General features: G+C 36.9%; 51 protein-coding genes (1 of these 51 cut by a window edge). 11 read left to right on the forward strand and 40 right to left on the reverse strand.

Annotated elements, in window-relative coordinates; translation table 11 throughout:
* From EV201_RS10095 to arsC, 4 genes are all read right to left on the reverse strand, one after another.
* Nucleotides 1-1,831, reverse strand: partial view of a methylmalonyl-CoA mutase family protein gene (locus tag EV201_RS10095; protein ID WP_130307447.1) — the 5' portion only. 32 nt of this gene lie to the left of the window's left edge; 1,831 of the gene's 1,863 nt are visible here — the first part of the coding sequence; it begins with the start codon at nt 1,829-1,831; its stop codon lies beyond the left edge, outside the window.
* A 164-nt stretch (nt 1,832-1,995) separates the two neighbouring features.
* Entirely contained in the window at nt 1,996-3,090 is a 1,095-nt protein-coding gene (locus EV201_RS10100) for an endonuclease/exonuclease/phosphatase family protein (protein ID WP_130307448.1), read from the reverse strand.
* An 11-nt stretch (nt 3,091-3,101) separates the two neighbouring features.
* Nucleotides 3,102-4,508: a class II fumarate hydratase gene (fumC, locus tag EV201_RS10105; RefSeq protein ID WP_130307449.1), complete on the reverse strand. Its 1,407-nt coding sequence runs from the start codon at nt 4,506-4,508 to the stop codon at nt 3,102-3,104.
* 54 nt (nt 4,509-4,562) lie between these two features.
* Nucleotides 4,563-4,904, reverse strand: coding sequence for an arsenate reductase (glutaredoxin) (gene arsC / locus EV201_RS10110; protein WP_130307450.1), 342 nt, complete (start codon nt 4,902-4,904; stop codon nt 4,563-4,565).
* A 120-nt stretch (nt 4,905-5,024) separates the two neighbouring features.
* Here arsC and EV201_RS10115 point away from each other — a divergent pair, with 120 nt between their 5' ends.
* Nucleotides 5,025-5,222 carry a DUF6132 family protein gene (locus EV201_RS10115; protein ID WP_130307451.1) on the forward strand — a complete coding sequence of 66 codons (198 nt, stop codon included), beginning with the start codon at nt 5,025-5,027 and terminating at the stop codon, nt 5,220-5,222.
* A 69-nt stretch (nt 5,223-5,291) separates the two neighbouring features.
* Nucleotides 5,292-5,711, forward strand: coding sequence for an acyl-CoA thioesterase (locus tag EV201_RS10120; RefSeq protein WP_130307452.1), 420 nt, complete (start codon nt 5,292-5,294; stop codon nt 5,709-5,711).
* Nucleotides 5,712-5,779: 68 nt separating this feature from the next.
* Here EV201_RS10120 and EV201_RS10125 read toward each other — a convergent pair whose 3' ends face one another.
* The 3 genes from EV201_RS10125 to EV201_RS10135 form a co-directional block, all read right to left on the reverse strand.
* Complete coding sequence (locus tag EV201_RS10125) at nt 5,780-7,441, reverse strand: diphosphate--fructose-6-phosphate 1-phosphotransferase (RefSeq protein WP_130307453.1); 1,662 nt, start codon at nt 7,439-7,441, stop codon at nt 5,780-5,782.
* Nucleotides 7,442-7,720: 279 nt separating this feature from the next.
* Nucleotides 7,721-8,263 (reverse strand): ribosome maturation factor RimM, encoded by a 543-nt coding sequence (gene rimM / locus EV201_RS10130; protein ID WP_165389628.1) that lies wholly within the window; start codon nt 8,261-8,263, stop codon nt 7,721-7,723.
* Nucleotides 8,264-8,273: 10 nt separating this feature from the next.
* Nucleotides 8,274-8,822 (reverse strand): 30S ribosomal protein S16, encoded by a 549-nt coding sequence (locus EV201_RS10135; protein ID WP_130307455.1) that lies wholly within the window; start codon nt 8,820-8,822, stop codon nt 8,274-8,276.
* Between the two features lie 241 nt (nt 8,823-9,063).
* On the opposite strand from EV201_RS10135, the gene EV201_RS10140 reads away from it, so the two are divergent.
* Nucleotides 9,064-9,990: a CPBP family intramembrane glutamic endopeptidase gene (locus EV201_RS10140; protein WP_130307456.1), complete on the forward strand. Its 927-nt coding sequence runs from the start codon at nt 9,064-9,066 to the stop codon at nt 9,988-9,990.
* On the opposite strand, the gene EV201_RS10145 is transcribed toward EV201_RS10140, so the two are convergent.
* From EV201_RS10145 to EV201_RS10155, 3 genes are all read right to left on the reverse strand, one after another.
* Nucleotides 9,955-10,710 carry a hypothetical protein gene (locus EV201_RS10145; protein ID WP_130307457.1) on the reverse strand — a complete coding sequence of 252 codons (756 nt, stop codon included), beginning with the start codon at nt 10,708-10,710 and terminating at the stop codon, nt 9,955-9,957. The two genes, EV201_RS10140 and EV201_RS10145, sit on opposite strands and share 36 nt — an antisense overlap.
* 186 nt (nt 10,711-10,896) lie before the next feature.
* Nucleotides 10,897-12,561, reverse strand: coding sequence for a hypothetical protein (locus EV201_RS10150; RefSeq protein WP_130307458.1), 1,665 nt, complete (start codon nt 12,559-12,561; stop codon nt 10,897-10,899).
* Nucleotides 12,562-12,595: 34 nt separating this feature from the next.
* On the reverse strand, nt 12,596-15,151 hold the full coding sequence (locus tag EV201_RS10155; protein ID WP_242610472.1) for a TonB-dependent receptor: 2,556 nt from the start codon (nt 15,149-15,151) through the stop codon (nt 12,596-12,598).
* An 859-nt stretch (nt 15,152-16,010) separates the two neighbouring features.
* Between EV201_RS10155 and typA the strand changes: the two genes are divergently transcribed.
* Nucleotides 16,011-17,810 carry a translational GTPase TypA gene (gene typA / locus EV201_RS10160; protein ID WP_130307459.1) on the forward strand — a complete coding sequence of 600 codons (1,800 nt, stop codon included), beginning with the start codon at nt 16,011-16,013 and terminating at the stop codon, nt 17,808-17,810.
* 87 nt (nt 17,811-17,897) lie between these two features.
* Here typA and EV201_RS10165 read toward each other — a convergent pair whose 3' ends face one another.
* Complete coding sequence (locus tag EV201_RS10165) at nt 17,898-18,299, reverse strand: T9SS type A sorting domain-containing protein (protein WP_130307460.1); 402 nt, start codon at nt 18,297-18,299, stop codon at nt 17,898-17,900.
* A gap of 219 nt (nt 18,300-18,518) precedes the next feature.
* Between EV201_RS10165 and radC the strand changes: the two genes are divergently transcribed.
* Nucleotides 18,519-19,214, forward strand: coding sequence for a RadC family protein (gene radC / locus EV201_RS10170; protein ID WP_130307461.1), 696 nt, complete (start codon nt 18,519-18,521; stop codon nt 19,212-19,214).
* A gap of 33 nt (nt 19,215-19,247) precedes the next feature.
* On the opposite strand, the gene EV201_RS10175 is transcribed toward radC, so the two are convergent.
* Together EV201_RS10175 and kbl are read right to left on the reverse strand one after the other, a co-directional pair.
* Complete coding sequence (locus EV201_RS10175) at nt 19,248-19,940, reverse strand: OmpW family outer membrane protein (protein WP_130307462.1); 693 nt, start codon at nt 19,938-19,940, stop codon at nt 19,248-19,250.
* 92 nt (nt 19,941-20,032) lie between these two features.
* The gene (gene kbl / locus EV201_RS10180) at nt 20,033-21,223 is read right to left on the reverse strand and encodes a glycine C-acetyltransferase (RefSeq protein WP_130307463.1); all 1,191 of its coding nucleotides are present in this window, start codon (nt 21,221-21,223) and stop codon (nt 20,033-20,035) included.
* Nucleotides 21,224-21,813: 590 nt separating this feature from the next.
* On the opposite strand from kbl, the gene EV201_RS10185 reads away from it, so the two are divergent.
* The gene (locus EV201_RS10185; protein ID WP_130307464.1) at nt 21,814-22,035 is read left to right on the forward strand and encodes a hypothetical protein; all 222 of its coding nucleotides are present in this window, start codon (nt 21,814-21,816) and stop codon (nt 22,033-22,035) included.
* A gap of 48 nt (nt 22,036-22,083) precedes the next feature.
* Here EV201_RS10185 and EV201_RS10190 read toward each other — a convergent pair whose 3' ends face one another.
* From EV201_RS10190 to EV201_RS10215, 6 genes are all read right to left on the reverse strand, one after another.
* Nucleotides 22,084-22,923 carry an endonuclease I family protein gene (locus EV201_RS10190; protein ID WP_130307465.1) on the reverse strand — a complete coding sequence of 280 codons (840 nt, stop codon included), beginning with the start codon at nt 22,921-22,923 and terminating at the stop codon, nt 22,084-22,086.
* A gap of 53 nt (nt 22,924-22,976) precedes the next feature.
* Nucleotides 22,977-23,780, reverse strand: a complete 804-nt coding sequence (locus EV201_RS10195) for an endonuclease I family protein (protein ID WP_130307466.1) — start codon at nt 23,778-23,780, stop codon at nt 22,977-22,979.
* Between the two features lie 70 nt (nt 23,781-23,850).
* Nucleotides 23,851-24,780 (reverse strand): endonuclease I family protein, encoded by a 930-nt coding sequence (locus EV201_RS10200; protein ID WP_130307467.1) that lies wholly within the window; start codon nt 24,778-24,780, stop codon nt 23,851-23,853.
* A 295-nt stretch (nt 24,781-25,075) separates the two neighbouring features.
* Complete coding sequence (locus EV201_RS10205) at nt 25,076-26,944, reverse strand: DUF5689 domain-containing protein (protein WP_130307468.1); 1,869 nt, start codon at nt 26,942-26,944, stop codon at nt 25,076-25,078.
* A gap of 79 nt (nt 26,945-27,023) precedes the next feature.
* A complete protein-coding gene (locus EV201_RS10210) occupies nt 27,024-28,463 on the reverse strand; it encodes a DUF5689 domain-containing protein (RefSeq protein ID WP_130307469.1) in 1,440 nt (479 codons plus the stop codon).
* 26 nt (nt 28,464-28,489) lie between these two features.
* Complete coding sequence (locus tag EV201_RS10215) at nt 28,490-31,318, reverse strand: carboxypeptidase regulatory-like domain-containing protein (protein ID WP_130307470.1); 2,829 nt, start codon at nt 31,316-31,318, stop codon at nt 28,490-28,492.
* 685 nt (nt 31,319-32,003) lie between these two features.
* Here EV201_RS10215 and EV201_RS10220 point away from each other — a divergent pair.
* Nucleotides 32,004-33,047 carry an endonuclease/exonuclease/phosphatase family protein gene (locus EV201_RS10220; protein WP_207224431.1) on the forward strand — a complete coding sequence of 348 codons (1,044 nt, stop codon included), beginning with the start codon at nt 32,004-32,006 and terminating at the stop codon, nt 33,045-33,047.
* Between the two features lie 130 nt (nt 33,048-33,177).
* On the opposite strand, the gene frr is transcribed toward EV201_RS10220, so the two are convergent.
* The 16 genes from frr to EV201_RS10300 form a co-directional block, all read right to left on the reverse strand.
* Nucleotides 33,178-33,741, reverse strand: a complete 564-nt coding sequence (gene frr / locus EV201_RS10225) for a ribosome recycling factor (protein WP_130307471.1) — start codon at nt 33,739-33,741, stop codon at nt 33,178-33,180.
* A 125-nt stretch (nt 33,742-33,866) separates the two neighbouring features.
* Nucleotides 33,867-34,577: a UMP kinase gene (gene pyrH, locus EV201_RS10230; RefSeq protein ID WP_130307472.1), complete on the reverse strand. Its 711-nt coding sequence runs from the start codon at nt 34,575-34,577 to the stop codon at nt 33,867-33,869.
* 191 nt (nt 34,578-34,768) lie between these two features.
* Nucleotides 34,769-35,593, reverse strand: coding sequence for a translation elongation factor Ts (gene tsf, locus EV201_RS10235; protein ID WP_130307473.1), 825 nt, complete (start codon nt 35,591-35,593; stop codon nt 34,769-34,771).
* Between the two features lie 27 nt (nt 35,594-35,620).
* A complete protein-coding gene (rpsB, locus tag EV201_RS10240; protein ID WP_130307474.1) occupies nt 35,621-36,424 on the reverse strand; it encodes a 30S ribosomal protein S2 in 804 nt (267 codons plus the stop codon).
* Between the two features lie 115 nt (nt 36,425-36,539).
* Complete coding sequence (rpsI, locus tag EV201_RS10245) at nt 36,540-36,926, reverse strand: 30S ribosomal protein S9 (protein WP_130307475.1); 387 nt, start codon at nt 36,924-36,926, stop codon at nt 36,540-36,542.
* A 5-nt stretch (nt 36,927-36,931) separates the two neighbouring features.
* The gene (gene rplM, locus EV201_RS10250; protein WP_129254151.1) at nt 36,932-37,387 is read right to left on the reverse strand and encodes a 50S ribosomal protein L13; all 456 of its coding nucleotides are present in this window, start codon (nt 37,385-37,387) and stop codon (nt 36,932-36,934) included.
* A gap of 418 nt (nt 37,388-37,805) precedes the next feature.
* Nucleotides 37,806-38,948, reverse strand: a complete 1,143-nt coding sequence (locus tag EV201_RS10255; protein WP_130307476.1) for a hypothetical protein — start codon at nt 38,946-38,948, stop codon at nt 37,806-37,808.
* A gap of 606 nt (nt 38,949-39,554) precedes the next feature.
* The gene (gene atpG, locus EV201_RS10260) at nt 39,555-40,430 is read right to left on the reverse strand and encodes an ATP synthase F1 subunit gamma (protein WP_130307477.1); all 876 of its coding nucleotides are present in this window, start codon (nt 40,428-40,430) and stop codon (nt 39,555-39,557) included.
* A gap of 76 nt (nt 40,431-40,506) precedes the next feature.
* Nucleotides 40,507-42,111 (reverse strand): F0F1 ATP synthase subunit alpha, encoded by a 1,605-nt coding sequence (gene atpA / locus EV201_RS10265; protein WP_130307478.1) that lies wholly within the window; start codon nt 42,109-42,111, stop codon nt 40,507-40,509.
* Between the two features lie 151 nt (nt 42,112-42,262).
* Nucleotides 42,263-42,796 (reverse strand): ATP synthase F1 subunit delta, encoded by a 534-nt coding sequence (gene atpH, locus EV201_RS10270; RefSeq protein WP_130307479.1) that lies wholly within the window; start codon nt 42,794-42,796, stop codon nt 42,263-42,265.
* Nucleotides 42,797-42,848: 52 nt separating this feature from the next.
* The gene (atpF, locus tag EV201_RS10275; RefSeq protein ID WP_130307480.1) at nt 42,849-43,343 is read right to left on the reverse strand and encodes a F0F1 ATP synthase subunit B; all 495 of its coding nucleotides are present in this window, start codon (nt 43,341-43,343) and stop codon (nt 42,849-42,851) included.
* 111 nt (nt 43,344-43,454) lie between these two features.
* Nucleotides 43,455-43,712, reverse strand: coding sequence for an ATP synthase F0 subunit C (gene atpE, locus EV201_RS10280; protein WP_207224432.1), 258 nt, complete (start codon nt 43,710-43,712; stop codon nt 43,455-43,457).
* 84 nt (nt 43,713-43,796) lie between these two features.
* On the reverse strand, nt 43,797-44,885 hold the full coding sequence (gene atpB, locus EV201_RS10285; RefSeq protein WP_130307481.1) for a F0F1 ATP synthase subunit A: 1,089 nt from the start codon (nt 44,883-44,885) through the stop codon (nt 43,797-43,799).
* A 649-nt stretch (nt 44,886-45,534) separates the two neighbouring features.
* Nucleotides 45,535-45,780 carry an AtpZ/AtpI family protein gene (locus tag EV201_RS10290; RefSeq protein WP_130307482.1) on the reverse strand — a complete coding sequence of 82 codons (246 nt, stop codon included), beginning with the start codon at nt 45,778-45,780 and terminating at the stop codon, nt 45,535-45,537.
* On the reverse strand, nt 45,758-46,135 hold the full coding sequence (locus tag EV201_RS10295; RefSeq protein WP_130307483.1) for a bactofilin family protein: 378 nt from the start codon (nt 46,133-46,135) through the stop codon (nt 45,758-45,760). The genes EV201_RS10290 and EV201_RS10295 overlap by 23 nt, the downstream gene beginning before the upstream one ends.
* A gap of 389 nt (nt 46,136-46,524) precedes the next feature.
* A complete protein-coding gene (locus EV201_RS10300; protein WP_207224433.1) occupies nt 46,525-47,151 on the reverse strand; it encodes a glutathione peroxidase in 627 nt (208 codons plus the stop codon).
* Between the two features lie 217 nt (nt 47,152-47,368).
* On the opposite strand from EV201_RS10300, the gene hemN reads away from it, so the two are divergent.
* From hemN to EV201_RS10315, 3 genes are all read left to right on the forward strand, one after another.
* Nucleotides 47,369-48,733 carry an oxygen-independent coproporphyrinogen III oxidase gene (gene hemN, locus EV201_RS10305; protein ID WP_130307484.1) on the forward strand — a complete coding sequence of 455 codons (1,365 nt, stop codon included), beginning with the start codon at nt 47,369-47,371 and terminating at the stop codon, nt 48,731-48,733.
* Nucleotides 48,734-48,784: 51 nt separating this feature from the next.
* Entirely contained in the window at nt 48,785-50,134 is a 1,350-nt protein-coding gene (locus tag EV201_RS10310) for a YihY/virulence factor BrkB family protein (RefSeq protein WP_130307485.1), read from the forward strand.
* A 148-nt stretch (nt 50,135-50,282) separates the two neighbouring features.
* The gene (locus tag EV201_RS10315; RefSeq protein WP_130307486.1) at nt 50,283-51,065 is read left to right on the forward strand and encodes an alpha/beta hydrolase family protein; all 783 of its coding nucleotides are present in this window, start codon (nt 50,283-50,285) and stop codon (nt 51,063-51,065) included.
* 52 nt (nt 51,066-51,117) lie between these two features.
* On the opposite strand, the gene EV201_RS10320 is transcribed toward EV201_RS10315, so the two are convergent.
* The 4 genes from EV201_RS10320 to EV201_RS10335 form a co-directional block, all read right to left on the reverse strand.
* On the reverse strand, nt 51,118-52,134 hold the full coding sequence (locus EV201_RS10320) for a branched-chain amino acid aminotransferase (protein ID WP_130307487.1): 1,017 nt from the start codon (nt 52,132-52,134) through the stop codon (nt 51,118-51,120).
* A gap of 127 nt (nt 52,135-52,261) precedes the next feature.
* The gene (locus EV201_RS10325) at nt 52,262-53,065 is read right to left on the reverse strand and encodes a DUF2797 domain-containing protein (RefSeq protein ID WP_242610473.1); all 804 of its coding nucleotides are present in this window, start codon (nt 53,063-53,065) and stop codon (nt 52,262-52,264) included.
* Nucleotides 53,066-53,099: 34 nt separating this feature from the next.
* A complete protein-coding gene (locus EV201_RS10330; protein ID WP_130307488.1) occupies nt 53,100-53,609 on the reverse strand; it encodes a peroxiredoxin family protein in 510 nt (169 codons plus the stop codon).
* A 41-nt stretch (nt 53,610-53,650) separates the two neighbouring features.
* Complete coding sequence (locus tag EV201_RS10335; protein ID WP_130307489.1) at nt 53,651-54,907, reverse strand: peptidase U32 family protein; 1,257 nt, start codon at nt 54,905-54,907, stop codon at nt 53,651-53,653.
* Between the two features lie 631 nt (nt 54,908-55,538).
* Between EV201_RS10335 and EV201_RS10340 the strand changes: the two genes are divergently transcribed.
* Nucleotides 55,539-56,849, forward strand: coding sequence for a KamA family radical SAM protein (locus EV201_RS10340; RefSeq protein WP_242610474.1), 1,311 nt, complete (start codon nt 55,539-55,541; stop codon nt 56,847-56,849).
* Between the two features lie 81 nt (nt 56,850-56,930).
* Here the strand turns inward: EV201_RS10340 and EV201_RS10345 are convergent, their stop codons facing one another.
* A complete protein-coding gene (locus EV201_RS10345; RefSeq protein ID WP_130307490.1) occupies nt 56,931-57,563 on the reverse strand; it encodes a DEAD/DEAH box helicase in 633 nt (210 codons plus the stop codon).
* Nucleotides 57,564-57,671 lie beyond the last annotated feature (108 nt).

The raw sequence follows: 57,671 nt of genomic DNA on the forward strand, positions 1-57,671 counted from the left end.
AAGTTTCAAGAACGTTAGATTTCACATTAACGAAATTCTCAATACCCTTAGCTTTTAACTCGTCAGCACATGCAGGAGCACCTGCCACAACAAGAGTTGCACTACCTTTAAGTGCTTCAAAAAGCTCAGGAGCAATCGTTGCGTACTCATCATCTGATGAACAAAGCACAACAATCTTAGCATTCTTCTCTGTTACGAATTTCACACCTTCTTCAACTGAAGTAAAACCGTTGTGGTCTTCAACATCGAATCCGGCACAAGCAAAGAAGTTACATGCAAACTGTGCACGAGCCTTACGCATATTCAAGTTACCAATAGGGAACATCATCACTTTAGGACGACCGTTTTCCTTAGCGTAAATATCAGTCTTATTACGAAGCGCTTCAAAAGCTTGTGCACCACGGTATGGCTTCAAAGTTTCGCAAACTGCATTGTCAGCAGTTTTATCTTCTGGAGTAAGAACTGATTCTGGAATTGTTTCCAACACCTCACCGAAGTTAGGGAATTGGTTCGTTCCTAAGAAGTTTTCTTTACGAGTCGCGATAGCTAAATCTCTTTTCTGAGCAGTCGCTTTAATCGTTTCCTGAATAAATCCAGCTTTGAAAGCAGCAAGGTATCCACCTTTGTCTTCAACAGCTAGGAATAATTTCCAAGCCTCATCAGCGATTGATTCAGTTAAAGTCTCGATATAGTATGAACCTGCAGCAGGGTCAGCAATCTTACCCAAGTGCGATTCTTCTTTTAATAATAATTGTTGGTTACGAGCAATTCTTTCAGAGAATACTGATGATTCAGCAAAAACAGAATCGAAAGGCTTAACTGTAAATGAATCCAAACCACCTAAAACAGCAGACATAGCCTCTGTTTGAGTACGCAACATGTTCACATATGGATCATAAACAGATTTGTTCCAATCTGATGTTTCCCCGTGTACAAACATTTTGCAAACAGCTTCGTTTGAAGCACCAAATGCTTTTACAATGTTTGCCCAAAGCATACGACCTGCTCTTAGCTTCGCAATCTCCATGAAATACTTAGAGCTTGTTGCAAAGTTAAAACGGATTTTAGGAGCAACCTCATCAACTGAAAGACCTGCATCGATCATTCGTCCAAGGTATTCAGCACCTGCTGCTAAAGAGAAACCTAATTCTTCAACAATTGAAGATCCTGAGTTGTTGAATAAACTTCCACCAACTGCAATAACCTTATAGTTAGGAAGGGATTTTGCTGCTTCAATAACTTCTTTAAGATAGTTGAAAGAACTCTCTTCTGAATGGCAAAAGTTACCAGTTGTACTGAAACCAGAAAGAAGGTCTATAGAAACACCACCTTTAACTTTATCCAAATCGATTCCTTTTTCAGTAGCAAGAGCTTGCAAATTCTGAATAAGTTCAACTGAAGAATGAGATTTTGTGAAGTTAATTTCAACACAATCCATATAGATGCCATCCAACAAAGTTGCTAATTCTTCTTTGCTGATTGATTTCCAGTTTAGAACGAATCCCACTGAATCGATACCTTTGTTCAAGATATCAAGAGCCTTTGCATTGGCTGCTTTTACATCTTCAACAATAATATCCTGGCGAACTAACCAATCATTGTTATCCTTCTTATTTCCACGAACATATGGAAAGTCTCCTGGATAAGTATTCATGAAGGCTTTGTCATCCATGTTCTCCAGTCTGTAGAAAGGCTGTACATTGAATCCTTCATTCGTTCTCCAAACTAACTTTCTATCAAAGTCAGCCCCTTTAAGGTCTTTAGTGATTTTGTCAATCCACTCTTGAGTTGATTGAGGAGCAAAGTCACTAAAAAGTTTATTATCTGCCATAACTGTAACTGTTAATGTAACTGTTTTAAAATTAGAGCCTAAAAATACGGCCTTTTTATCATTTAGGGAATGAAAATTTTAATGTTTTGTATCATGTTTAATAAACCACTTCTTGATTACGCGTTTTTCAATTACGAATTACGAAAAAATAAGCTGTGTTTCCATTATTTTTCATTCGTAATTTCTAACTCGTAATTTGCTGTTATTGGTGCATGATCAGACGCTTCCATCCAATCCTGAATTGTTGTTCCAGACCCCGAAACAAAATTTCTATTGGTGAAAATGTAATCCGTTTTACGATTCCAAAAGCCATTCTTGTCTGTGGTATGTGTAAAATGCCTGTCATTATCATTGGAATACTCACCCAAACAAATTGCTGACTCATAAGTCTCGTAATAGGGCATCATCCAATCGGTTTCAGCACTGTAATCATCCGCTTCGTAATCAGCATCCTCACAAACGGAATCGTCAAAATTTTGCGTTTGCTTCGTATTGGGAGGTAACGCATTGAAATCACCTGCCAATATAAAAGACTGTTCCTTAGAATTTAAAGAATCAGCATAATGTTTAATTATTTCGAGCTGCTGCTTCTTTGTATTGTCCTTTGCATAGGCTGATGCGTGTGTATTGAGTAGATTCAGTTCCCCGCCTGAATATTTCAATTTTGCATGCAAGAGGTTCCGCTTTAAATAAAAATAACGGACAATAAAATTCTGTTCTTCAATAAGAGGTAAGGCTATTCTTTTTGCATCAGTTAGCTCCCACTTACTCAAAATCGCATTACCGGAATTCATCTTACCAATCCCATCGCTGGGAATATACTTCGCTTTCCATTGCGAGGCATAAACACCAAAATTAAGTTCTGTATTATCAAGTAAATACTGCACCTGATTCATAAAAGCCGATCGTTTGGCATCGGTATCCACTTCCTGTAAAAAGAGAATATCAGGATTTACCTCCCGAATCTTCTCAGCCAAAAGTGTCATGTTATTTTCGACCTCTTCCTTTTCCATAATTACCCTATCCCCATGGCAATCGAAAAAGAAATCGATTCGCCCTCCACCAAACTTTACATTCCAGTTCATCACTTTAAGCGTGTCAGGAAATGTGATATTTTCAGGCTCAGCAGCTTCAAAATAACTGACTTCTTCCCCTAGCTTCGTTCCAAAAGGATCACAAGCAGCTGTCAAAATGGATAGAATAAGCAAATATATTTTCCCTAGAGTCTTCATATGATTACTGATCGTTAACTTCAACATGAATTTCCAACTTAATTGTGATTCTTTTCTGGATCGATCATTTTTTTAGGATCAACCCATTCATCAAATTCTTCCTGACTGACATAGCCCAATTCAAGGGCTGACTCTCGCAGGCTTTTATTCTCCACATAGGCTTTTCTAGCTATTTCTGCTGATTTTTCATATCCTATGTGTGTGTTTAAAGCCGTTATCAACATCAGGGAATTATCAAGATGTACCTTTATTCTTGCTTTATCAGGACGAAGTCCCTCTATGCAGTTCTTAGCAAAGGAAACACAGGCATCACCAAGCAATTGAGCCGATTCTAAAAAGTTATAAATGATAAGGGGTTTAAAAACATTCAACTCAAATTGTCCGCTTGATCCTGCAATAGTAATCGTTGTGTCATTCCCCATAAGCTGAACACAAACCATACTTAAAGCTTCAACCTGCGTAGGATTTACTTTCCCAGGCATAATTGACGATCCGGGTTCATTAGCCGGGAGGATTAATTCTCCAATACCTCCACGTGGCCCCGAGGCCATCAGACGAATATCATTAGCCATTTTCAAAAGTGACACAGCTGTTTGTTTTAGTGCTCCATGTGCCTCAACAAATGCATCGTGAGAAGCCATGGCTTCAAATTTATTTCCAGCCGACCTAAAAGACAATCCTGTAAATTTTGAGACATAGTCTGCAACAATCTCTGCATAATTCGCCGGAGCATTCAATCCCGTACCAACCGCTGTCCCCCCCATAGCTATTTCACTTAAATGAGGCAGACTGTTTTGAATCGCCTTTAAGGCATGATCCAATTGAGAAACATATCCCGAAAACTCTTGTCCCAAACTGAGAGGCGTTGCATCCATCAAATGAGTCCGCCCAATCTTAATGACATCGTTCATGGCTTTCGCCTGATCATCAAAAATATTCCTTAAAAACTCTATAGATGGGATGGTCAGATTGACCAATTTAATATAGGCTGCAATATGCATTGCTGTTGGAAAAGTATCGTTAGATGATTGAGATTTGTTTACATCATCATTGGGATGAAGAAATGGAATCCTTTTCCCCAACACGTTCCCCTTCAAAACATGAGCCCGATTCGAAATCACCTCATTCACATTCATATTGGTTTGGGTTCCCGAACCGGTTTGCCATACAACCAGAGGAAAGTGTTCATCAAGCTCCCCCCGAATAATCTCATCACAAACGGCAGCTATTAAATCTCTCTTTTCAGAACTTAACACGCCCAACTGATGATTGGTATATGCTGCTGCTTTCTTTACATAGCCATACGCTCTGATCAAGTCTATAGGCATTGAAGCCTCCGGTCCTATCCGAAAATTATCAAGGGACCTTTGAGTTTGAGCTCCCCAATATTTGTCTACAGGAACCTTAACCTCTCCAAGTGTATCATACTCTAACCTGTATTTCATTTTTAATGAGTTTCGGTTAATAACTTATTCAAAAGATAAAGCAGCAACAGAATATTATAAAATCGAATCCATTTCTTCAGCCGGAACTGCAAAAATCGCCTTGTGATTGTTCACAACAATTGGACGCAGAATCAGCTGAGGGGACTCCAAAAGAATCTTAATCCACTCATCGTGATTAAAAATCTTATCCTTATAATCTGTTTTATACAACTTTTCATGGGTTCGAACAATCTCCTGAGGTTCCTTATTCATTCGCTTCAGAACATCTTCCATTTCTTCAACGGTATAAGGTTCTTTTAAATACAAACGAATCTCTGGCTTCAGTCCTTTTTCTTCTAAATAGGCAAGTGCTGCACGTGATTTTGAACAGCGCGGGTTGTGGTAAATCTTCAACATACTTTATTTTTAAGGTTTGAATAACAAAGTTAGGCATAAAGTTTTGCTTGAGAAATAAATACTTCAAGGTCTTAAAGAAGAAAAACAATGATAAATTTACCCTTAAATTAATTTTAGATAATGAAGCTGATTAAAAACAGAAAATTCGAAATAATAGGTGGTATTGTTGGTATCATTGGCGGATACCTCTACTGGAAATATGTAGGCTGTATAAGTGGTACCTGTCCTATTCAGGCTAACTGGTACTCTATGGTGCCTTATGGACTCGTCATGGGGGTACTCATTGGCTCCATGTTGAGACCTAAGAAAGATAAATAAATACTTTCAAGTCTGAATTCAAGCATCTTTAATGAATAATTTCTAATTTTGCTTTCTCAAAACAAAATTATGGACTGCAATCACAAAAAGAAAATACAAATTCGCTTTGGCGATATCGATATCATGGGACACGTTAATAATGGCGTACAATTAAGCTATCTCGATTTGGGTCGTTTAGATTATTTCGAACAAGTTTATGGACAAACTATTGATTGGAATGATGCGGCATTAATTGTTGCACATCTCGAAATAGACTACTTAGCTCCTATCCTTTTAAAAGACAAAATCGAAGTTCATACTTGCATCCACAAAATTGGGAACAAAAGTGTAGGCATGACTCAAAATATTGTCGATGCCATTACAGGTGAGATTAAGACTCAAACAAGTCAGGTGATGGTTGCCTATAGCCAAAAGTTGGGAGAAAGCATTAGTGTGCCTGAGACACTCAAGATTCGCATTAGAGAATTTGAAGAGACTACGATTGGTTAAAACCGATAAGACCTAAAATTTATAAAAAAGCGCTAATCTGGAAAGTAGATTGGCGCTTCTTCTAAAAACTATACCGTAACAGGTTCTTCCTGTAAAAGCGATTCTTTTTCGAGCAAAAGGGTTTCTGATGGGGCATCACAAACCTCGCCTGGTCCAAAGTATTGAATCGGTCCCGGATAGATGTATGACGTATTGCTTGCCCACTCTTTACGCTTAGATCGGAACACGAGAAATGGATTCCCTTTTAAATCAACCAAGGCTTTTTGTATAACGGGTTTCACATAGCCATTTCTCCTTTCCAAATTCATCATCATAGTAATAGGCACACCACCAGCAATCCAGTTCTCTGAACTTTGAGCCGTATTTTTAATAAAAGCCATATACCCCGTTTTGCCTGCATTAATCAATAATGCCGCCGTATAGCCTAGAGAATAACAATAATCTGCATCAAAATTAGAGGGAGCAGCACAACGCCCTTCGTAACCGAAGAAATGATTTTGCGCATTGAATTTTCCTTGAAAGGATTGATCCTTGGCCAAACGATCCGTTACCATATCAATCAGCAACTTCTCTGTTTCAATTTTAGAAACCTGTACGTTTCCATGTGGATCTCTGTCAAACGTCAGTTGTTTGGCAAAAGAATCAGGCAAACTGGAATAGACCTTGGCCGATTCTTCGCTTAAAGCTTCTGTTATTAAAGCTCTTTTTTCCTGATTGGTTTTAAGAAGATAGTATTCAGGTTTTGAGGCCAGAATATCGTTTAATTCGGCAATCAATTTTTTGATTGAAGGCATAAACTCAACCAGCCCTTCTGGAATAAGAACCGTTCCAAAGTTTTCCCCTTTATTCGCTCTCTTCTTGACAATCTCTGCAATTTGACCTACAATCTTATTTAGGGTCAGCTTATATTTTTCAATTTCTTCTGAGATAATCGCAATATTGGGCTGGGTTTTAAGCGCACATTCCAAACTGATATGTGAAGCCGAACGGCCCATTAATTTAATAAAATGCCAATATTTTTTTGCCGAGTTTGCATCTCTCTGAATATTTCCAATCAACTCACTATAGACCTTGCAAGCTGTATCGAAACCAAACGATGTTTCGATAAAATCATTTTTTAAATCACCATCGATGGTTTTGGGACAACCGATAACCTGAATGCCAACATTTTTCTCTTTGAAATATTCTGCAAGCACACAAGCGTTGGTATTTGAATCATCTCCACCAACAATTACAAGTGCATTGATATCATTTTTCAAACAATTGCCAATTACCAAATCATAAGACGCTTCATCCTCAATCTTTGTTCTGCCAGAACCAATAATATCAAATCCACCCGTATTTCTGTATTCATCAACAATATCTTCATCGAGTTCGATAAACGAATTATTTAGTAAACCATCAGGGCCACCAATAAAACCATACAATTGGTTTTTCTTATTTAATTTTTTGAGCGCATCAAAAAGTCCCGAAATGACATTATGCCCACCCGGAGCTTGTCCTCCTGAAAGCACAACACCCACATTTAAAATTTGATTTTCGGAAAATTCACCTGGTGCAAAAGTTACTAAGGGCAATCCGTAAGTATGGGGAAACATGTCTTTTATAGCTTTCTGGTCAGCTACTGATTCGCTCGCTTCACCTGTAATCAGGCTTACACTTTCTTCTAATGATTGGGGTAATTTGGGAATGTATTGGGATCTTGCCTTTTGAAGTGGACTCTTAATCATTTCTTAGAAATTAATCTTAAATCAAAAATGGTTGTAAACACTATAAGCACTCAGGATAATCTTCCAAGTGCCTATTTCAAACGTTTGCGACAAATGTCGGTAAAATAAATAGATCTGACAAGATAAAACTAAACTGTTTAGTTACAAATCATAATAATCTAAAGACACTCTTAAAAAAGAGCTTCAGAAAGGATTTAAGGCTTCAAAAAAAAGCTTGGAGGGAATAATTTGAACTCAGATTTAGATTCGGGAAATCAAAATAGGGATAAAGAAAGGTCTTTAATCTTCAAGGTATAGATCGATCAATCCTTCAGGCGTAATCATTGTAATGGATTTATCATCTTCATCAATCTCGACGAAATTTTCATCAGCAAAAGGAATCATCACTTCCTGTCCATTTAATTCCAGTACCAAAACAATATTACCGGAAAAGTCTTGGATATCTTCAATAGTTCCAATTTCACCTCTTTCCTCATCGATATAAGTAAAGCCAATTAAAGCACTTGCTTCAATCTCATCCTTATCTTCGAAATAATCGGGAGCATCCTTAAAAGGGACATAAATATCGCAACCAATGAAACGGGTTGCTTTTGCCTCGTTCTCCATATCCTCGAGAAGAATACGAACTGTGGCATGGTTTCTTGGGGTTAAACCGTTGGGGGTAATGAAAAAAGGAACCAGTCCTCCGTCTATATCGACAAGGACTGATTCCAATTTATATTTTTCGAGAAGATCGCCAGATTTTTTTGCTACAAGTTCACCTTTTACTCCATGAGTTTTGATAAAACTCCCCACAAAAAAACAATCTTCCTTCTTAAACATGCAAAATAAATTAAGCTTCAGTAGATTCTGTTCCTTCTTCATTTGCAGCTTCTTCCGGAGCATTCTTAGCAGCTTCAGCAGCAGCTAATTCAGCAGCAGCATCTGCAGCTTTTTTTGCAATAGCTTCAGCTCTATCAGCAGAAACTTTCATCTCAGCTTCTAAACGAGCTTTAGCAGAATCAACAGCAGCTGTAGAAAGACCTTCTTTCTTAGCGTTGATTTTAGCTTCTTTCTCTTTTTTCCAAGCTTCGAATTTTACTTCAGCAGCAGCTTCGTCAAAAGCTCCTTTTTTAACACCACCTAGTAAGTGCTTTTTCATCATTACACCTTCGTAAGATAAAATTGCTCTTGCAGTGTCAGTTGGTTGTGCACCATTGTTTAACCAAGTCAATGCTTTATCAAAGTCAAGGTTAATGGTAGCTGGGTTTGTATTAGGATTGTAAGATCCAATACGCTCAATGTACTTACCATCACGTGGCGCTCTGCTATCTGCTACCACAATGTGGTAAAATGGTCTACCTTTGCGACCATGTCGGGCTAATCTAATCTTTGTTGCCATAGCTTTTTTTAATATAAATAGTTATAAAATTGCTTTTATTAAGCGCGACAAAGATACATGTTTATTTTTGATATAAAATAGCTTTCTCAAATATTTTCAATCACTTATAAAAGAGATAGATTAACTCCTATTCATCCTGATTATTAATCCATATTCGTAATTCAATATTGTAGCTGAATTCAAATAGCTCAAAATTCCGTTAGAAATCCCTATTTTTGCTTGATATCTAAAAAACATCAGTATGCTAAAGGGACGATTCACTCAATTATCGAATTTCAATCAAATTCTGTTAAGCCTTAGTCTGGTTGTTGGTACAAGCTTCATTCTTCTTTTTGTAGGGTCTCTGCTATGTTACCTATTTTTTGGTCTCAATATTATGACTGATACTGCAGCATTCGATATTAATGGAACCCATCCTAATATCCCTGCCCTAAAATTCTATCAGGCCATCTATTCAACGGGGATGTTTATTCTACCCCCTTTTATTATCGCCTATCTGCTTTCCTCAAATGTAAGAGCTTATCTTCAAATCAATCAACTGCCCAGGTTTTCCACCTTTTTTCAGGCATTTTTACTCGTACTTGTTTCTCTTCCCCTAATCAATATGATGGGCGAACTGAATTCGCATATCCATTTTCCTGATTTCTTAAAGGATCTTGAGCAATGGATGCGTCAGTCCGAAGAAAAGGCCGCTTTAGTCACAGAGAAATTCTTATACATGAACAATATTGGCGATTTGCTCCTCAATCTTGTTCTTATAGCTGTAATTCCAGCACTGGGTGAAGAACTCCTTTTTAGAGGGGTTTTACAGAAGCAACTCTCCAAATGGACAGGAAGTGTTCATTGGGGGATTTTTATTTCAGCCGTCTGTTTTTCTGCACTGCACATGCAGTTTTTCGGATTCTTTCCCCGACTTTTCCTAGGTATGCTCTTTGGCTATCTTTTGGTTTGGACAGGCTCATTGTGGGTCCCCATTCTTGCCCATCTAGTCAATAATGGCTTAGCGGTTTCTGCCAGCTACTTTATCGATAAAGGACAATTACCTGAAAAAGCCGATAGCATTGGTTCTTCTGATCTCATGTGGGAAACAAGTATCATCTCCCTCATCCTATTCTCAATTTTAACCTACCACTTATTCAAAACTCGAAAAAGGCAAATCGAGAGTTGAACTTTCTACCGATTCTAACTGTTTCTTTCGTTCCAATTCTGATTTTCGCCACACATATACCAAACCATAACGCATGCATATTTCGCGACGTTCATCTTCCGGCTTGTCTTTATAATGCAATTCTACCTCATTCCAAATATCAAGAATGAGCTGATCAGCCTCATGCCGCCTCTGAGCCACCTGTTCTGAAAATCGTTGCGTATTACTCTGCAAGGTTTTTTGATGCTTATAGGCGTCTTTAAATCGATCACAATTCACTCTAACCAATGCTATAGATGGGCTATAAATAGGATTGCCACCTGCTCCCACACGTAGGCGTTCTCCTTCGATCAACTTTTCTCCCCACTCAATCAGTTTCACATCCTTAACCAGGGACGGGATATTTTGAGAATTGATATTTAAGCCATAGAATTCACGTACTTCCGGTTTCAACTCCTCGCGAGCAATGGTAAAATTAAGCACCTGAATAAAATGAGAGACATAAAGTCTCGCTTTCTTTTGCCTTTCGTTATACTCTTTACTTTTTGAAGATTGCTCAGCTATAGCCTGATGATGATTCCGAATAGCCAATTCAAAATGAGGCAAAAAATCATGAAGTTTCCTAAGTAGATTAAACGAAAACCCTAATTCAGAAGAAGATAAAATCTCTCCCATATCCTGGGCAGAACGCAAAGCTCTTATTCGAGCTAAATCGGTATTAGGTAGTCGACGATAAGGCATATTAGGTAGTCTTTAGAGTTGATCTATACGAAGGTATGAAATTTTACTCAAGAGATCAGGGTCTTCGCAATTTAGCAGCTTGCCTTTTTATGAATCACCCATATTTGCTTACCAAAATGTTTTTCTGTTAAATAAAAAAAGCTGCCCCCATGGGCAGCTTTTAATATCTATTAATTCTTAGATAGATTAATTATCAGCAACAGCCTCCAATTTCATAGTTCCTGTTTTTGCAGCACCATCATAATACTTATAAGTCACTTCAAAAACATCACCAACCTTTAAAGAATAGTTAGCCTTAAGAATCTTTGTTAATTTCTCAACTATAACAGCCTCATCCTCTTCATCTTCGCCTGAACGGGTATCAAAGTTCCCATATCTTCCATTCCCCACAAGCTCATAATCAGCAGCAGTCAACTCATATGTTTCAGTAGCATCCTTTTCAGTCTTTATCAACTTGATAGGCGGTACGTAGATCCAGATTTTATCCTTAAATGCAACCATGGCACTTCCATCTACAGTAGTAGCTGTTAACATCCATTTTGTTTCTTTATTGAAAGTATACTCGTCAACACGAAGTTCAGTTACACCTGAGTTGTAGTACTTATAAATAATAAGTTTTACCTCATCATCTTGTGCATATGCCCACTTATTATTCATGAAGGTTGGAAGATAATGATTTGGATCAGCACTAGAGCTAAAGTTTCCGTACTCACCAGGTTGACCATCACCATCACCCATTAATTTATAATCATTATACTCCAATGTGTAGGCAAGAGCAAGATTATTCTCCTTATCATCAAGAACTTCTAAATCATTATCAATTTGATTCCAGACACTTCCATTGTACATATAAAATTGATGCATTGTATTAACATACATACTCCCTACTTTAGCAAACTCGGGATTTGGACCAGCTGAAGTACACTCAAACCTTACCATATTATCTTTAGTAGAACCGTCATAAACACTGTATTCTACGATATATATGATTTTCTTACCAGACGCATCATTAATCTGAGCTTCAGGAAATTTAGCCTTTAGAGCAATAATTACAGCTTCAATTTGACGATTGTAAATCAAATCTTCAAGATCAGCTTCATCCATATCCTTATACTCATCTTTTGCCATCCACTTACTAGTTCTTGCTTCAAAGTTACCATACTTAGAATTAGCTCCGTAATAGTATTCAAGTGTTCCATCTACTAAATGCTTTTTAGTATCATCAGCTTCAACAGATGCTAAAATTACACCAAAATCATCCTTAGACATTTCAAATTTCTCAGATGCTTCTATAGAAACATCTTCAAATTTATATGATTTACTAGCTGCACCTTTTGAGATCAACTTTTGAACATCGCCTTTTACAGCATCAGAGTAAGCTGCCTTTAAAATTTCATCAGCCTTATCACCTGATTTTATATCAGATGTAAAATATCCTAAATCAGCAATAACACCTCCAATAGCTGTATACTCACCAGTACTTACTTCATGCTCATTTCTATAGTTTGACAACTCCTCAGACTTTCCTCTGTAATAATCAAACCAAACTTTATACTCAACTCCAGTCTCACCATACAACATCTTATTAGTTAAGATTTCTGGTAAGAACTCAGCAGCTGTTAGAGATATTGAGAAGTTTTTATAATTCTTAACATCCTCATTAGTTGACAACTCAAAATCAGCATCAACTAATCTATATCCATCTTCAATAAGCGTTTTATCTGAGTAAAACTTCTTATCAGCTAACTCTTCTGCATTAGCCTTGTCTACTTCATCATACACATCCTCCATTGGATCACAAGAAGTGAAGGTCAATGCCAGAATTGATGCCATATATATTAATTTCTTCATCTGTCTATATTTTTTTTATTAAACAAAAGCTAGATTAAAACTTAACTTTTAAACCTGCTGACCACGTTCTTCCAAATCCATAGTATACCAAAGCATCATTAGATATATGATTTGTACCATCCTGAGCCTTTGAAATATACTCTGTATCAAAAACATTATTCATATTTCCATACACAGAAGCCTTTAATCCTGCTATATCAAATCTATAGTTGAAACCTAAGTCAACTAGGCCAACATCCGGCATTTCCCAAGCATCACCAAGAACAGAATCTGCACCACGCTTAGATGCATCAAAGTCTGCATAATGCTTTCCATAATAAAGATAGTCAGCACTTAATCTTAACTTTGGCAATACTTCATAACTAATAGAAGCTGAACCTGTCATTTGTGCTGAATTACCAACATGAACATCCTTAATTAAAGCACTAAACTCTCCAAGAAGTTCGTTAGTATCTTCATCATATTTAGCTGCATACACATCATCCTCATAGGTCCAATCTCCAAGAGAGAACATTAAATTAACACTCAATTTTTTAGATGGTTTATACTCTGCTTCAAATTCAATTCCTTGGTGTAATTGATTTAAACCACTTAGGTTAACCTTTTCTTGTCCTAATGACTGAACTAAACCTCTATCTTTCCATTGAGTTCTATAAAGAGTCACCTTAGCATTAAAGTTTGGAGCGTCATACTTATAGCCAATTTCAGAAGTTATGATCTTTTCATACTTCACATCCTCATTTATATCATTTTTGTAATTCAAGAACACATTAGAAAAATATGGTGTTCTCTGAACGTAACCAGCGTTACCAAATACAGAATGAATAGAATTGAATTTATAGCTAACACCTGCTTTTACATTCCAAGGGAAGAAGTGTTGCCAGTCTGTCTCCTGATTTCCTGGCTTATACTGGAAATAATCTACACGCTTATACGATTTTCTTGAGAAAGCTGCAGAAACAAAACCAGTAACATTATCACCAGCATATTCAGCCTGACCGAATAACCCAGTATATAATACCTTACCATCATTATAGTAAGAGTACTTGTCTCCTTTTTTCAGCCATTCATCTTCTTCACGGTTCATATCTGAATTATCAAGGAAAAAAGCACCACCTAATAGATCTTCAACTTCTCTATAGTGCTCACCTTTATAATATCTTAAGTCTAACCCACCAGTATAAGTAATCTGGTCTTTAGTTGTTGACAATGAAGATAACAAACCATACCAAGAGTGATTATTAACTGAATTACCAACAATAGCTTGTGAACCTTCAGCAGTATAAGTTGCATTTCTTTCAGCTACACCATCAAAATCTAATAAGCCATCACCTGTTCTCATAATCTCAGGATCATCTTCTCCAGTCTTATTGTTTACGCCTAACCACTTAGATCCCATAGCACCGGAAATTCGACGTCCACCACCTGATCCTATAGACCCATAAAGAGATGTAGTTAATAAGGTTTCATCGTTGATGTTCCAATAGTGATTCAACTGTGCTTGTGGTTTATGGTAGTAATTATAACCATATCCACCTCCATATATCTTTCCTTCACGAATACCATAATCAGAGTTATATTTCTCCTCATGCTTATTTTCGCGATACTGCTGGATTGTGTGTTTATTTCCTCTTTGGTTATGCCATTGTGGTGCACCTGTAATCATGAAAGACATGGTGTGTTTTTCATTGATTTTTTTAGAAACATTTGCATAGTATGACCAAGCATCAAAGTCAGTACCTCTTACATAACCATTCCCATAAGTATGTGAACCTAATAATGTAACTGCCCAACCGTTATCCATTAAGCCAGTCGATACTGAAAATAATTGTTTTCTATAACCAGCATTACCAACACCTGTTTTTACAACACCACCTTTTTCTGCATCAGTTGATTTTGTAAGGATATTAATTGTACCTCCAACAGATGAAAGACCAAGCTTAGATGCTCCTAAACCACGCTGAACCTGCATGGTTCTGGATACGTCGGAAAGACCAGCCCAGTTTGACCAATAAACCTTACCGTTTTCCATATCGTTAACAGGAATACCGTTAATCAATACCCCAACGTTGTTTGAGTCAAAACCACGAACATAAACTGTTGCATCACCAAATCCTCCACCTTCTTTCGAAGTAAAGATTGATGGTGTGGTTTTTAAGATTTCAGGATATTCCTGAGCCCCCAACTTATTTTCAATTAATTCAGCACTAATTGTTGAAACAGCTACTGGTGTCTGACGGTCAGTAACAATAGAAGCCATTACGCTTACTTCATTAAGACCAACAGCATCTGATTCAAGTTTAATTGTACCAAAATCTTGTGTTCCGTTCAATGTCAGTTCCTTATCAAGGAAGCCCACAAAACTTACTAAAATTGTTTTAGTTCCATTAGGTACCTCCAAAACAAAGGCGCCATCAAAACCCGTAACTGTTCCTGTTGCTGTACCAGGAATAACAACAGAAGCACCAGGTAAAGTTTCATTGGTACTCCCATCTACAACCACTCCTTTCACAGTGGTTTGAGCAATAGCTGCAACAGACAACATCATCAGTGCTGCCATTGACAAAATACTTCTCATCGCTTTTTTCATAAAATGAATTGTTAGATTAGTGATTTTGTAGCCCTCAGGCCACAGAAAAACATTTCACCCTCACTGAGAGATCCGGATCACAAAATGGTTGTTGAACTCAAACGTTTTCACGTCCTGAATTCGTTCACAAAAATGGTTAGTTAAATATAATTTAACAAAAATTAAGAATCCTATTTTTAGGTATTCATCGCTTTTTTTCAAATGTTCATCGAAAAAAATGTGATTCAGTCATCTATTACAGACTTTTCTCTCCGATTTATCAATTCCAATAAAGGATAAACACATTCCAAAAACAAAAAAACTTAAAATGGGTGACTGAATATAGCATTTTTTTAGCTAAACCAAGATTATCACCTTGATATAAAGAACTTAAACCATCTACAAACAAACTCAACACACACTAAACTGCTCGGAATAGCAGGTATTCGAAGCCTTTTTTAAAAGCATCTAAATATGCATATTCAATTGATTTCAGACTTTATTTCTATACTTCAATTCCCACAAATATTTTCAGAACGTCAACACTGCAAAACAAGCAAATTAATCAAGCTTTCATGTTAACTCTACCTTAAGATATTAAACAGAAAACGTTTCCTTAAAATTAAATTCGGCAAAATTGATATTTTCACAAAAATAAACTGTACTTTTGCAGCCGCATTTAAAGCAAGACAATCAACTCTAAAACAATGATTATAATTAAGTTATTGATTGTAAGAAATGCACAATATGGATTGCAAATTTATTCTGTAAATACTCTGGGAAATCACTTTTAGCAATTTGTATTAAACATCATCATGGAGATAAGTTGTGATAAAGATCTGAAATTTGTGATTATCTCCTTAGTTAAGCCAATAAGAACATGAGAAAACTAAGAAACATTGCCATTATCGCCCACGTAGACCATGGGAAAACAACATTGGTTGATAAAATGATAATGCACAGCGACATTTTCAGAAAGAATGAAACTCCGGGTGAGTTGATTCTAGACAACAACGATTTGGAGCGTGAACGAGGCATTACAATTCTATCGAAAAACGTTTCTTTAGAATATAAAGGTGTTAAAATTAATATTATTGACACACCAGGTCACTCCGACTTTGGTGGTGAAGTAGAGCGTGTATTGAACATGGCTGATGGGGTTTTGCTTTTAGTAGATGCCTTTGAAGGAACCATGCCTCAAACTCGTTTTGTATTGCAGAAAGCATTGAACTTAGGTTTAAAGCCAGTTGTTGTTGTCAATAAGGTTGACAAACCTAACTGTCGTCCTGAAGAGGTTCAAGAGCAAGTTTTTGACTTGATGTTCAACCTTGAGGCAAATGAAGAACAACTAGACTTTCCAACCATTTATGGTTCGGCAAAACAAGGCTGGATGTCTACCGACTGGCAAAAGCCAACGACTGACATTACGGCTATTCTTGATGCAGTTATCGAATTTATTCCTGAGCCTAAGACTATCGAGGGTACACCTCAGATGTTGATTACATCTCTTGATTATTCTGCTTATGTAGGTCGTATTGCTGTAGGTCGTCTTCACCGTGGTGAACTTCGCGAAGGTATGGATGTGACTTTGGTTAAACCTGATGGCAGCATTAAGAAACAACGAATTAAAGAACTACACGTCTTTACCGGTCTTGGAAAAGAACGAGTACAATCAGTCGCTTCAGGCGAGCTTTGTGCTTTGGTTGGTATCGATGGTTTTGATATTGGAGATTCAATTTGTGATGTCGAGAATCCTGAGCCTTTAAAGCCAATTGCAATTGACGAGCCAACAATGAGTATGTTGTTTACCATCAATAATTCTCCATTTTACGGACAAGATGGTAAATATGTTACTTCTCGTCACTTAATTGATCGATTGAATAAGGAGCTGGAAAAAAATCTTGCTCTTAGAGTTGAAGCAACTGATTCAGCTGATTCATACATCGTATTCGGACGTGGTGTGCTTCATTTATCTGTACTGATTGAAACCATGCGTCGCGAAGGTTATGAAATTCAGGTTGGTCAGCCACAAGTTATCATCAAAAATATTGATGGTGAAAAATGTGAACCAATCGAGATTCTATATATCGACCTTCCGGAAGATGTTTCAGGAAAAGCAATCGAGATTGTAACTCAGCGTAAAGGTGAAATGTTGACTATGGAACGTAAGGCTGATCGTATTCACCTTGAATTCCAGATTCCATCACGTGGTATCATTGGTTTAAGAAACCAAATGCTGACTGCAACTGCCGGAGAAGCTGTAATTTCACACCGTTTCCATGAGTATCAACCACATAAAGGTGTTATTCCAGGACGTATTAATGGTTCATTAATCGCTATGGAAACCGGACTTACTTTTGCTTATGCTTTAAATAAACTTCAGGATAGAGGAACATTCTTTGTTGCTCCAACAACTGAGATTTACGAAGGACAGGTTATTGGTGAAAACAACCGTGCTGGTGACTTGGTAATCAATGTGACCAAAACTAAGAAATTAACCAACATGCGTACTTCAGGTACTGATGATAAGGTAAGACTAGCTCCTCCAGTTATTCACTCACTTGAAGAAGCTTTGGAATATATCCAAGGGGATGAGTATGTTGAGGTAACGCCAAATAATATCCGTTTAAGAAAAATCATGCTTAAAGAAACTGATCGTAAAAGAGCAGGGAAAGCGTAATTCAGATCTTAAGTTTAGATACAAAAAGAGCCTTTGAGAAATCAAAGGCTCTTTTTTATTTTGTCAGATCTGACTGAAAGTCAACATCTATTTTTTAATTAACTTTTTTGCAATTCGCTTACCATCCTTCATATCAAAATTAATCAGATACATCCCTTTGGAGAGCTTAGACAAGTTGATGGTCTTTTCTTTGGTTTTGATATCGATGAGCGTTTTACCTGTGAGGCTAATCACCCTAACTCTAAGCACCTCTTCCTGAGCTGTGAGGTTGACAATATCATGTACAGGATTAGGGTAAAAACCAGGCTCTTTCTTTACAAAATCATCCAAATAATCTGTCGATATATTTATAGAATCAAAACCTTTTTCACTCTTGACATCGTAAAAAGAGGTACACACAGACACATCTGCTTTTGCATAGAAGGTCGATGTCAAAAGCAGAACAAGCAATAAGAAGAGATGTTTTTTTACAAGTAAAAGTCTCAGCATATATTATTTCCCTGAATACAGTTTAAATGCCCAACAAAATTGCCAGTGTATAAATATCTTTTGCAAGATAATAATTTATAGCTGAGCAACTCTCACATTCTAGCTATTTCACATTTTTTATTATTCCATTCCCTGAATATTGATGGTTAGCATTATTGAATTTTAAATATTAAATTTAGTAAGCTAATATCTGACATAACGCACTAATTCTATCCTGCAATGAGTGAATATAAAAATCTCAGCATAAAAAATTGGGCTCTTGAAGATCGTCCACGAGAGAAGATGATGTATAAAGGCTCAAAGAGCCTCTCTACGGCCGAATTGATAGCCATTATTATTGGGAGTGGTAACAGAAAACAATCCGCCGTAGAAGTGGCTAAAATGCTCCTGTCCGATAATCAGAATGACTTAAACGAATTGGCGAAAAAATCGATCCGAGATTTAATGAAAACGCCTGGAATCGGATCAGCCAAGGCCATCAGTATTATTGCTGCTCTTGAATTAGGAAGTCGACAAAAGTCATTCCCATCGAAACAAAAAATAAAAATCACCAGCAGCATGGATGCCTATGAAAGGCTGCAACCCTATGTCGAAAATCTGAACCATGAGGAATTCTGGGTGGTCTATCTCAACCGAGGCAATAAAATACTGGAGGTGAAAAATGTCTCGTCTGGTGGAATAACTGGAACTGTATTCGATATGCGACTAGTTTTTAAGGATGCCATTCTACTGGAGTCTACCAATATCATTTTGTGTCACAACCATCCTTCAGGAAATCTAACACCATCCGAAGCAGATAAAGATTTAACCGAAAAAACTAAGGAAGCTGGTAAATTAATGAGTATTGAGGTACTCGATCACCTGATTATTGCCGATCAAGGCTATTACAGTTTTGCAGATGAAGGACTTCTTTAATTATAAATTGATAATTATTAATTCATAATTAAACTAAAAGCGATAGTACAAGCCTACGGTGAGTGAAGCGGAGGTAATTTTATCAAATCCCAGATATCTGTATTTTTGGAGATCTGTCAACTCAATATCCGGATCGACAGCAGGTTTACTTTTCTTTTTCTCTAGCTTTTCTTCAAAATTTGGAATATAAGTATACTTCAGGTTGACATCCACAGCCAATGTCTTGCTTATATTGTACATGAAACCCACGCTAGGCATTAAGCCAAGTTTACTTGTTGATACAGAATATTCAGATCTTATAGGCGTATACGTGTTGGTTGGAGTAGACTCAACATGATTTCGATAGAGAAAATAACCAAAACCAATTGATGCATAGGGTCTGAAATCTAAATCGTATGCCTGAATAAAATATGTGCCTGTAAAGACGATAGGTATTATCTGATACTTGACATCATTCTTTACTCGTGTATCACCTGCCCAAAGGTCATCATTCTGTCCAAAATTCATAAAACCTAAGGAGAAACCAACACCAATTCTGGGATTCAGAAGCATCTTCGCATTTAAATTCAAATCCATTCCTGGTTTGCTTTCATCGGCAAAATCTCCTAAAGGTTTCACCACTCCCCCATTTAAGCCAACAATAAATCGATCTTCTTTATTGTAATATTGGGCAGAAATTGAAGAAGTTAATAGTAGTGTGAGGAAAGCTAAAAGCAGAATTTTCATAGCTTGGGGAATAAAACCTGTCAGGTTTAATAAGCAAAATAGGAATAAACCTGACAGGTTATTTAACTTGTCAGGTTTTATAAATAAAGGATTTATTCAATCACTTTTAGCTCTTTACCTACTTTGATGAAAGCAGCTAATGCTTTGTCAAGATGCTCTTTTGTATGAGCCGCTGACAATTGAATTCTAATACGAGCCTGCTCCTTTGGAACAACTGGGAAATAGAACCCAATCACATAAATACCTTCTTCAAGCAATTTAGCAGCAAACTGCTGAGACAAAACGGCATCATAAAGCATCAATGCATTAATTGCCGACTCAGAAGGCTTCACATCGAAACCTGCCTCACGCAATTGTGTGCTGAAATATTTTGCATTCCACATCACCTTATCGCGCAACTCAGTTGACTCACTTAGCATATCGAAAACTGCGATAGAAGCACCAACAATTGCAGGAGATAATGAATTTGAGAACAAATATGGACGAGAACGCTGACGCAACATGTCAATTACTTCTTTTTTACCAGTTGTGAATCCTCCTAAGCCACCACCAAGCGCTTTACCCAAAGTACTTGTGATGATATCAACGCGATCCATGCAATTGTGATACTCGTGCGTTCCACGACCAGTTTTACCAATAAATCCTGAAGAGTGAGAGTCATCAACCATCACCAAAGCATTGTACTTATCAGCAAGGTCACAAATCTCATTTAGTTTAGCAATATCACCGTCCATAGAGAAAACCCCATCGGTAACGATAATTCTGTAACGTTGAGCTTGAGAAACCTTCAATTGTGCTTCCAGGTCAGCCATATCAGCATGCTTGTAACGGTAACGAGCCGACTTACACAAACGTACTCCATCGATAATTGAAGCGTGGTTTAATTCGTCAGAGATAACCGCATCTTCCTTTGAAAAAAGTGGTTCGAAAACCCCGCCGTTAGCATCAAATGCCGCAGCGTAAAGAATGGTATCTTCAGTACCAAAAAACTTGGCAATTTTAGCTTCCAATTCTTTATGAATATCAGTTGTTCCACAAATGAAACGAACTGAAGACATACCATAACCATGTGTATCTAAAGCCTTTTTAGCACCTTCGATTACCTTTGGATGAGATGATAAGCCTAAATAGTTGTTGGCACAAAAATTTAATACTTCATCACCCGTTGATACTTTAATTTCAGCACCCTGAGGAGAAGTAATGATTCTCTCGTTTTTATACAAGCCCGATTCTTTAATAGATTCGATCTCACCAGCCAAATAGTCTTTGAATTTTCCGTACATAAGTATTTGTTGTATAGATTGAAATAACAAACCCGAAGCGTATCGGGCATGGATTGAATTTTAGTCTAAGGATTCTCAATCCGGATCAAAATTACAATAAAAATTCTTCAGGTTTATAAATCAAGAACTGATTTTAAACATTTTGTGAAAACTTGAGTCTTTTCTACCTATCTCAAACCTACATTGTGAAGTTCATAGCTTAAAACGATTCTAAATTATTGACAAGCAAACAGAACTCTCGAGCCTAAAACATCACGTGTCTACTAGGTAAGTAAACAAAAACAAATATCATGCAACATAGTAATATAAAACCTGACTATTGCTAAATAAAATTTTTATCATAACTTCAATAAATTAGAAACCTATAATATCATATAATGATAAACAGAAAAGTTTGCAATTCGATTAAGGATTGCATTGATTGCAAGAGATCAAATTTCTTAAATGGGTTTGTGACATTTATCTACCTAAGAAACTTATTCATCAATAATGAGCACAATAACTTTAAAATTCTCTCATATGAGAAAAGGCTGATTGCTTGATAGCCTATCAATAATCAAGCACAAACTAATACTATTAAAGTTTCAATTATGAAAAAACTAACAATTTTACAGGGAGCTAAGAAACTTAGCAAAATAGAACAAAAAAATATTATTGGAGGAAGACACAATACGACAGATCCCATTGATGGTGGCGGTAGCGGTGGTAACGGTGGAACCCCCACAAATATGGGGGTTTGTTTTGGTAGTCCAGTAATGATACCCTGTGATCAATACTGCTCAGACGGGACTCAACCTCTTTGTTCTAATTAATAATTGAAGAAAATGGCCCTGATATCTCAAGGATATCAGGGCCATTTTTTACCAGATATAATCTACAAATTCCGGGTGATCGATAAAAGGATTTCGATTCCCCTGAATCTCAAAAATTGTCTGATTTCGTTTCTTTTCGAAAGCATCAACAGGATCTTGCTTATTCCATTCTATTAGAGTAGAAAGTTTACCAATGTATGGACCACTACTTGAAACATTGTCATTTAATTCCAAATCAGGATTTCCATTCTCACCCTCGTATCGCACTGCCATATAAAACATCATACGTGCAATATCCCCTTTTACAGCATCACGAGGTTCCCAGGTTTTTGATGTATACCGACAGCCTGTCGCTTCGCTATGAATCGTCCCTCCATTATCAAAGTATTTTGTAGAACGTGACGTATTTACAGAACGGTCAACAGGGCGAAGATGATGGATATCAGTTGATGCAGGTTTAGATGTATCAGGATAACCGCCAAAACCTCGCGACTTGGCCCAAACGTGCTCACGATTCCATCGGTCACCATCCGTATTCCCGTAATAATCTTTCAAATATTTAGCCTGAGAACGTCCCGTATATAACAAAATCACATTATTCGGATTATCAGGATCTTCATCGGTTTGCATTAAAGCATCCCATACATCTATTCTACTCGACGACGTATAAGGCAATACCTTATTGTCATCAATTAATTCGTGAAGATCAGTTTTTAAATCTACTGAAGATATCCCATCAATTAACTTATAGTATGAATTATAGGCTGATGGGTTCTCAATATTTATAGTTCCTGACTTATTGGGTTTCAATTCACCTGGTGCATCATCGGCAGTTGTACAGGCAAATACGAACAAAACAATCAGTAATAGTACAGGTATTCTTTGCATGACTTATCGGTTTTCACCTCTCATTTAAGAAAAAATGAGAGGTCGAAATACATTTAGTTATTCGCAACGAAAATATAGTTGGCAAAATCCGGAAAATCGATAAATGGATTACGATTACCCTGAATGGAATAAATGGTTTCGTTACGCTTTTTCTCAAAATCGTCAACGGGATCCTGCTCGTTCCATTCCAAAAGAGTAGATAGAACACCATGTTGGGGATCTTCATTATCCTGTGGGTTATTAGTCAACTCTAAATCCTTTCCATCCTCTTTTTCGTAACGAACAGCCATATAAAACATCATACGAGCAATATCTCCCTTTACTGCATCACGAGGTTCCCAGGAATCGGAATCTGTTTTACATTCCTTTGCTTCAGAATGATAATTCCCTCCATTGTCGAACCATTTATTACCACGTGCTGAATTCACCGTTTTATCTGATGGGCGCAAATGATGTAGGTCAGTTCCTGCTCCAAGAGTTGTTCCAAAATCACCTCTCGATTTAGCCCAAACATGCTCACGATTCCAAAAATCATTCTGATTGTTCTTTGCTTTATTGGCTTTAGGTATTGATGTACCCAAATAAAGCAAAATTACATTGTCTGGATTGTTTGGATCTTCATCAGTCTGCTCAAGTGCACGCCACACATCCATATCTGAACTGTTGTCGGTATATTCAATCTGGGTATGGCCTTTAATCAAATTATGAAGAACCGTTTTTAAATTCGCTTGATCATATCCTGAAATCGATTTGTAATAACCATTATAAGCCGTTTCAAATTCACTTGGTTTATTATCGCTATCGCTACATGAAAAGGCAAAGCTTGCGATCAACAAAATCAATAATATTCTGCGCATCTTCTTAAAAGTTTGTAATTAATATTTAGCAATTATATCAATCACTAATTGCTGATTGAAAATCGGCTTATTAGTCTTCCCAAACGGCAGTTTTCTTATCTCCAAAAATGTATTTCACTAATTCAGGATGATCGATAAATGGATTACGATTATTTTGGAAATCATATATCACATTATTGCGTCTGATCTCATAAGGGTCAACAGGATCCAATTCGTTCCATTTTAATAAATCATCCAACTTTCCATGACGCGCAGCAGTCCCTTGTGCTCCTAAATTATCTACTTTAAAACCATAACGAACAGCCATATAGAATATAGAACGTGCCACATCCCCTTTAGCACTTAGAGGAGGTTCATAAAATTGAGTATTCTTTGTTCTTGGTCCATTAACATCAGCAAAATCTAAATTCCCTCTGTTACCATTCTCACCTGCATCAGATGCTCTAAGATGGTGCCCATCAGTTCCCGGACCATTACTGGTTCCAAAATCGCCATGTGATTTAGCCCAAACGTGTTCTCTATTCCATCCGTAAGAAACTGAACTCACTCTGTCTTCTTTTGCAATACCACTTTCTTTATAAATTCGCCACACTTGTGATGCATTGGCTGGATTTTGATCTCCCTCCTCACACATGGTCCAAACGGTAGAATAAGACAATGCTTTGGCACTTGTCGAAATAATGGTCTTAAGCTGATTTCTCAATTCTGTTCCCGACAAAGACGAAGCTGATGTGTAATAATCCTTAGGAATGCGAACCGACATCATGTGCTGTCCCTCTTCCACTTTTGTAACATAGTCTTTTGGGGTGTAGGTTACGATAATTTTACCATCTGCATCCACTTTCGGAGTCAAGTAATTAACCTGATCAGGATTTGGTGTTGTCCCGCCATCGCCACCATTATCTGGCAATTCGGTTTCATCGGTTACATTATCGCTCGACGAATCGCATGAATAAAAAGCGATTGACAAGAAAAATAATAAATAAAGTGCTTTTCTCATTTTATTTGATGTTTTAGTTGTATTCCTCTTGGACACTAACAATTATCAAAATGACTCGTATCGAGACATCAAAATCAAGACACAAAAAACAGACATAATGATAATATCTTAAGGGGTGGAATTGATACCATACAGGACCGTATGACATGGGGCATAAAATGGTAGGGCAAAAGTAAGTAAAATCAACTGATTTTCAAGGGATCACCTTACAAATTGATTGTTAAAAAATGCAGATAACAAAAAAGCATCCCTTTTAGGGATGCTTTTTAATAACTTATTCGAAAGGAAATATTGATTATTCCATCGTTTCCCATTTCAAGTTATCAATGATAACTTGTTTTCCATCAACAGAAACATTCTTAAGCTCAATTGTTACTTCTCCAGAAACATTGATTCCTTCAACAACAAAAGTCTTTTTAGTATCGTCAGTTACAACTTCAGAAACACCTTTAGATTCGCCATTTACGAATAATTCAATTTTTCTTTCTTTAGTAGAAGTATATCCTCTATAAAAATCAACAGAGAACCTCTTGATACCTTTAGTCACTTTTACAGACTTGATAGAACTAGTTGATTTTCCTAACATTAAAGCTTCTCCATCATGAGTTACATCAGCATAATCAGATGCAGGACGTCCCTGTACAATTGACCATTTAACACCATCAACAGTATAATCTGCATCTGTATATGCTCCTGAATTTAATACTAAGTCAGTAAAATTTAGAGCATGTTCTCCAGTAGTTACCTCAACAGCAGCCTCTTCGTTGCCACCAGTATTACCTCCGTTATCTTCACCAATTCCTCTAATACCAATGCTTAACCAGTAATCAACTTCTTTTACATCCCACTCATTAGCAGCAGTAGTCCAATCAGGGTTACCCACACTAGTAGTTTCTTTTCTAATTAAGGTATGGTTCATTGTTGCGTTTTCAATACCAGCAACTGCCCAACCTTTATCTTTTCCTGGATCTTCAGACTGAATTCCTACAACATCACATAAACTCCATCCTGCATCAACTTTTTTAAATAAGCCTACAGCATCATTACCATTAAAGTGAGCTGGAGAAGGATAAGCTAGTTTTAAATTGGCTTTATCTATAATAGATGCATCCAATTGATCAGCAGCAATAACAAAAATCGCTTTGTCAGCAAGTTTTCCTTCTAAAACGATAGCATCACTCCAATCACCACCATTCGATCCTGTACGGATAGTGTAATTTGCCAAATCGATTTCAGCACCAGTTGCATTATAAATCTCAATATATTTGTTGTTTGAAGATCCTTCAGTATATTCAGAGAAATAAACTTTCTCTCCTGTTGTAGGATCTGGCTCTACAGCTTCAGCAAAACGTGCTCCTGTTAAGTCTAAATCTTCTATACCTCTCAATGCAATCTGAAAGCCTGAACCAAATGTATTTAGAATACCTGAAATTGAACCACTACCTTCAGGAACAACTTCTGTATTAAAGTTTGCATAGTTATTATTACTAATCTGAATTTTCTTTTCATCTGCAGTAACAAATTTAATAGCAGTATAACCGCTATTATCTTTATCTCCTAATAACTTGCCCATATCAGCAGTTACAACCTGCACACCTGTCACCTTAACTAAGGTTCCAACCATCTCAGGTGTTAAAGTTGAGATATCGCTCACCTCTTTAGGTGTGATGGCTTTATCTTTATCACCAGCAACAATTAAAGATTGAAGATTAGTTTCAGGAATACGTGATACTTTATACTTATCATCTGTAGCCTCAAATCCTAAAGTAAATGTATCATAGTATTTTGCAATATAAAAGCCTGCAGCTTTTACGAATACTTCCTGACCTGCTACAAACGTTTCATATAATTTAGCATCTTCTTTTAAGCAGCTAATTTTTACAGCCACATCGCCATCCTGTACATAAATTGCCTGATAAAAGTTGTTTGATTCCGCTTGATTAGAAACAACAATTCCTTTAAAAATAAAATCAGCAGGAACTTCAACTGCATCCCCAGTTGTAAGAGCGCGAAGATCAGCAATTGTTTTGTTAGCCACAGGTAATTCTGGCGTCGGATCTACCGGATCTGGATCAATTGGCGAATCGCTATCGCTACTACATGAAGTCATAGAAACAGAAAGTCCCATGATCAAAGCAAAAAATAAGTAATGTAATTTTCTCATCTTACAGTTCTTTGTTTAGTTAGTAATTGGATTATAAAAAAATGAAAAGCAAGCCATGCGAGATGACTTGCTTATATGATTATTCTGTTACTTTAATATCGTCTAAACGGTAAGTAGTGGTCTCAGTCTTACTACCTGTATATTTAAATGCTATGGATATGTGCTTACCCGCAATAACTGGCAAAGCAACATTGCCTGAAGATATCCAGGTATGATCTCCGTCCGTTTTTTGAGCAATGGTTACATCTAGAGTTTGCCAATTGGCCGTTTTATAATTGCTACCATCAAAATCATCAGCATAAAGAATCTCTAAAGGCTGATTGTCACCCAAGTGTTCCCAATAAGCTTTAGCTGTTTTTAAGGATAACTGCTTCTGAACAGAAACACTTACTGCCGGGGATATTAACCATGAGATAATTTCTTCATCATTTGATTTGTAACCTGAAGCTTGAGCATACACATCAGTATTATAAACTTTTGATATCCAATCACGAGTTCCTTTTTCCTTAATACTATGCCATCCTGTTAGTCCAATAGAGGCATTATCGGTTAAATTAGAAAAATCTACATCGAAATTATCAACTTGAGTTAGTGTGCCTGAATATTCTCCACTATTCGTTCCAAATCTGTCTCCAGTCAATTGAACATCATCCAATCTATTAATAACAAATTGCGGCTCTCCATTGTGATAACTTAACACTCCGGTCACACTACCGCTTCCTTCCGGCGTAATCAAGTGAGCAAATTTCGAATAATTACTTGTAAACAAAGGCAAATTATTTCCATTTGCATCGTTTAATTCGATTGTTGTTTTAAATGGAAATGCAGCATTGTGTTCAGGACCAATGACACCCCAAGTTTCTCCGGGATTATTCAGTTGAACATTATTAACGGTAACTAATGTAAATTTATAGTTACTATTGCTTTTTAACTCAGCTATAGTTCTCACTGCTGGAGTCATTGCAACAGGATACTTGTCTTTAAAAATATGAGCATCAATTGATGGTGATGGAATAGGAGCTAATCTGTATTCCTTAAATTTTTCCTGATCTCTATACTTATAAAAATAGAAAGAGCCTCCCAATTGAACTTCATTACCATATTTTCCAAGCGTCAACCCCTTACACTTTACAAATATCTTTTGTCCTTGAGCAAAACTTGTAAATAACGATGACTCACCTACAGAAATATTGATTCCTTGTGAATTTCCTTCAAGATCACCTTGAATCACAATATTCTTATAGAAATTCCCTTCTTTATCATCAGAGATGACATAACCAGAAATGTAAACATCTTCTTCAACAGTAAGAAATTCATCTGCTTTAAGATACTTTCCTGTAGAAGGAATTGCATTGGTATAAATAGATTTTAGATCCGCAATAGAGATTAAGCTTGCTTCAGCAGGTATCTCAAATGTTGGTTCTACTATTGTTGGTTCCGCATAATCGTCGTCAATACAGCTGTTCAGAAACAGCAACCCCATTAGCGCTACGATTATAGATAATGATATATTTTTCATCTTTAATTTCTTTTTATATCAACCGATTAAAATCTAAAACTCATGTTTAAGAAGAAGTTTCTTCCATAAGCATAATATAATTTAGGAGGGAATTGAGAAATATCGTATTCACTCTCATACTTACTGTCTGTTTTAATTCTTGATTGTTCGTAACCTCCAGTTATGAAATCAGTATTATTAAGAACATTTGAAACAGATAAATTAATATTGATATAATATTTGTAGTCAATTCTCCACGATTTACCAATATTCAGATCTAACGTAAACTGATCATCTAATCTTGTCTGTTTTGTTACTTTATCCAATAAACCTGTAAATAGATCAGCAGATTCAATATCATCAGAAAGGTCTTCAACTTGCTTATAACGATCAAAAGCAGCTTTAGTTCTACGTAAAGGATTATAGCTTAAATACATTTCACGGTAGTAGTTGGCATTAACTCCAACCCACCAGTACTTATCACTTGAGTACTTTAAACCTACTGTATAAGCTTGTTGAGGATATCCGGTTTCTTTAAAATCAGTCACATAAACAGGAACGGCATCCTGTACTGGCTTATCTTCATTATCAGCAATCATGGTCAGCAATGGGCGTGAGTCATATTTATGCTCCCCAACTGCTATAGCACCAATTAATGACAACTCATCTAGGAGCTTGTAATCGAAGCCAATTTCAATTCCCATATGCGTTTTATCAACACCTGACTGAATTGAATTCACAAAAGTTCTTGATTCATCATGATAAAACCCCATTGTTTTAATCTGATCCATGAACTTAGTATAATAAGCATTCGCTTTTAATTTAAAGTTTGGAGAACGATATGCATAACCCAAATCTGCAGTCATAATCGTTTCACTATTGTTCTGACCTTTATCTTTCAAAGAAGTGTGACGAGTACGAGGTGATAAAAACACATTACGGAAAGAAGGTGCTTTAGTCATATAACCTGCATTGGCAAAGAAATAATTTTTACCATCCATTTTATATGTTACTCCAGCTTTCACACCATAATTGAAATAGTTAAGCTTCTCACTTTCTCCTAAAGAATTATCCTGAAATAAGCCTTTACGCACTTTCGAATCTCTCCACATAGTCGTTTGAGTCAAACCTAAAGAAGCATAGTAATCAAACTTATCGAAAGAAAAGTTAGCTTGTGAAAATCCTGAAATTTTATCAACATGAGCGTCATAATCGTGACCGTAAACGTCCCCTTCCTTCAGCATTTGAGCTTGACCATTTTGAAGAAAATAATCGTAATCGTTTTGAACTCGGTCAACACGCTCCTGAGTAGTAAATACTTTTTCAGGATCTTGTCTTGTGGCAAACTTATCGACATTGAAGATAAAATCAGCTCCCATTAAATCATCAACCAAAGTGTAAGTACGAGCTTTGTATGAATTATAATTAGCACCAGCAATAAGTTCAATATTCTTACTCAACTCATGCTTAATGTTGATATCTGCTATAATTTGCTCGACATCACGTCTACGGTCTTCAACCATATATCGTGCATGTTTTCCATAGTTCTTACCATCTTCACCTATATAATCAGGATTATTATATAGATTTTTTTCGTACATCTTATCCCAATTCAATTGAGAGTTTGCCTTAAAATGATCAGCAATTTCACTATTATTTGCATTCGCAGGATAAATAGCCAAATTACGATAATAATCAGGTCGAGGATCAGCCGCATCAATCCAATTTAAGGCAGTACGACCACTTTCACCTTTGATTAAAGCTATACTTGTTTCAACTTTAGTTTTTGAATTCACATCCCAATAGTGCTTTAAGATAGCAACAGGCGTATGCGATTTTTGCATTTTAGCGTTACGCTTTTTGCCATCTTGCCATCCCCAGTTTGGGTTGTAGTAATTTGAACCTACAATATCATAAGCAGCTTGAACTGATGCGCCAGAACCTCCTCTTGTACTAGGTGCTCCAAAAACCGTTAAACCAATACTATGATGATCGTTAATTTTTTTCAATGCTGATAGGAAGTAGCCATAGGCATCATATGATGTACCATCGATATAACCTTCTTCTGACCAACGTTTTGATCCAGAAACTGTCAAAGCCCAACCATTATCCATCATACCTGTTGAATGAGTAATCATTGCACGGTTACGGTACGAACGATTAGACATTGAGTAAACCAATTTAGTACCCTTACGGTAAGAATCTGCTTTTGTATTGATATTGGTATTTCCTCCAAAGAAACCAAAACCATTATTTGTTGGCGCTAAACCATCAGAAACTTCCTGATTGCGAGTCACGTCATTTAAACCTCCCCACAGATACCAGTATGCTCTTCCATTCTCCATATTATTCATTGGAATACCATTGAAGAATACACCTGACTCTTCAGAACCATATCCTCGACGACGGAAACGAGCTGAACTAAACGTGTAAGCCGCAGCTGCATTGAATGGGTCTTTAGAAGAATTCAACATTCCAGACACAGCCATATCGCCTAAATCAGCGTCAACCTCTTCATCAGTAATCGAAGTTACATCCAACTCATCAAGCGATGGTAAAAATTTATTCACTTCTAAAACCAAAGTTCCCAGTGAAGTATTTTTTCCTTCAACAACATCAATTGTCTCAGTTAGACTAATAAATCCTTCTTGATTTAATTCAATCAGATGTTTTCCCTCAGAGACATCGGCAATCAAAAATTGACCATTCTCATCTGTATATACCCAATTGCTTGTACCTAGAACCTGAACTTGAACATGTTCAAGATATTGTCCATCCTTAGCACTTTTTACTTTTCCACTTACAGTACCCGTTTGAGCTTGTAAGGTAAAAGACATCAGAGTCCCCACCAACAGGAACAGAAAAATCTTCTTCATAAGAATTATTAAAGTTTGATATAAATAGTCAATGATAGAAATCTCTCAATCGTGTCCATGTTTCCCCCGAAACACAATCGATTGCAAATACAAAGACGGTTTGAAATTCTACTTTAAAATAAGAAAGTGGAAAGAGTGCCTTTTAAAATTACAGATCACATTTAAGGTGAACATGCACTGGCACTGAACACTATACTATAAACTGTATAGTCCGTTCTAGAGTCGAACGGTATAAAATGGTGCTTAAGAGGAGCAAAATTAGTATTTTTTTTCAGAAACCATTGTTTTTAAGACACAAAATTCGATTATTCAATTACTTAACGAAATATAAATGAATGATATCTGTCTGGAAAAAAGTGAAGCCATATCCAAAATATATTAGGCTATTCTCAAAAAATATCTTAATTTCGCCAGCGGAAAACAATCATTTTTAGCAAAACCAGCACAAATTAATTCGATCCCCCCGAATTAAGACTTCGTTTTCTAGTCCACTCCATTTGAAAATAATTTCTCACCCTTGTTCATGAATTTTTGCAACTGCATCCAATGAAATCGTTCCAAAATGAATAAAACAATGGCCGTGAAGTTTAAGCTTTAAAATCAAACTTAAATTATAGAATAAGCCCTTACGACATTGTACGAATTCGCTTATTTTATCAGGGATTACAATAGAAAAAATAAACACATGAAGAATTTTAAATTCAAACAGCTAGGTCTATTAGTTCTTTTAGCATGCTTCCTTTTCAATGTAAATGGGGTTTCTGCTCAAAAAAAAGAAAAAGAAATTGCATGTATCGGTTTCTACAATCTTGAGAATTTATTTGACACCCTTGATGATCCTGAAAAGCGAGATGATGAATATACGCCCGAAGGAAAAAACAAATGGACTGAGAGTAAATACAAAGCCAAGCTTTTTAATATGGCTCATGCTATTTCTTTAATTGGGAAAGAAGGCTGCAAAGAAGGCTTCTCAATTTTAGGTGTTTGTGAAGTCGAAAACCGCAAAGTTCTTGAAGATCTCGTTGCAGAACCAGCACTTGTAAATCGTAAGCTTCAAATTGTACACTACCCTTCTCCTGATAAACGTGGTATTGATGTTGGACTACTTTACAACCCCAAACGTTTTGAAGTCATCGAATCGAAAAGCTTCAGATTACATGCGTTTAGAAATGATGGAGATACACTTTTCACCAGAGATCAACTCCTAGTTACCGGTTTGCTGGATAAAGAAAAAGTACACGTCATTGTAAACCACTGGCCTTCGAGAAGCGGTGGTGAGAAAGTTAGTCGCCCAAGCCGTAATAAAGCTGCTCAACTTTGCCGTTCTATTTGTGACTCTTTAACTCAAGCCGATCCTAAGGCCAAGATTCTTGTTATGGGTGACTTAAATGACGACCCTTTCAACGATTCTGTAAAGAAACACCTAAAAACAAAGGCAAAAATCTCAAAGATGAGTCCTGAATTCATGTATAACCCATGGGAAAATATTCTGGCTAAAGGTTATGGAACACTAGCCTATCGTGATACCTGGAATTTATTTGATCAGATTATTTTATCAAATCCATTAATTGATAAAAACACTGAAGGTTATAAATTCCTAACATGTAATATATTTAAAAAGAAATTTATGATTCAGCAGGAAGGACGCTACAAAGGCTACCCTAAAAGACGCGAAGGTGGCTATTCAGACCACTTCCCGGTTTACCTTTATTTAGTTCGTAACAAATAGCTGTCTACTTAGATAAAGTCGTTAAAACTGCCTCAAAAGGGCAGTTTTTTTTGTATCCTTTAAAGCTATAAAACAAAAAAGCTATTCTGATTATTATCGGAATAGCTTTTAAACATAATAAAACGGCTTATTAGATAGTCATGATATCTTTTTCTTTAACTAATAGCAGCTCTTCAATTTTCTTACCATAAGCATCCGTTAATTTCTGCACATCATTTTCGGCATCCTTCTCAAGATCTTCTGATAAACCTTCTTTAATCAACTTCTTAAGCTCGACGATTGTGTCACGACGTGCATTACGAACACTCACCTTAGCATTCTCACACTCAGCCTTAGCCTGTTTTGCCAAATCATTACGACGCTCTTCTGTTAGAGCAGGAATGTTGATACGAATGATTTCCCCATTATTATCCGGATTAAAGCCCAGGTTCGAATTCATGATTGCCTTCTCAATAGGAACCAGCATTGCTCTTTCCCATGGCTGTACAGCAAGAGTTCTTGGATCAGGCACACTCACATTGGCAACCTGGCTCAATGGCACCATACTCCCATAATAATCAACAGTTACACCTGCGATCATATTTACATTCGCTTTTCCAGCACGAATTTTCACTAATTCTGTTTCAAGATGCCCTATCGCTGCATCCATCTTTTCCTTTGCATCCTCAAGATACATTTGAACTTCTTCATTCATAGGAGGAAGAGTTTAAGTATTTTATTATTATATAATTACATTTCTTATGTCAGCCATCGAGGCCACATACAAAAATAATAAAAAAATCGTTACTTGCTTATGTCTCAATAAAAGAGGCTAAATGCTTATACGTGAACCAAGGTTCCTATGTTTTCGCCATTAATTACTTTCAGCAAATTCCCTTTGGTATCCATATCAAAAACGACAATTGGAAGATTATTTTCCTTACACATGGTTGTTGCTGTTAAGTCCATCACCCTTAAATCTTTGTGATAAACTTCATCAAAACTGATCTTGTCATATTTTGTTGCCGAAGGATCTTTTTCAGGATCTGCAGTATAAACCCCATCAACACGAGTTCCCTTCAGCATAACATCCGCTTCAATTTCGATCCCACGTAGTGAGGAGCCTGTATCTGTTGTAAAATATGGATTTCCCGTACCCGCTGAGAAAATAGTCACATAACCTTCCTCAAGATAATCAACAGCCTTTTGTTTTGAATAAAACTCGCCTATAGGCTCCATTCTAATTGCTGTAAGTACTCTTGACTTACAATTGATTGCTTCAAGAGCGGAATTTAAGGCCAAACTATTAATTACAGTAGCCAACATCCCCATAGAGTCTCCTTTAACACGATCAAAGCCTTTGGAAGCTCCACTGAGGCCTCGAAAGATATTACCTCCCCCTATCACAATACCAACTTGCACTCCTTGGACTACAATTTCTTTAATCTGCTCTGCATAGTCATTTAATCTTTGAGAATCGATACCGTATTGTTGCTCTCCCATTAGCGACTCTCCGCTAAGTTTCAGTAAGACACGTTTGTATTGTAACATTTTAAGTCTAGTATTTTATTAGATATGAATAGATGAACCGAATAGAATCGGTCGAGATTCAGTTCATAAAAGCAGTCCTCAATATAAGAATTAAAAGCTTAATTGTTATGCTTTTAGATAGATCTGAAAAATATAAGTCCAAAAAAAAGAGTCCCTAAAAGGAACTCTTTTTATATGTAATAATAATTGTATTAAGCATTCAAAGTGAAACGCATCATAGCAGTTACAGTTAAATCTTTATCTGCTGTTGCTAAATATTGCTTAACGTTCATCTTACCGTCTTTTACAAAATCTTGGTTTAATAAAGTAGACTCTTTAAAGAATTTACCTAAACGACCTTGTGCAATTTTATCTAGCATTTGCTCAGGCTTACCTTCAAGGCGAGCCTTTTCTTTAGCAATTTCCAATTCTTTTGCAACGATATCTTCAGCTACACCATCCTTATCGATAGCAACTGGTGCCATAGCTGCAGCTTGCATAGCAACATCACGACCCATTTGCGCATCAATTTCCTTATTGAAACCAATAAGAGTCGCTAGTTTGTTACCAGCGTGAATATAAGCAACTGTTGATTCAGCCTCAACTTTATCGAAGAAACTTAGATCGATTTTTTCACCGATCACACCAGTTTGTTCAGTTACAAGCTCTTCAATCTTTCTACCATCTAATTCCATAGCTTTTAAAGCTTCTAGGTCAGCTGGCTTATTAGCGATAGCTACATCAAGAATCTTACCTGCAAATTCAACAAAACTATCGTTCTTAGCAACGAAGTCAGTTTCACAGTTCAAAGTAATCATTGCTCCTGATTTCTTATCTTCAGATACCTTTGCTAAAACCACACCTTCAGTTGCTTCTCTGTCAGCACGTTTATTAGCAATAGCCATCCCTTTTTTACGGATTTCCTCAACCGCTTTGTCAAAATCACCATTGGTTTCAACAAGAGCTTTTTTGCAATCCATCATACCTGCGCCAGTTGCTTTACGCAACTTAGCTACATCTGCTGCTTTTATAGACATCTTAATAGAAATTTATAAGTTTAATATTTACTCCTTATCTTTTGCTACATCTTCAGTTGCCTTAGCTTCTGGAGCTGCTTCTTCTTTAGGAGCTTTTTTAGCCTTAGCTGTTTTCTTATCAGCAGCTTCTTTCTCTTTCTCGTTCTTTCTTTCTGATAAACCTTCCTGAATAGCTCCAGTTACTTTATCTAAAATAATAGAAATTGAGTTAGAAGCATCGTCATTAGCTGGAATAACAAATTCCACACCTTCTGGGCTTGAGTTTGTATCTACCATAGCAAATACAGGAATTCCCAAACGGTTAGCTTCTTTAACAGCGATGTATTCTTTCATTACGTCAACTACAAACAAAGCTGCTGGCAATCTGGTCAGATCAGCAATGCTACCTAAGTTTTTCTCTAACTTAGCTCTCTGACGAGATACTTGTAGTCTTTCTCTTTTAGAAAGGTGGTTCAATGTACCATCAGCTTCCATTTTGTCAATAGTTGACATCTTTTTCACTGCCTTTCTGATAGTAGGGAAGTTGGTCAACATACCACCTGGCCAACGCTCAGTTACATATGGCATGTTTACGTTGCTTACTTTTTCAGATACAATACCTTTAGCTTGTTTCTTAGTTGCAACGAATAAGATTTTTCTACCCGATTTTGCAATTTGTTTCAATGCTGCAGCAGCATCGTCTACTTTTACGGCGGTTTTATGCAAGTCGATAATGTGAATACCGTTACGCTCCATAAAAATATAAGGAGCCATTTTTGGATTCCATTTTCTGGTCAAGTGACCAAAGTGACAACCTGCTTCTAATAATTCTTCAAATGTAGTATTAGACATTTTGTTTTCTTTTAAATTGTTTACATTCATCTTAATGGCAATTACTAGGTAGTTCTATCGTGTAAAAACGGATAGAAGTCTTAGTAATTTTGATACTAAACCTGCCACAAAAATATTAACGCTTGCTAAATTGAAATTTCTTACGAGCTTTTGGTTGACCTGGTTTCTTACGTTCAACCTCACGTGGGTCACGTGTCATGAATCCAGCAGTTCTCAATGCTGATTTAGATTCTGCATCGATTTTCACTAGAGCTCTAGAAATAGCCAAACGAAGTGCTTCCGCTTGACCAGTTACTCCTCCTCCATCAAGGTTAACCTTGATATCATACTTATCAGCAACCTCAAGAAGGTTTAATGGCTGAGTAACGATGTACTGAAGAGTCCCGGTAGTAAAGTACTCTTTAAGCTCTTTTTTATTGATGGTAATCTGACCTTTACCTTCGCTAACGTATACACGAGCAACTGCTGCTTTTCTACGTCCAATAGCATTAATAACTTCCATACCTATTATTTAATAGTGTTTAAATCTAATTTCTTAGGCTGCTGAGCTTCATGCTTGTGCTCAGGACCTGCATATACGTTAAGGTTTCTGTAAAGTTGGCTACCTAAACGATTTTTAGGAAGCATACCTTTTACAGCCATCTCAATCACTCTCTCAGGGTGCTTTGCAAGAACAATTTCCGGATTTGCAAAACGCTGTCCCCCTGGGTAACCAGTGTAACGGATATACTGCTTATCAGACATTTTCTTACCTGTCAAACGGATTTTCTCAGCATTGATAATAATCACGTTATCTCCACAATCAACATGAGGAGTGTAGTTTGGCTTCAACTTACCTCTTAGCAACAATGCTACTTTAGAAGCAAGACGTCCCAATACTTCATTTTCTGCATCAATAACAACCCACTCTTTAGTAGCAGTTGCTTTATTGGCAGAAACTGTTTTGTAACTTAATGTATCCACTTTATAAAGTTTTAATAATTAATACTTCAATACAATTATTCAATTTGGCCTGCAAAAGTATCTGTTTCCAATAAATACACCAATTTTTCAACGATTTATTTATGAATAACTTAAACCCTGTGTGGATAATCGGGGCAATATTGGATTGTTAAGTTATTCCCACAAATCAAATTCGTGTACCTTAAATAAATCGACTTAAATACTTGCTAAGGGTAGTAAAATCAATCTATTAAGATGAAAAAACAGCACTGTCAATGACCACATTGCATAAATGCTCTGCAAAAGTATAAAATTTATTTGGGATAGAAACTTTATTTTTCTAAATATTTTATCCTTACCGAGTTGGGCAATAGAATTAAAGGATAAATTTTGTGATATGGGATAGAATGTATCTTAATAAACATACACACTTACTGCCTTAGTTCCATTTCAATTTTTTCAGGAAAAACTCCCCGTTTATTCTAACAAAGACAGAGGTTGCATAAGAAAAATCATGTGAGGCATTCATATCCAGATAAGCATCAACTTGTCCGCCCAATAGAATCCCTTTAGCAATTGACTTTTGAATTCTATATTTACCGGTAAACATCTCCCGTCGCGCTTTAACATAGCTATTATCGACAATTGACATCGATTGAAATAAGGCTGAACCTCTTGCTGAGTTGAATTTATGACCACTCCAATACCCCAGTTTGATATCAGAATGTTGGGTACTTCCGCCAAGTCTGAAATGAAAGGCGCTGCCTTCTCCAAAAACAAATTCCTTAACGGATGAATTATCTCTAAACTGAAGATGCAAAATTTCAAATCCATAATTTTTGAAGCGGGAATTGTGAATTGCCTTCTCAAAAGAAAATCCGGCTACAAGATTTCTTACGGTTTGCTTATTTTTATTTGAAGCATCAATTTCGCCACCTCGGTGTGTAAACAAGATCTGCATCGGAATAGACAAAGAATAGTCAGACTCTGGATTGCTTAAAAGCAAATCAGCCACAAATCCAAAACTAAAAACCTCGTTAAACGGATCGTTCTGAAAAATAAACTTCTCCCAGTTTATCCACGTTTCCGCTTTTAAAAATGGTGATTTGTATAGAATCTGGAGCCCATTCTCAGCTTTATCGGTAAAATACCTTTCAGGCTCAAACAATGCCTCGTGCAAATGGTGATTGTCTTCTTGATTTAAACTCCCCAAATTGAAAGATAAGCGATCGTTCGTCTGATAATGGATGGTAAATACAGGTTCACTTTCGGAATAACCGGACAAACCTGAATATTTTTGAAGGCGAATCCCCGCCTCGATTCTAAAATCAGAACTTGGATAATAAACTAATTTTGGGGTTGCCAGATAACCAATATAGGTTTCGCCTTTTGCAAATTCGCCACTGTACTCGTTATTCTTGATAAAGTTCAGATTCTCAACTCTAAAAAATAAATTATTTTCAGCATCCGTCTTAAATTCTCCGAAATGAGAATAAAACGGATTGTACTGTTGAGCCTGAATAAACTGATTCGAGAAAACTAGCAGGAATAACAAAATCAGGCAAAATCTCTTTGGTCGCATAATTATCATCGGTTTGACCCCGGCAATATATGAAAAGATCTACTCTCTTTTAAGGAATTTTAACATTCCGTTAACAAGGCAAAAAGCTTTAGAAACCTCGGATTCCCTCAATATATTTAAAACTAAAGCTTAAGATAGGATTGATAAGGACAGACTCAGATCATTTAATTATTCATTATGAATATCAGAAGCTCCTGAACACCTCAAAAAAGACCTAAAAAGTTAAGAAACCTAAGGAGAATTAAGCAAAATCTGAAATAAAGCCATGAGACTGCTTATCACTGGTTATTCATTTTATCTAAAAATTAAAACCTCAAAACAGATACTACGTTCACACTATTCAGGTATACTGAACTATACCACTAGGTAATATAACACAATCAGTCCGTATAACAAAAAATAACATCAATTTTATCTCACAGATAAAACGCAAAACAAGTTCACAGAAAAACATCAATACCACGCCATTTCTTATTGAAATCTAACTAGGAAAAATAGAATTTTACAGACTCTTTGACGCTGGTCATCCTTAAATTCTATAATGAATAACAAAAAAAATCCCCATCTAAAAGATGAGGATTTAGCAAAAAAATATTTTCTATATTATTATTGAGCAAGAGCATTTGCTCCGGAAACAATCTCAAGAATTTCGTTCGTAATTGCAGCCTGACGAGCCTGATTGTAATGAAGTTTAAGCTCCTGAATTAAATCACTTGCATTATCAGTTGCCTTATGCATTGATGTCATTCGAGCTCCGTGCTCTGAAGCAACAGAATCGAGCATAGCACCAAAGAATTGTGTTTTCAATGATTTGGGGACTAATTCACTAACAATAGCTTCTTTCCCTGGTTCGAAAATATAGTCCGAATGAGCATTTGCATCTTCATTCTCATCATTTACAATAGGTAAAAATTGCTCGTTAGTCAAAATTTGAACGCCTGCATTCTTAAATCGATTATACACCAATTCAACTTTATCGTAATTCCCTGCAACATACTCCTTCATAATTGAACTTGCAATTGCAGACGTATTTTCAAAGCTCATATCATCAAAAAGCTCATTGTGGTGGCCAATAACCTGATAAGCTTTAGACAAGTCTTTAAACCCTTTCTTACCAATGGTAAGAACCTTCAAATTTCCTTGTGCTCTCTGACTAGAATAAACACCCTTAGCAAGCTCATTTACACGCTTAATTACATTCGAATTGAAAGCGCCACACAAACCTTTATTTGAAGTTATAGCAACCAATAAGACTTTATCAGCCTTACGCTCACTGCCATAAATATTATCCTCCGAATCGCTCAGACTTCCTGATAAACTCCCCAAAATTTCATGCAATTTGTCAGCATAAGGGCGAATTTGCAAAATCGCATCCTGAGCTTTCTTCAGCTTGGCAGCAGATACCATTTTCATAGCAGCAGTAACCTGTTTGGTTTTCTCTACGGATGAAATTCGGGTACGTATTTCTTTTAAATTGGCCATTTTATAATCAAATTAAATGGCTTTTGTAAATACCATTGACTTCTAAAAATTAAAAGCCAATGGTGTTATACTAAAGCTAGTTTTTATATTTCTCAGATACTTCTGCAGCAACCTGACGCATTGTATCTTGCGCTTGATCTGTATATTTTCCCGTTGCCAACTCGGCTAAAACATCTTTGTGTTTCAACTCCATCATGTCCAAGAAATCTTTTTCAAATTCCTTCGTTTTCTCAACAGGTACACTACGAAGTAAGCCCTGACTTCCGCAGTACAAAATGGCAACTTGTCTTTCAACTGAATAGGGTGAGTACTGTCCTTGTTTTAGGATCTCAACATTCTTAGCACCCTTATTCAATACCGATAAAGTGGCAGCATCCATATCCGATCCAAATTTAGCAAAAGCCTCAAGTTCACGATATTGTGCCTGATCCAGTTTCAAGGTTCCAGCCACTTTCTTCATCGACTTAATTTGAGCATTACCCCCAACACGAGATACCGAAATACCCACATTAATCGCCGGACGAATCCCCGCATTAAACAGGTCAGATTCAAGGAAAATCTGTCCATCAGTAATGGAAATTACATTGGTTGGAATATAAGCCGATACATCACCTGCCTGAGTTTCAATAATTGGCAAGGCAGTTAATGACCCCCCTCCTCGAATGATAGATTCGCCATTTTCATCCTTTGCATCAATCAAACTCTGAGGTAAATCATTCATTTGACGAGCAATATCGTCTGAATTAATAATTTTAGCTGCACGCTCTAACAAACGTGAGTGAAGGTAAAAAACATCACCTGGATATGCTTCACGTCCTGGTGGACGACGAAGGAGTAGAGAAACTTCACGGTACGAAACCGCCTGTTTCGATAAATCATCATAGATAATCAGTGCAGGACGTCCGGTATCACGGAAGAACTCACCAATTGAAGCCCCTGCAAAGGGTGCGTAAAATTGAAGTGCAGCAGGATCAGAGGCTGTTGCCATCACAATAACGGTATAGGCCATTGCTCCATGATCCTCAAGTGTTTTGGCAATATTAGCTACAGTTGAGCCTTTCTGCCCGATTGCAACATAAATACAATAAACAGGCTCTCCTTTATCGTAGAATTCTTTCTGATTGATAATGGTATCAATCGCAATGGCTGTTTTACCTGTCTGACGGTCACCAATAATTAATTCACGCTGTCCACGACCGATAGGAATCATGGCATCAACAGATTTCAAACCTGTCTGAAGAGGCTCGTTTACCGGTTGACGATATAAAACTCCCGGAGCCTTACGTTCCAAAGGCATTTCATATGTTTTACCTTGTATTGCACCCTTACCATCTACAGGTTCACCAATGGTATTAATCACACGCCCTAACATGCCTTCACCAACATTGATAGAAGCAATTCTATTCGTACGTTTTACTGTATCGCCTTCTTTAATCCCTCGAGTTTCACCAAGCAATACCGCTCCTACATTATCCTCTTCAAGATTAAGAACGATACCTAAAACACCATTCTGAAATTCGATCAATTCATTTGATCCAACGTGTGACAAACCGTAAATACGGGCAATTCCATCACCCACTTGTAGTACGGTTCCAACTTCTTCAAGTTGCGCTTCGGTTTTTAGACCTTCTAATTGCTGCTTTAGAATTTCCGAAACTTCAGCAGGTTTAATACTAGCCATATTTTTTATTGCTTTTGTTACGATTCAAGACTTATGTATGAGATTCAAGATCCACAGCGGTGCGGTATAAAGACTGATACAGCCTTATCTCAAACTTCAAAATTCTTTATTTATTAATTTATAAGAGCTCAGCTTAAAATTAAGTCTAGCCTTATACTAATGCTCTTTTAATGCGATTCAATTGTGTAGAAACACTGGTATCTAACTCCTGATCATCAACCCGAAGAATAAAACCTCCAATGATATCCTTATCCAGAACTTCTTCTAACTCAATTTTTGAATTAAAAGCCTGTTTAAGCATTTCACCTAGCTTTGTTTTGCCTTCCTCATCAATCTGAACAGCAGTTGTTAATTTTGCAGATACAATTCCCTGATCTTTTCGACATAAAGCCAAAAAATTACGAACCATATCTTTCATGAAAATTTCACGACGGTTTTGAAAAACCATATCCAGAAAGTTAAGAGTAAGAGCATCAAGCTTATCAGCTAAAATCAGTTTGACAGTCTTTCTTTTCTGAGACGTTTTAACCACCGGACTTTCAATCATCAACCAGAAATCCTTCACTGTATTGCAAAGTTCTCCAACAAGCTTCATGTCATCCACAATTGTGTCTAACATGCCTTTTTCTTTTCCCAGTTGGAAAAGAGCTTTTGCATATCGAACCGAGATTTTACTTTCGTTCATATCTTCTAATTAATTGCTATCCCCAAGGGATAGATGTTCGACTTTCAGAGAATTAATTGATATTGACGTCCTTCATCAAGTCCTGGAAATAATCCTTCTGTTGTTGATCATCTTCGAACTGACGACGTAAAACCTTTTCTGCAATCTCTACTGAAAGACTAGCCACCTGTTTTTTTATCTCTCCTAAGGCAGCCACCTTATCACTTTCTATAGCTTGACGAGCTGATTCAACAACTTTTTCTGCTTCTTCAGATGCTTTTTTCTTGGCTTCACCTACGATTTGCTCACCCAATTCCTTAGCTTCTTTCAGCATATTCTCTCTTTCACGTCTGGCTTCTTTCAAAATCTTTTGATTATCCGCCTGAAGTTTAGCCATCTCTTCTTTTGCTTTTTCAGCTGAAAGAAGAGCCTCCTTTATAGAGTCATTACGTTCCTCAATTGCATCAACAATTGAAGGCCAGGCATACTTCTTCAATAGAAAAAAAACAGTTGCAAAAGCAATAAACATCCAAATGAAAGTCCCCAATTCGGGAGTTACTAAGCCCATAGTATTCTATATTTATAATTACAATGCGTAATTAATGATTTTTTAACTGAAAGGTTGGTCCCCACAATTTGTCGCCGACAACCTCATTGAACAAATTGTGGGATAATACTATTAAAGTACGATAGCCAACAAACAAATAATGATTGCGAAAAAAGCAGCACCTTCAATAAGGGCAGCAGAAACAATCATGTTTGAACGGATATCTCCAGCAGCCTCTGGTTGACGGGCGATACTCTCAAGAGCAGATCCACCAATCTTACCAATACCGATACCGGCAGCAATAGCAGCTAATCCAGCGCCAATTGCAGCACCAAATTTTGCAAGAGCCACATTTGCAGCAGCCTGAAGAATAATTGATAATGTAATCATGATAATTTAGTTTAAAATTTATAAAACTATAATGTCTCCCGAAGGAGTTTGATTCAATTTAAACAGACTTATAAGTCTCCATTTTTAATGATGTTCCTCTACCGCCATACCAAAATAAAGGGCCGATAGAAGAGTAAACACATAAGCTTGAATTAAAGCAACAAGCAATTCCAGTACATCCATGAAAATAACAAAGAAGACCGAAACAACTGAGGTTCCCATTCCAAGTGCCGGACTCATTTCCCCAAAAATGAAAATCAAAGAAATGAAGGCCAAAACAATCATATGACCTGCAGTAATATTTGCAAAAAGTCGAACCATCAATACGAATGGTTTTGTAAAAACACCCATCAACTCAACCAATGGCATCAAAGGCACAGGAAATTTCAACCACCAAGGTACCCCCGGCGTATTAAAAATGTGCTTCCAATAATTTTTATTTCCATTTACTGTTGTGATAATGAATGTAAACAAGGCCAATACCATCGTAATGGTAATATTACCCGTCACGTTGGCACCTCCTGGCAAGAAAGGCACCAAGCCCATCATGTTGTTCAACCAAATAAAGAAAAAGATGGTCAACAAAAAGGGAACAAATTTCTTGTATTTTTTTTCACCAATAGCTGGCTTAGCAATCTCATCAATAACAAAAACGATGATAGGCTCTAGATATGCCTGAAGACCCTTAGGTGCCTGTCCTTTTCTTCTGTTATAGGTTTTAGCAACTGAAATAAATATTAGAAGTAAGAAAACCATGGAAATCAACATCGCCACAACATTCTTAGTCATCGAAACATCAAAAGGTCGCACTTGATGCCCATTAACCATCTCAACAACCTTTCCTCTGTATTCACCTTCCTTAGCCAGTTCGAATCCCTTGTAAGATGCATGACCATGGTGAAATTTACTTGACATGAAAACATGAAACCCCGAATGCTCAGAATAAACAATTACAGGTAAAGGTGCGGTAAAGTGAAAATCACCATATGAAAAAACATGCCAATCGTAAGAATCAGCAATATGATCCATTATAAAATTACCAGGTTCAAATTTCTCTTTTTTGTGGCTCTCTTGATGAGTCTCATGCTCGTGCTCATCGCTAACTGAAGCAAAAGCCGGAGTTAGACAAGTAAAAAAGAATGCGATAAGTAAAAGTCGATGAATGTGCTTCATTCCATTCGAAAATATCAGATTAATAAAACGGTATTTAACTTGTTCATGAAACAAGATCTAACCGGAAATAACTTAAAATCAATCCAGAACAAAACATGGTAAAAAACACCATGTTTATCCTTGCCATAGGCCCCTTTTTTTTAAGCCCTCCAAATTTAATAAAAAAAAGACATAAGATACCAATTTGTCTTTATTTATCTCACTTTGATTTTAGACTCTTCACTAATGACGTGACTTCGAATACCGTATAAAAAATATAACAGGTGGCAAAATACAAAATAAAACTCAGCGCTTCTGATCTGTTCAATAAGACAAAAACAATTATAATGGTCAGGTTTAAAAATAACTTCACAGCAAACCATGCCATAAAACTTGTATTAAATGCCATCGGGCTTTTCTCTTTCGTCTTTAATAGGGCTGAATGCTGCACCAAATTAAAAATAAAAAAATAGAAAATAATAAAAGGAAAGATCGGATTGAACCAAGGATTCAAAACTTTATAAAACAAGCCCAAGGTCAGAATTAATAGTATTATAGAGAGCAATCCCAGTTGGGAAATATGTTTTTTCATGCAGTTCAAGTTTTTTTTATGTGATCAAAGTATTGATTTGTTCAAAATCTCCATGAAAATACGGAAAGTCTACAGATTTCAGCTATCCTTCTTAAAAAAATCCTTAAGGGCTATATACAAAGAAAGTATCACCCCCAGAAATGCACCCAATACTGTGAATCCTGGAAAATCGTTTTCCAGATATTTATCAGCTTGCATACCTGCGAACAATACTAACAGTATAATGGCAATCATTTGAAATGCCAGACCAGAATATCTGGCAGCTTCTCTTAATTGCCTTTTTTTCTTTTCAGCATCTATCTTATTTGACGGCTTTTTTTTCATCTTTTACAACGGCCTCATTTCCCATTTTACATGTACCTGTAAACTTAGCGCCCGGCTCAACAGAAATTTTAACAGTATTAATGTTACCCAAAATTAAAGCGGATGATTTAAGACTGATAAGCTCACTTACATGAATATTTCCTTCAATACGACCAGAAACGTCAATTGTTTGACAAGTAATATCCCCTTCAACTTTTCCAGTAGGACCAACAACAACCTTACCTTTTACAATGATTTTTCCTTTTACAAAACCATCAATTCGAATATCTCTTGAGGCTTCAATATCTCCATTGATAGAAGTCCCATCGCAAACTAAATTAACTGCTGTAGTTTGTACCTCGTTATTTCTGCTCATTTTATTTTCGCTTTTAAACATTTTAGTGACCTATTTTTCAAACCTTCTTCATAATCCATTAAAACGAATTAAACCTTACGAAGAAGGAGTCTAATCATACAAAAACCGAACGCTTATCCATATCGACTGATCGTTAATCAAAATATCGCATTCTTTTTTCAAGTTTCACAAATATAAAAAAAGCATACAGACCTACATCTTTTTTTAGCCTTTTTTAATTTTCACACTCAACTTTTGATGAAGCAAATTCGAATCCCAATAGCTTTCTCTCAGAATGCAGCCCTTAAGATTAACGTGCTAATTAAAATTTTATTTAAAATATCAGAAAAAAAGATGCCCCAAACCGGAGCATCTTTAACTAGAAACCAAAAATGTTTGTGGAGATAAGCCTAAAGATCTTTAAGCATTGCTGCAATTTCTTTTTCAAAATCTTTGGGTGCAATATTGGGTTCGATACGACGAACCAGCTTACCACTTCTATCAATTATGAATTTTGTAAAATTCCATTTAATCCCATTCCCCTCATAAATTTCCGGAAATTTCTCACTCAAAAAAGATTTGAACTTTTGACCTGATGTTGAATCATCAAACCCCCTAAATGGTTTTTGTGAGGTGAGCATTTTATAAAGTGGATGCGCATTTTCACCCCTCACTTCAATTTTTTCAAACATAGGAAAACTAACCCCATAATTTTTATGGCAGAATTCTGCAATTTCAGTCGAACTACCCGGCTCCTGTCCTAAAAACTGATTACAGGGAAAGCCTAATATTACCAAACCCTGATCTTTATACTTTTCATACATCGCTTCCAAGCCTTCGTACTGAGGTGTTAAACCGCATTTACTGGCCGTGTTCACCACAAGTACCACTTTACCTTTATAAGAACTCATGGGCACTTCTTCCCCCGATAAAGAATTCAACTTAAAATCATAAAATTTAGCCTGTTTTTCCTGAGCCTGTAATGGTATTACAAAAAGACTCATTAGGATTATAGTACAAATAGTTATTGCTTTCATTTTTCTACTTTTTAATATTTATCAGGCAAGTTATTCATAAAAGATGAAATAAAAGACAAAATTATCTTAAATATTATTCCCTCTAAATTAAATCATATTAATCATTGAAAATAAAAACCATTTTAAGAGAAATTGAACGAAGCAATGAACATTCACAAAAAAAGATATCTTTGTATGATTCAGTATAGATTTTGAAGAACAACCAAGTCATTATATTATGAATAAAGAAGCTCTAATAGATAAATATAACGTTCCCGTACCACGATATACCAGTTACCCAACGGTTCCGTTCTGGGGAAACGAAACGCCTGATGTCAAGCAATGGTTCAAACATGTAAAACGCTGTTTTACAGAGTCGAACCAGACGAAAGGGATTAGTATTTATATTCATCTGCCATACTGCGAGAGGCTTTGCACCTATTGTGCCTGCACAAAAGTGATAACCAGAGACCACAAGGTTGAGGACTCATATATTGATGCCCTTTTACAAGAATGGCAAATCTATTTGAATGAATTCGATGAAAAACCGATACTAAGGGAACTTCATCTTGGAGGAGGAACGCCAACCTTCTTTAGTCCCGAAAATCTGAAACGATTAATCAATGGTATCAAGTCAGAATCTGAGCTTCATCCTGAATATGAATTCAGTTTCGAAGGGCACCCCAACAATACAACGCGCGAGCACATGCAAGCACTATACGAAGTTGGTTTCAGACGAGTAAGTTTTGGCGTTCAGGATTTTGACCCGGAGGTTCAAAGAGTCATCAATCGACTTCAATCCTACGAAACGGTTAAAGAGGTAACTGAAATTGCACGAGAAATCGGCTATCATTCGGTTAATTACGATTTGATTTATGGTCTTCCTAAACAAAAATTAAGCTCAGTAAAAGATACCTTCGATAAAGTTTCAGAGCTAAAACCTGACCGAATAGCTTATTACTCATACGCTCATGTACCATGGAAAAGTAAAGGACAGCGTTTGTTTACCGAAGAAGATATTCCAAACAGTGCTGGAAAAAGAGCTTTATATGACTTAGGGAAAGAGAAACTTGCTGAACTAGGCTACGATGATGTGGGAATGGACCACTTCTCGCTACCACATGACAACCTATATCAAGCTAAAATTGAGAAGCGTCTTCACCGAAACTTCATGGGCTATAATACATCTCATACTGAGCTTTTGATTGGGTTAGGTGCCTCATCTATTTCTGATGCAAAATATGCTTACGCTCAAAATCCAAAAGAGATACACCTATACAAAGCCGCCTCTGAAAAAGGCGAATTAGACTTAGTTAAAGCCTGTAACCTTACGGATGAAGATTTAGAAGTAAAAAAAGCCATCCTTGACATTTCGTGCAGAAGAGAATTGGTGTTCTCAAATGAATTAAAACCTTACTTGCCCAAAACCATTGAAAGTGAATTGCAGATAATGGCTGACGAAGGCATCTTAACATTCGACTCTGAAAAATTAGAAGTGACTGATTTAGGTATGACTTTCTTGCGCAACATCTGCAAGTTATTCGATAATCGACTTAGAAATGCCAAAGCCGGTGAGAGTAATATGTTTTCAAAAGCCATCTAATTTTGTAGCTTTACATAGCAATAGTGTATTGTTATCTAAAATGTCAGCAAAATGATCAACAAGCTTAAAACCCACTTCAATGACCTGATGAATTTCCTAAGTCAGGGTGTTTGGAGTATGCGATTAAAAGATTTATCCGGTTCTCGTTATCTTCTAATGAGACAGTTACGAATCTATTTATTAGCAATCAAAGGGTTTTACGAGGATAAGTGTCAGTTGAGAGCCTCAGCTCTCACCTTTTATTCTCTGCTATCTGTTGTTCCCGTCTTAGCCATGTTTTTTGGTATTGCCAAAGGATTTGGCATGGAAAAACTTCTCGAAAAGGAGTTAACCAAAAGCCTTTCCGGGCAAGAAGAAGTTCTGAGTTGGTTGATTGAATTTGCAAACAAAATGCTTGAGAATACCAAAGGAACATTGATTGCAGGTTTGGGTTTTGCCATTTTATTTTGGTCCGTTATTAAGGTTCTTAGTAATATAGAAGAAGCATTTAATGACGTTTGGCAGATAAAAAAAAGCAGAACATGGGGGCGAAAATTCTCCGACTACACATCCATCATGATCTTTGGTCCCATTCTTTTGATTGGCTCCAGTGCTGTAACGGTTTTCATCAAATCCAAAATTGGAGAAGTCATTGTAGGAAACAGTATTCTCGAAGCTATTGGGCCCGTAATTGTAACATTAATAAATTTAATCCCTTACTTTCTGGTTTGGATCCTTTTCACAGGTATTTATGCCTTTATGCCCAATACCCGGGTAAAATTCAAATCTGCTATACTCGCTGGTATTGTAGCTGGTACAATCTACCAACTATTGCAAATTGGCTACATCGAGTTTCAAGGAAGAGTGACCTCATACAATGCCATATACGGTAGCTTTGCAGCCTTACCTCTCTTTCTTATTTGGCTACAATTAAGTTGGCTTGTCGTGCTCTTTGGGGCTGAAATATCATTTGCTGAGCAGAATGTCGAGAGTTATGAATTTGAGGCTGAATCAACTCAGATTTCGCATAGTTTCCGCCGATTACTCAGTTTAATTGTAGTTCATAAAATCATCCAAAACTTTACTCAGGATAAACGCCCATACCGAGCCAAGGATATTTCTCAGGAACTCGAAATGCCAATTCGTTTAACACGAGAAATCATCTTTAATCTGGTCAATTGTGGTTTACTTTCGGAACTTACTACCGGAAGGGATAAAGAAACAGCTTATGCACCAGCCTTTGATATTGCAGACATGAGCTTAAACAGAGTCGTCAATTCTCTGGAAGACTATGGCTCGGATGATATTCCTGTGAAAAGAAATAGGGTATTTGACACCTTAACTCATCATATTAATGAGTACAAGATAAAATTTGAAAAAGAAAGTGGAAATGTGCTGTTGAAGGATGTTGAGATCGATTGATAATTTGTTTGACTATGAAATGTAAGATGTAAATGGGAAGACTCAATATCTAAAATTGAAACAACTGGACCCATCACATTTCCATCTATTGAATTGATTTAAAAGACAAGGACTTGAAATTTAAATATTAATCCTAAATTAAATCCTCATGATTCGATTCCTATCAGTACTCATCACAAGTGTCCTACTCAGCACGTCTTGTTGTCTTAAAAGAGATAAAACAGTTCAAACGCCTTGCCCCCAAGAGAAGAAAGAATATCCGGAACGGGTTGAATTTTATGCTCCGGATTCACTCAAAATCTCGGCTCTCCTTTATCAAATTGATGACAGTTCGCCTTTCATTTTACTTTGTCATCAGGCACGTTTCAATAAATTTGAATATGCAGGCATTGCCGAGCGCCTAAATAATATGGGGTTCAATTGTATGGCGATAGACCAGCGATCAGGAGGACCAATTGGCAATCAGCAAAACCTGACCAGCCTAAGAGCTCTAAAACTCGGCAAATCCATTGATTATCTTGATGCCGAACAGGATATCAGAGCTGCCATTCGTTATGCAAATACTAAATTCAACACAAAAGTCATTCTATGGGGAAGCTCCTATTCTTCAACCCTGGCCTTATATTTGGCTGCTGAAATGGATGAAGTTAGCTATGTATTGGCCTTTAGTCCAGGAAATTATTTTGCCGACAGAAAAGGGAGCCTCATCGATGTTTTAAGTGAGTTTGATAAGCCTCTGTTTTTAACGAGTTCAAAACAGGAAGCAAAATCAGTCGGTCAACTACTAAGCAAACACAAACTTGTCGAAAATCAAGTTCAGTTTATTCCCAAAGGCAATGGCCATCATGGCTCAAGGGTTTTGTGGATCAACCAAATTGACGGTGAAGAATATTGGCTGGCAGTCGCACTTTTCTTAAAACAACTGAAATAAAAAAGAGGGCGTTCTGAATGAACGCCCTCTCCTATTTTATATTTCGAATAGATTAAAATTCGATGATTGTATTCCAGTTATGCTTGTCTTCAATTGTTCCGTACTGAATTCCGCGTAGTGTTTCATACAATTTGAAGCTAGTTTTTCCAGCCTCATCACCATAGAAATAATCCACTTTATTATCTGCATCAACAATCTTACGAATTGGAGAAATAACCGCAGCAGTACCACAAGCACCTGCCTCGGTAAAGTCAGCTAATTCCTCAACAGTAATCTGTCTGCGCTCTACGTTCATTCCCAAATCTTCAGCAATCTGACACAAACTTTTGTTTGTAATTGAAGGCAAAATTGAATTTGACTTTGGAGTTACATAAGTGTTGTCTTTAATTCCGAAAAAGTTAGCAGGACCACACTCATCAATGTATTTCTTTTCTTTTGCATCAAGGAATAATACAGCAGAATATCCTTCATCATGAGCACGTGTTCCACCTCTTAAAGATGAAGCATAGTTTCCACCCACTTTGATTGTACCTGTTCCCTGAGGAGCTGCACGATCGTACTCGCGATAAATCACGTAATCAGTTGGTTTGAAACCTTCTTTGAAATATGGACCTACTGGCATTACAAATACTGCAAAAGTATACTCGCTTGCAGGGCTTACGCCAACTTGAGCACCATTACCAAAAAGAACCGGGCGAATATAAAGAGAAGCACCTGACTCATATGGAGGAATCCATCTTTCGTTCAGTTTGATCGCTTTAATGACAGCTTCTTCAAACAATTCCAATGGCATTTCAGCCATCATGATACCATGAGATGAACTTTGAAGACGTTTTCCGTTCTCATCGATACGGAACACTCGTACTTTTCCATCCGGGCCTTTAAATGCTTTTAAACCTTCGAAAGCTTGCTGTCCGTAATGCAATCCGGTAGCAGCAATATGTACATTTACCTGATCAGATGAAGAAACTTCTAATTCTCCCCATTTTCCATCACGGTAGTGACAACGAACATTATAATCAGTTTTGGTATAACCAAAGCCAAATTCTTTCCAGTTTATATTTTCCATCTTTCGTTAAGAATTTTACGATTAGTAAAGGATATTTGTTGTGTTTTTGTTCTTTTAAGTATAAAATATACAATACAAAGATATCAAGATATTTGATCTTTTCACCTTCAATTTGTTTGATTTTCGTCTATTCTACTTTCAATTCAACAAAATATCCGTTGTGTTTCCGAATATTTATAACTTTACCGCCATCAAACATTAAATACTGTCCTTTTATCCCCTTCAACTCGCCTTCATATGAATCAAGCTTATCAAAACTAAAGCTTGTAATTTTTTCAGGATATTGCTCTACAGGATAATTCAGTTCATAAACATCTTCTTCGGGACTCACATATTGCTGAAGCTCGGGATGTAACAAATCAACAGCTTTTTGCTTCTCCATTTTTAAATCAACTGAGACCTCTCCCTGATCCTTAAGCATCGCTCTCCAATTGGTCTTATCAGCAAAGTGCTCTTTTAAGGCAACCTCAATCACACCAGCGATATGTCGATTCGGCGTTTTAGCAAGCTTTATAGCTCTTACCGCTCCTTGATCAATCCAACGGGTAGGAATCTGAGATTCACGCGTGACACCCACCTTCAGATTACTTGAATAAGCTAAATACACGTAGTGAGGTTTCAATGCATGTTCTTTCGACCATTCCATATCTCTTGAAATACCCAGGTGCGATTCATCCAGCTCCGGATTCATAATGCTGGCATCGGTCTCCGGCAAGGATTTAAAGCACGTATAACAATAGCCTTGCGAGAATGAAGTCTTGGTTTGCTTACCGCAATGCACACAATTGATCTGATGCAGATACGTCCATGTCAGTTTTTTACCAATAAGCCTATTCATATCAACAAAAGCATCGCCAATAGGAAGTTCATAAGTAATCACATCCTTTAGTTGTGTTCGCATTTTAAGTAAGTTCCCTTTATATAGCATCATTCTATCGAATTAGTCCGTATTTTTTCTTTTAAATCTATTCTTTTATAGCCTTTTCGATAATCTTCATCATCTCATCCAACTCTTTTTGAGAGAAGCCTTTCGCTTGAAAGATTATTTTTCCTGTTTTGTCGACAATGTAATTTCTCGGGATAAATTTCTCAGCATACTTACCGTAAATATGACGCTGAGGGTCAGCTGCAATAGGAAATGTAAATTTCTTTTTTGATTGAAACTTATTCAACTCTGCTTTAGTATGCTCACGCCCGATAGAAATCATCTTAAAGTTTTCATTCTTAAATCGAGGCCAAAGCTGCTTTTCCAATTCTGGTAACTCTTTCATACAAGGGCCACACCATGTTGCAAAAAAGTTGACCAAAACGACTTTACCTTTCAAATCAGATAGCTTAAAAACCTGGCCATCCAGGCTCGTCACCTCAAAATCGGGTGCAATTTGTCCTTTTGTGGTTCGATCCCCTTCGGTTCCATCAGCCCATAAGCTGGTAGTAAAAACCAAAGCCAGTAATAGTAATGTCAATCTTTTCATGAGTTGGGTTTTAAATTATTTAGTGGTCGGTTATTTCAGTTTTATTGCAGTAAGTTCTCGTTAACGTCTACAATCTTGTAAAGCTTATCTGATCGGCGAATAACGGTATCCAGAGCAATAGAAAAACTATCACCTTTTACGGCTTTCTCAACGGGTTTCAAATCCACACGAATCTCTTCTATGGTTGTTTCTACCACCCCGGTGGTCGGTCCGGTAATCAATATTTTATCGCCGACACACAATTCCTGTGATTCCAATAAGAATTCAGCCACTTTAATCTTGTTAAAATAGTTGGTCCCCTTTCCAATCAGCATTTTACGCTTGGTTGCACGATTACCATATTCCGAACTCCACTCGCCTAGCTTTTGTCCCATATAATAACCATCCCAGAAACCACGATTGAAAACCGTTGATAATTCTTCCTTCCAAACGGCAATCTTCTCTTCGCCATACGTCCCATCCAGATAAGCATCAACAGCTTCACTATAGCAGTTTAGTACCGTTTTTACATATTCCGGAGAGCGGGCCCGACCTTCAAACTTAAGCACACGAACACCGGCATCAATAAATTTATTCACAAAACCAATGGTACACAGATCCTTAGGCGACATAATATATTGATTATCAATCTCCAATTCATTCCCTGACTCCTTCTCTGTTACCGTATAAGCCTTTCTGCAAGTCTGCATGCAAGCGCCGCGATTGGCCGAAGATGCTTTTTCGTGAAGACTTAAATAACACTTACCTGAAACAGCCATACATAAAGCACCGTGAGCAAACATTTCAATTTGTACCAATTCACCTTTCGGACCACGAATATCCTGTTTCTGAATTTGATAATGGATATTAGCCACCTGATCCAAATTCAATTCACGAGCCAAAACCACCACATCGGCAAATTGAGAATAGAACTTCACCGACTCGATATTGGTAATATTACACTGGGTTGAAATATGAACCTCAACGCCAATAGAACGTGCATATAGAATCGCTGATATATCAGATGCAATAATGGCTGTCACACCATTCTCTTTTGCAGAGTCAATCACCTCGTGCATCAAATTCAACTCATTATCATACAAAACTGTGTTTACTGTCAGGTACGTTTTTACCTGATTCTCTTTGCAGATCTTCACAATTTCACGCAAGTCATCTTTGGTGAAATTATTCGACGATCGGGCACGCATATTTAATTGTTCAATGCCAAAATAAATGGAGTTGGCGCCTCCCTGAATAGCTGCCATTAAGGATTCATACGATCCCACCGGTGCCATTAACTCTATATCTGTACGCTTCATGAATTTTTAATATGAACTATCAGATTCTACTCTTGATATGATATTTAATAGGTATGAGTCTGAATAATGCTATTCGTCAATACCTTTGTCTAATTTTACAAATCTAAATCAGAGGATTTTAGCTAAACCCCAACGGCTTGATTCCAGCTGAATTCCTGATTTTCAGCAAAAGTAATCTTTATCAGGCACTCATGCAATATATTAAAAGAAAGACGAGTCTTTTATTTTAGTGTAAAGCTCTTTGTATTTTTTGCTTAAAGCTCCTGAATATCGTACATTCGCATCCAGCTATTGTTGATTCACGGGATTAAATTCTTCCTCATTCATATTCATTGAAAATTATTACAGGAAATAATCCCACCTCCGTTAGAATGAAACGGAACCTTATTGAAATATATTCGTCCCACATACTGGAGACATATATCTTCTCTATTGTTTTTACTGATAGCTTTTTAGTATTGTTTACAAGACATTGTTCTTGAAATAGTTGGACTTTAACCTTTCATCAGGATTAAGAGCCCTTTGTTGGGCTGCACATATATTCCTGTAAATGGGTCAAATTGTCCTTTCGGTAAATTCAGACAATCAGGCTTTTATATAAAGAGTTTCTTGATTGTTTGTAAAAACAAGCATGAATAAGTTTACAACTCAAAAACATATTTTTTCGATGAAGTATAAGGTTTATACACAAAAAAGCTTTAAAAAGATCCCTCAGATACAGAACTTAAGCGCTGAACAGATTTTTGATATTGAGGTGTTAGGAGAGATCTTTCCTTTTAAGGTTAACAACTATGTGATAGATGAATTGATTGATTGGGATAACTTTAATGAAGATGCTATTTTTAGGCTGACTTTTCCACAGAAGGGGATGCTTTCGAAAAAATATTTCGACAAGATGGCTGAATTAATTCGCAACGAAGCCCCGACTAAAGAAATTACAAAAGCATCAAACGAAATCCGACTTACCCTAAATCCCAACCCATCAGGACAAGCCCATAACGTTCCTGTTTTGAATGGAGAAGAATTAATGGGTGCTCAGCATAAGTACAACGAAACCATGTTGTTTTTTCCAACTCAGGGGCAAACGTGCCATGCCTATTGCACATTCTGTTTCCGCTGGCCACAATTTACAGGATTGGAAGGTTTAAAGTTTGCCATGAAAGAAGTGGATCTTGTCATTGCCTATCTAAAGAAACATCCTGAGGTAACTGACCTGCTGTTTACAGGAGGTGATCCTATGGTGATGAAATCAAAAGTCTTCAAAACCTATATCGATGCGATTCTTGAAGCTGATCTTCCTAATCTTAAAACCATTCGTATTGGTTCAAAAACCTTGGCATACTGGCCATATCGCTATACAAAAGATGACGATGCTTCCGAACTACTTGAGGTATTCAGATCGATTACTGATGCCGGATTAAGTCTGTCGTTTATGGCACATTTCAACCATATTAGTGAATTGAAAACTGCTGCTGTAGCCCAGGCAACAAAGGCCATTCGCGAAACAGGTGCTAATATCAGGACCCAATCGCCACTACTGAAACACCTAAACAATGATGCCGATATGTGGGCAAACATGTGGCGAAAGCAGGTCGACATGGGAATGATTCCTTATTATATGTTTATGGCTCGTGAGACGGGTGCTCAGGAATATTTCGGATTAACCCTTGAAGAAGCTTGGACGATTTTTCGCGATGCTTACTCACAAGTAAGTGGCATTTGTCGCACGGTTCGCGGACCAGTGATGTCAGCAAACCCGGGTAAAGTTCAAGTATTAGGCATCACCGAGATTAATGGTGAAAAACAGTATGTTCTAAATTTCTTGCAAGGACGAAATCCCAAATGGGTCGGACAACCCTTCTTTGCAAAATACAACGATAAAGCGCTTTGGTTAAGCGATCTTGAACCTGCCTTTGCTGATAAGTTCATGTACGAAGACTAATCCAAACACAATAAAACAAAAAGCCATCGCTCAATAATGAACGATGGCTTTAAATATATTCGAGAGTTAATCCTCTTTCTATTACTGATCATCTTCCTCTTCCGCTTCAATCTCCACAATCTCAGGAGCAAGCATATAATAATCCACATAATCCTGAATTCGAACATTCATTTCCGTTGTGAAAACAATCCGTTGTGATTCTGGAATACTGGTTGTCAATCGATCGATCTGAGATGTAATTTCGTGCTTAAACACAGCCTGTGCATCGTCGATAATATACATTTTCAAACGATTCAAATTCATTCCCGAACTGGAATAAAGTTCATTCAAAAACTTCGCAGGTCCTATTAACACATCGCAGCCGGCATACACTCTGTCGCGTTGTTTCAAAATATTCTCACCCTGAAAAACAGCGAAAACACGTAAATCGGTATGTTCAGCCAAAATATCGAACTGCTCTTTCAACGCCTCAGCCTTTGCTCTATCTTCCACAACAATTAAAGCTCTGGGCACATCTTCAAAAGCTTCTTTCAGTTTTTGAATAAGGGTAATCACGATGGCAGATGTTTTACCCGATTTCTCAGGCGCTATAAAGAGACAATCACGTCCACTTTTCATCTTACCAATACTTTGCTTTTGTATGGGAGTTGGCTTTTCGAACCCCTCCTGTTCAAGAGCAATCGTTAGCTGTTCGTCTAGTTTCTTTAAAAACATATCTTCTAATTAATCAAAGTACCCCATATACAATGGGTACAAATTCAGCTACAAAGATGGCAATTATCCCAAGTAAAGAGAAATAAAATTAAAAAATCAAACTATCAA

Origin of the sequence: Ancylomarina subtilis (assembly GCF_004217115.1) — a bacterium.
GTDB classification, from domain to species: domain Bacteria; phylum Bacteroidota; class Bacteroidia; order Bacteroidales; family Marinifilaceae; genus Ancylomarina; species Ancylomarina subtilis.

Bases quoted from the DNA above. Each gene is read 5' to 3' on its own strand.
- EV201_RS10140 (WP_130307456.1), top strand. From the start codon at position 9,064: ATGCTAAAGGGACGATTCACTCAATTATCGAATTTCAATCAAATTCTG.
- tsf (WP_130307473.1), bottom strand. From the start codon at position 35,593: ATGTCTATAAAAGCAGCAGATGTAGCTAAGTTGCGTAAAGCAACTGGC.
- atpH (WP_130307479.1), bottom strand. From the start codon at position 42,796: ATGAACGAAAGTAAAATCTCGGTTCGATATGCAAAAGCTCTTTTCCAA.
- EV201_RS10155 (WP_242610472.1), bottom strand. From the start codon at position 15,151: ATGAAAAAAGCGATGAGAAGTATTTTGTCAATGGCAGCACTGATGATG.
- EV201_RS10100 (WP_130307448.1), bottom strand. From the start codon at position 3,090: ATGTTGAAGTTAACGATCAGTAATCATATGAAGACTCTAGGGAAAATA.
- typA (WP_130307459.1), top strand. From the start codon at position 16,011: ATGAGAAAACTAAGAAACATTGCCATTATCGCCCACGTAGACCATGGG.
- EV201_RS10125 (WP_130307453.1), bottom strand. From the start codon at position 7,441: ATGATTAAGAGTCCACTTCAAAAGGCAAGATCCCAATACATTCCCAAA.
- EV201_RS10190 (WP_130307465.1), bottom strand. From the start codon at position 22,923: ATGCAAAGAATACCTGTACTATTACTGATTGTTTTGTTCGTATTTGCC.
- EV201_RS10295 (WP_130307483.1), bottom strand. From the start codon at position 46,135: ATGAGCAGAAATAACGAGGTACAAACTACAGCAGTTAATTTAGTTTGC.
- EV201_RS10320 (WP_130307487.1), bottom strand. From the start codon at position 52,134: ATGGAAAATATAAACTGGAAAGAATTTGGCTTTGGTTATACCAAAACT.
- rimM (WP_165389628.1), bottom strand. From the start codon at position 8,263: ATGTTTAAGAAGGAAGATTGTTTTTTTGTGGGGAGTTTTATCAAAACT.
- EV201_RS10150 (WP_130307458.1), bottom strand. From the start codon at position 12,561: ATGAAGAAATTAATATATATGGCATCAATTCTGGCATTGACCTTCACT.
- pyrH (WP_130307472.1), bottom strand. From the start codon at position 34,577: ATGTTACAATACAAACGTGTCTTACTGAAACTTAGCGGAGAGTCGCTA.
- rpsI (WP_130307475.1), bottom strand. From the start codon at position 36,926: ATGGAAGTTATTAATGCTATTGGACGTAGAAAAGCAGCAGTTGCTCGT.
- EV201_RS10290 (WP_130307482.1), bottom strand. From the start codon at position 45,780: ATGAAAAAAAAGCCGTCAAATAAGATAGATGCTGAAAAGAAAAAAAGG.
- EV201_RS10215 (WP_130307470.1), bottom strand. From the start codon at position 31,318: ATGAAGAAGATTTTTCTGTTCCTGTTGGTGGGGACTCTGATGTCTTTT.
- EV201_RS10340 (WP_242610474.1), top strand. From the start codon at position 55,539: ATGAATAAGTTTACAACTCAAAAACATATTTTTTCGATGAAGTATAAG.
- EV201_RS10315 (WP_130307486.1), top strand. From the start codon at position 50,283: ATGATTCGATTCCTATCAGTACTCATCACAAGTGTCCTACTCAGCACG.
- fumC (WP_130307449.1), bottom strand. From the start codon at position 4,508: ATGAAATACAGGTTAGAGTATGATACACTTGGAGAGGTTAAGGTTCCT.
- kbl (WP_130307463.1), bottom strand. From the start codon at position 21,223: ATGTACGGAAAATTCAAAGACTATTTGGCTGGTGAGATCGAATCTATT.
- rpsB (WP_130307474.1), bottom strand. From the start codon at position 36,424: ATGTCTAATACTACATTTGAAGAATTATTAGAAGCAGGTTGTCACTTT.
- EV201_RS10255 (WP_130307476.1), bottom strand. From the start codon at position 38,948: ATGCGACCAAAGAGATTTTGCCTGATTTTGTTATTCCTGCTAGTTTTC.
- atpG (WP_130307477.1), bottom strand. From the start codon at position 40,430: ATGGCCAATTTAAAAGAAATACGTACCCGAATTTCATCCGTAGAGAAA.
- EV201_RS10200 (WP_130307467.1), bottom strand. From the start codon at position 24,780: ATGAGAAAAGCACTTTATTTATTATTTTTCTTGTCAATCGCTTTTTAT.
- frr (WP_130307471.1), bottom strand. From the start codon at position 33,741: ATGAATGAAGAAGTTCAAATGTATCTTGAGGATGCAAAGGAAAAGATG.
- EV201_RS10335 (WP_130307489.1), bottom strand. From the start codon at position 54,907: ATGAAGCGTACAGATATAGAGTTAATGGCACCGGTGGGATCGTATGAA.
- atpE (WP_207224432.1), bottom strand. From the start codon at position 43,712: ATGATTACATTATCAATTATTCTTCAGGCTGCTGCAAATGTGGCTCTT.
- EV201_RS10300 (WP_207224433.1), bottom strand. From the start codon at position 47,151: ATGAAAGCAATAACTATTTGTACTATAATCCTAATGAGTCTTTTTGTA.
- EV201_RS10310 (WP_130307485.1), top strand. From the start codon at position 48,785: ATGATCAACAAGCTTAAAACCCACTTCAATGACCTGATGAATTTCCTA.
- hemN (WP_130307484.1), top strand. From the start codon at position 47,369: ATGAATAAAGAAGCTCTAATAGATAAATATAACGTTCCCGTACCACGA.
- EV201_RS10325 (WP_242610473.1), bottom strand. From the start codon at position 53,065: ATGATGCTATATAAAGGGAACTTACTTAAAATGCGAACACAACTAAAG.
- atpA (WP_130307478.1), bottom strand. From the start codon at position 42,111: ATGGCTAGTATTAAACCTGCTGAAGTTTCGGAAATTCTAAAGCAGCAA.
- atpB (WP_130307481.1), bottom strand. From the start codon at position 44,885: ATGAAGCACATTCATCGACTTTTACTTATCGCATTCTTTTTTACTTGT.
- EV201_RS10210 (WP_130307469.1), bottom strand. From the start codon at position 28,463: ATGAAAAATATATCATTATCTATAATCGTAGCGCTAATGGGGTTGCTG.
- EV201_RS10145 (WP_130307457.1), bottom strand. From the start codon at position 10,710: ATGCCTTATCGTCGACTACCTAATACCGATTTAGCTCGAATAAGAGCT.
- EV201_RS10165 (WP_130307460.1), bottom strand. From the start codon at position 18,299: ATGCTGAGACTTTTACTTGTAAAAAAACATCTCTTCTTATTGCTTGTT.
- EV201_RS10195 (WP_130307466.1), bottom strand. From the start codon at position 23,780: ATGCGCAGAATATTATTGATTTTGTTGATCGCAAGCTTTGCCTTTTCA.
- EV201_RS10120 (WP_130307452.1), top strand. From the start codon at position 5,292: ATGGACTGCAATCACAAAAAGAAAATACAAATTCGCTTTGGCGATATC.
- EV201_RS10115 (WP_130307451.1), top strand. From the start codon at position 5,025: ATGAAGCTGATTAAAAACAGAAAATTCGAAATAATAGGTGGTATTGTT.
- atpF (WP_130307480.1), bottom strand. From the start codon at position 43,343: ATGGGCTTAGTAACTCCCGAATTGGGGACTTTCATTTGGATGTTTATT.
- EV201_RS10330 (WP_130307488.1), bottom strand. From the start codon at position 53,609: ATGAAAAGATTGACATTACTATTACTGGCTTTGGTTTTTACTACCAGC.
- EV201_RS10345 (WP_130307490.1), bottom strand. From the start codon at position 57,563: ATGTTTTTAAAGAAACTAGACGAACAGCTAACGATTGCTCTTGAACAG.
- EV201_RS10185 (WP_130307464.1), top strand. From the start codon at position 21,814: ATGAAAAAACTAACAATTTTACAGGGAGCTAAGAAACTTAGCAAAATA.
- EV201_RS10220 (WP_207224431.1), top strand. From the start codon at position 32,004: ATGAAGAATTTTAAATTCAAACAGCTAGGTCTATTAGTTCTTTTAGCA.
- EV201_RS10205 (WP_130307468.1), bottom strand. From the start codon at position 26,944: ATGAGAAAATTACATTACTTATTTTTTGCTTTGATCATGGGACTTTCT.
- EV201_RS10135 (WP_130307455.1), bottom strand. From the start codon at position 8,822: ATGGCAACAAAGATTAGATTAGCCCGACATGGTCGCAAAGGTAGACCA.
- radC (WP_130307461.1), top strand. From the start codon at position 18,519: ATGAGTGAATATAAAAATCTCAGCATAAAAAATTGGGCTCTTGAAGAT.
- arsC (WP_130307450.1), bottom strand. From the start codon at position 4,904: ATGTTGAAGATTTACCACAACCCGCGCTGTTCAAAATCACGTGCAGCA.
- EV201_RS10175 (WP_130307462.1), bottom strand. From the start codon at position 19,940: ATGAAAATTCTGCTTTTAGCTTTCCTCACACTACTATTAACTTCTTCA.